The organism is Nocardioides sp. NPDC057577, from assembly GCF_042801335.1.
In the GTDB taxonomy this organism is placed as follows: Bacteria; Actinomycetota; Actinomycetes; order Propionibacteriales; family Nocardioidaceae; genus Nocardioides.
The window spans coordinates 4490-61358 of sequence record NZ_JBHVGB010000011.1 but is presented as its reverse complement, the minus strand read 5'-3'; the positions used below and the strand labels follow the sequence as shown (position 1 = coordinate 61358).

At 70.5% G+C, this 56869-nt stretch carries 50 protein-coding genes (1 of these 50 only partly in view); 24 read left to right on the top strand and 26 right to left on the bottom strand.

Going from position 1 to position 56869, the window contains the following annotated elements; genetic code table 11:
- The 4 genes in view from ACFU7D_RS04130 to ACFU7D_RS04115 are tightly spaced (each overlapping or abutting the next) and all read left to right on the top strand, a layout consistent with a single transcriptional unit that may run on beyond the window.
- Positions 1-345 carry the end of a prolyl oligopeptidase family serine peptidase gene (locus ACFU7D_RS04130; protein WP_378863694.1) on the top strand. The gene continues 1335 nt to the left of window position 1, outside the view, so the window shows 345 of its 1680 coding nt (coding positions 1336-1680); the start codon falls outside the window, past its left edge; its stop codon occupies positions 343-345.
- Positions 345-1478 carry a FecCD family ABC transporter permease gene (locus ACFU7D_RS04125; protein ID WP_378863691.1) on the top strand — a complete coding sequence of 378 codons (1134 nt, stop codon included), beginning with the start codon at positions 345-347 and terminating at the stop codon, positions 1476-1478. The genes ACFU7D_RS04130 and ACFU7D_RS04125 overlap by 1 nt, the downstream gene beginning before the upstream one ends.
- Positions 1475-2266 (top strand): ABC transporter ATP-binding protein, encoded by a 792-nt coding sequence (locus ACFU7D_RS04120; protein WP_378863688.1) that lies wholly within the window; start codon positions 1475-1477, stop codon positions 2264-2266. Before ACFU7D_RS04125 ends, ACFU7D_RS04120 begins: the two co-directional genes overlap by 4 nt.
- Positions 2263-3276 carry an ABC transporter substrate-binding protein gene (locus ACFU7D_RS04115; RefSeq protein ID WP_378863685.1) on the top strand — a complete coding sequence of 338 codons (1014 nt, stop codon included), beginning with the start codon at positions 2263-2265 and terminating at the stop codon, positions 3274-3276. The genes ACFU7D_RS04120 and ACFU7D_RS04115 overlap by 4 nt, the downstream gene beginning before the upstream one ends.
- Before the next feature lie 59 nt (positions 3277-3335).
- Here the strand turns inward: ACFU7D_RS04115 and ACFU7D_RS04110 are convergent, their stop codons facing one another.
- Genes ACFU7D_RS04110 through ACFU7D_RS04095 form a run of 4 tightly spaced genes read right to left on the bottom strand, consistent with a single transcriptional unit; the run spans position 3336 to position 8207 of the window.
- Positions 3336-5078: an ABC transporter ATP-binding protein gene (locus ACFU7D_RS04110; protein ID WP_378863682.1), complete on the bottom strand. Its 1743-nt coding sequence runs from the start codon at positions 5076-5078 to the stop codon at positions 3336-3338.
- Complete coding sequence (locus ACFU7D_RS04105) at positions 5075-6829, bottom strand: ABC transporter ATP-binding protein (protein WP_378863679.1); 1755 nt, start codon at positions 6827-6829, stop codon at positions 5075-5077. The genes ACFU7D_RS04110 and ACFU7D_RS04105 overlap by 4 nt, the downstream gene beginning before the upstream one ends.
- Before the next feature lie 41 nt (positions 6830-6870).
- Positions 6871-7542 carry a TrkA family potassium uptake protein gene (locus ACFU7D_RS04100; RefSeq protein WP_091041412.1) on the bottom strand — a complete coding sequence of 224 codons (672 nt, stop codon included), beginning with the start codon at positions 7540-7542 and terminating at the stop codon, positions 6871-6873.
- A 2-nt stretch (positions 7543-7544) separates the two neighbouring features.
- On the bottom strand, positions 7545-8207 hold the full coding sequence (locus tag ACFU7D_RS04095) for a potassium channel family protein (protein ID WP_378728373.1): 663 nt from the start codon (positions 8205-8207) through the stop codon (positions 7545-7547).
- A 121-nt stretch (positions 8208-8328) separates the two neighbouring features.
- Here ACFU7D_RS04095 and ACFU7D_RS04090 point away from each other — a divergent pair, with 121 nt between their 5' ends.
- Positions 8329-10344: an APC family permease gene (locus ACFU7D_RS04090; protein WP_378863676.1), complete on the top strand. Its 2016-nt coding sequence runs from the start codon at positions 8329-8331 to the stop codon at positions 10342-10344.
- Entirely contained in the window at positions 10341-11573 is a 1233-nt protein-coding gene (locus ACFU7D_RS04085; protein WP_378863673.1) for a class I SAM-dependent RNA methyltransferase, read from the top strand. The genes ACFU7D_RS04090 and ACFU7D_RS04085 overlap by 4 nt, the downstream gene beginning before the upstream one ends.
- Here ACFU7D_RS04085 and ACFU7D_RS04080 read toward each other — a convergent pair.
- The 7 genes from ACFU7D_RS04080 to ACFU7D_RS04050 all read right to left on the bottom strand — a co-directional run bounded on the left by ACFU7D_RS04080 (position 11524) and on the right by ACFU7D_RS04050 (position 20017).
- Positions 11524-12309: an SDR family oxidoreductase gene (locus tag ACFU7D_RS04080; RefSeq protein WP_378863670.1), complete on the bottom strand. Its 786-nt coding sequence runs from the start codon at positions 12307-12309 to the stop codon at positions 11524-11526. The genes ACFU7D_RS04085 and ACFU7D_RS04080 overlap by 50 nt on opposite strands.
- A gap of 2 nt (positions 12310-12311) precedes the next feature.
- Positions 12312-13247, bottom strand: coding sequence for a dihydrodipicolinate synthase family protein (locus tag ACFU7D_RS04075; protein ID WP_378863667.1), 936 nt, complete (start codon positions 13245-13247; stop codon positions 12312-12314).
- A complete protein-coding gene (gene lhgO / locus ACFU7D_RS04070) occupies positions 13244-14458 on the bottom strand; it encodes an L-2-hydroxyglutarate oxidase (protein WP_378863664.1) in 1215 nt (404 codons plus the stop codon). Before lhgO ends, ACFU7D_RS04075 begins: the two co-directional genes overlap by 4 nt.
- On the bottom strand, positions 14455-15579 hold the full coding sequence (locus ACFU7D_RS04065; RefSeq protein ID WP_378863661.1) for a CaiB/BaiF CoA transferase family protein: 1125 nt from the start codon (positions 15577-15579) through the stop codon (positions 14455-14457). The genes lhgO and ACFU7D_RS04065 overlap by 4 nt, the downstream gene beginning before the upstream one ends.
- Positions 15576-16754: an acyl-CoA dehydrogenase family protein gene (locus tag ACFU7D_RS04060; RefSeq protein WP_378863658.1), complete on the bottom strand. Its 1179-nt coding sequence runs from the start codon at positions 16752-16754 to the stop codon at positions 15576-15578. The genes ACFU7D_RS04065 and ACFU7D_RS04060 overlap by 4 nt, the downstream gene beginning before the upstream one ends.
- A gap of 105 nt (positions 16755-16859) precedes the next feature.
- Positions 16860-17849 (bottom strand): TAXI family TRAP transporter solute-binding subunit, encoded by a 990-nt coding sequence (locus ACFU7D_RS04055; RefSeq protein ID WP_378863655.1) that lies wholly within the window; start codon positions 17847-17849, stop codon positions 16860-16862.
- Positions 17850-17875: 26 nt separating this feature from the next.
- Complete coding sequence (locus ACFU7D_RS04050; protein ID WP_378863652.1) at positions 17876-20017, bottom strand: TRAP transporter permease; 2142 nt, start codon at positions 20015-20017, stop codon at positions 17876-17878.
- 116 nt (positions 20018-20133) lie between these two features.
- Here ACFU7D_RS04050 and ACFU7D_RS04045 point away from each other — a divergent pair, with 116 nt between their 5' ends.
- The gene (locus ACFU7D_RS04045) at positions 20134-20787 is read left to right on the top strand and encodes a response regulator transcription factor (RefSeq protein ID WP_378728362.1); all 654 of its coding nucleotides are present in this window, start codon (positions 20134-20136) and stop codon (positions 20785-20787) included.
- Positions 20788-20796: 9 nt separating this feature from the next.
- Entirely contained in the window at positions 20797-22209 is a 1413-nt protein-coding gene (locus ACFU7D_RS04040) for an ATP-binding protein (RefSeq protein WP_378863649.1), read from the top strand.
- Here ACFU7D_RS04040 and ACFU7D_RS04035 read toward each other — a convergent pair.
- A complete protein-coding gene (locus tag ACFU7D_RS04035) occupies positions 22148-23125 on the bottom strand; it encodes a TAXI family TRAP transporter solute-binding subunit (protein WP_378863646.1) in 978 nt (325 codons plus the stop codon). The genes ACFU7D_RS04040 and ACFU7D_RS04035 overlap by 62 nt on opposite strands.
- Positions 23126-23226: 101 nt before the next feature.
- Here ACFU7D_RS04035 and ACFU7D_RS04030 point away from each other — a divergent pair, with 101 nt between their 5' ends.
- Positions 23227-24045 carry an arylamine N-acetyltransferase gene (locus ACFU7D_RS04030; protein ID WP_378863643.1) on the top strand — a complete coding sequence of 273 codons (819 nt, stop codon included), beginning with the start codon at positions 23227-23229 and terminating at the stop codon, positions 24043-24045.
- Here ACFU7D_RS04030 and ACFU7D_RS04025 read toward each other — a convergent pair.
- Positions 24042-24467 (bottom strand): hypothetical protein, encoded by a 426-nt coding sequence (locus ACFU7D_RS04025; RefSeq protein WP_378863640.1) that lies wholly within the window; start codon positions 24465-24467, stop codon positions 24042-24044. The two genes, ACFU7D_RS04030 and ACFU7D_RS04025, sit on opposite strands and share 4 nt — an antisense overlap.
- On the bottom strand, positions 24454-24825 hold the full coding sequence (locus ACFU7D_RS04020; protein WP_378821394.1) for a hypothetical protein: 372 nt from the start codon (positions 24823-24825) through the stop codon (positions 24454-24456). The genes ACFU7D_RS04025 and ACFU7D_RS04020 overlap by 14 nt, the downstream gene beginning before the upstream one ends.
- Positions 24826-25110: 285 nt before the next feature.
- Here ACFU7D_RS04020 and acnA point away from each other — a divergent pair, with 285 nt between their 5' ends.
- Positions 25111-27798, top strand: a complete 2688-nt coding sequence (gene acnA / locus ACFU7D_RS04015; protein ID WP_378863637.1) for an aconitate hydratase AcnA — start codon at positions 25111-25113, stop codon at positions 27796-27798.
- Positions 27799-28196: 398 nt separating this feature from the next.
- On the opposite strand, the gene ACFU7D_RS04010 is transcribed toward acnA, so the two are convergent.
- Positions 28197-28883 carry a hypothetical protein gene (locus ACFU7D_RS04010; RefSeq protein ID WP_378863634.1) on the bottom strand — a complete coding sequence of 229 codons (687 nt, stop codon included), beginning with the start codon at positions 28881-28883 and terminating at the stop codon, positions 28197-28199.
- Positions 28880-29107, bottom strand: a complete 228-nt coding sequence (locus ACFU7D_RS04005; RefSeq protein ID WP_378728353.1) for a hypothetical protein — start codon at positions 29105-29107, stop codon at positions 28880-28882. The genes ACFU7D_RS04010 and ACFU7D_RS04005 overlap by 4 nt, the downstream gene beginning before the upstream one ends.
- Positions 29108-29194: 87 nt before the next feature.
- Here ACFU7D_RS04005 and ACFU7D_RS04000 point away from each other — a divergent pair, with 87 nt between their 5' ends.
- Positions 29195-29500 carry an MTH1187 family thiamine-binding protein gene (locus tag ACFU7D_RS04000; protein WP_378863631.1) on the top strand — a complete coding sequence of 102 codons (306 nt, stop codon included), beginning with the start codon at positions 29195-29197 and terminating at the stop codon, positions 29498-29500.
- 20 nt (positions 29501-29520) lie between these two features.
- On the opposite strand, the gene ACFU7D_RS03995 is transcribed toward ACFU7D_RS04000, so the two are convergent.
- Positions 29521-29781 (bottom strand): hypothetical protein, encoded by a 261-nt coding sequence (locus ACFU7D_RS03995; protein ID WP_378863628.1) that lies wholly within the window; start codon positions 29779-29781, stop codon positions 29521-29523.
- A 143-nt stretch (positions 29782-29924) separates the two neighbouring features.
- Here ACFU7D_RS03995 and ACFU7D_RS03990 point away from each other — a divergent pair, with 143 nt between their 5' ends.
- Entirely contained in the window at positions 29925-34157 is a 4233-nt protein-coding gene (locus ACFU7D_RS03990) for a BTAD domain-containing putative transcriptional regulator (protein WP_378863625.1), read from the top strand.
- A 9-nt stretch (positions 34158-34166) separates the two neighbouring features.
- On the opposite strand, the gene ACFU7D_RS03985 is transcribed toward ACFU7D_RS03990, so the two are convergent.
- From ACFU7D_RS03985 to ACFU7D_RS03970, 4 genes are all read right to left on the bottom strand, one after another.
- Positions 34167-34658: a (2Fe-2S)-binding protein gene (locus ACFU7D_RS03985; protein WP_378728348.1), complete on the bottom strand. Its 492-nt coding sequence runs from the start codon at positions 34656-34658 to the stop codon at positions 34167-34169.
- A gap of 9 nt (positions 34659-34667) precedes the next feature.
- Positions 34668-36989: a molybdopterin cofactor-binding domain-containing protein gene (locus ACFU7D_RS03980; protein WP_378863621.1), complete on the bottom strand. Its 2322-nt coding sequence runs from the start codon at positions 36987-36989 to the stop codon at positions 34668-34670.
- Positions 36990-37168: 179 nt separating this feature from the next.
- Complete coding sequence (locus tag ACFU7D_RS03975) at positions 37169-38659, bottom strand: long-chain fatty acid--CoA ligase (protein WP_378863618.1); 1491 nt, start codon at positions 38657-38659, stop codon at positions 37169-37171.
- Positions 38656-39975 carry an MFS transporter gene (locus ACFU7D_RS03970; RefSeq protein ID WP_378863615.1) on the bottom strand — a complete coding sequence of 440 codons (1320 nt, stop codon included), beginning with the start codon at positions 39973-39975 and terminating at the stop codon, positions 38656-38658. The genes ACFU7D_RS03975 and ACFU7D_RS03970 overlap by 4 nt, the downstream gene beginning before the upstream one ends.
- 148 nt (positions 39976-40123) lie before the next feature.
- Between ACFU7D_RS03970 and ACFU7D_RS03965 the strand changes: the two genes are divergently transcribed.
- Positions 40124-41353, top strand: coding sequence for a PucR family transcriptional regulator (locus ACFU7D_RS03965; protein ID WP_378863612.1), 1230 nt, complete (start codon positions 40124-40126; stop codon positions 41351-41353).
- 10 nt (positions 41354-41363) lie between these two features.
- Here the strand turns inward: ACFU7D_RS03965 and ACFU7D_RS03960 are convergent, their stop codons facing one another.
- The 3 genes from ACFU7D_RS03960 to ACFU7D_RS03950 are packed head-to-tail and all read right to left on the bottom strand — an operon-like array spanning position 41364 to position 43068.
- Positions 41364-41573, bottom strand: coding sequence for a hypothetical protein (locus ACFU7D_RS03960; protein WP_378728342.1), 210 nt, complete (start codon positions 41571-41573; stop codon positions 41364-41366).
- 47 nt (positions 41574-41620) lie between these two features.
- The gene (locus tag ACFU7D_RS03955) at positions 41621-42313 is read right to left on the bottom strand and encodes a phosphonatase-like hydrolase (protein WP_378863609.1); all 693 of its coding nucleotides are present in this window, start codon (positions 42311-42313) and stop codon (positions 41621-41623) included.
- Entirely contained in the window at positions 42310-43068 is a 759-nt protein-coding gene (locus tag ACFU7D_RS03950) for a GntR family transcriptional regulator (RefSeq protein WP_378863606.1), read from the bottom strand. The genes ACFU7D_RS03955 and ACFU7D_RS03950 overlap by 4 nt, the downstream gene beginning before the upstream one ends.
- A 168-nt stretch (positions 43069-43236) precedes the next feature.
- On the opposite strand from ACFU7D_RS03950, the gene ACFU7D_RS03945 reads away from it, so the two are divergent.
- From ACFU7D_RS03945 to ACFU7D_RS03905, 9 genes are all read left to right on the top strand, one after another.
- Positions 43237-44394, top strand: coding sequence for a TIGR03364 family FAD-dependent oxidoreductase (locus ACFU7D_RS03945; protein WP_378863604.1), 1158 nt, complete (start codon positions 43237-43239; stop codon positions 44392-44394).
- Between the two features lie 18 nt (positions 44395-44412).
- Positions 44413-45357 (top strand): phosphate/phosphite/phosphonate ABC transporter substrate-binding protein, encoded by a 945-nt coding sequence (locus ACFU7D_RS03940; RefSeq protein ID WP_378863601.1) that lies wholly within the window; start codon positions 44413-44415, stop codon positions 45355-45357.
- Positions 45358-45436: 79 nt separating this feature from the next.
- Positions 45437-46234 (top strand): phosphonate ABC transporter ATP-binding protein, encoded by a 798-nt coding sequence (locus ACFU7D_RS03935; RefSeq protein ID WP_378863598.1) that lies wholly within the window; start codon positions 45437-45439, stop codon positions 46232-46234.
- On the top strand, positions 46231-47100 hold the full coding sequence (gene phnE / locus ACFU7D_RS03930; protein WP_378863595.1) for a phosphonate ABC transporter, permease protein PhnE: 870 nt from the start codon (positions 46231-46233) through the stop codon (positions 47098-47100). Before ACFU7D_RS03935 ends, phnE begins: the two co-directional genes overlap by 4 nt.
- Complete coding sequence (locus ACFU7D_RS03925) at positions 47100-48095, top strand: zinc-binding dehydrogenase (RefSeq protein ID WP_378863592.1); 996 nt, start codon at positions 47100-47102, stop codon at positions 48093-48095. The genes phnE and ACFU7D_RS03925 overlap by 1 nt, the downstream gene beginning before the upstream one ends.
- A 32-nt stretch (positions 48096-48127) precedes the next feature.
- A complete protein-coding gene (locus ACFU7D_RS03920) occupies positions 48128-48460 on the top strand; it encodes a type II toxin-antitoxin system PemK/MazF family toxin (RefSeq protein WP_378863589.1) in 333 nt (110 codons plus the stop codon).
- Positions 48461-48513: 53 nt separating this feature from the next.
- Positions 48514-48966, top strand: a complete 453-nt coding sequence (locus ACFU7D_RS03915; RefSeq protein ID WP_378728331.1) for an NUDIX domain-containing protein — start codon at positions 48514-48516, stop codon at positions 48964-48966.
- 11 nt (positions 48967-48977) lie between these two features.
- Positions 48978-50876 (top strand): 1-deoxy-D-xylulose-5-phosphate synthase, encoded by a 1899-nt coding sequence (gene dxs / locus ACFU7D_RS03910; RefSeq protein WP_378863587.1) that lies wholly within the window; start codon positions 48978-48980, stop codon positions 50874-50876.
- 146 nt (positions 50877-51022) lie between these two features.
- Positions 51023-51244 carry a hypothetical protein gene (locus ACFU7D_RS03905; RefSeq protein WP_378728329.1) on the top strand — a complete coding sequence of 74 codons (222 nt, stop codon included), beginning with the start codon at positions 51023-51025 and terminating at the stop codon, positions 51242-51244.
- A gap of 89 nt (positions 51245-51333) precedes the next feature.
- Here the strand turns inward: ACFU7D_RS03905 and ACFU7D_RS03900 are convergent, their stop codons facing one another.
- Both ACFU7D_RS03900 and ACFU7D_RS03895 read right to left on the bottom strand, forming a co-directional pair.
- Entirely contained in the window at positions 51334-53427 is a 2094-nt protein-coding gene (locus ACFU7D_RS03900; protein WP_378863584.1) for a 3-hydroxyacyl-CoA dehydrogenase NAD-binding domain-containing protein, read from the bottom strand.
- Between the two features lies 1 nt (position 53428).
- A complete protein-coding gene (locus ACFU7D_RS03895) occupies positions 53429-54628 on the bottom strand; it encodes a thiolase family protein (RefSeq protein ID WP_378863581.1) in 1200 nt (399 codons plus the stop codon).
- A gap of 310 nt (positions 54629-54938) precedes the next feature.
- Here ACFU7D_RS03895 and ACFU7D_RS03890 point away from each other — a divergent pair, with 310 nt between their 5' ends.
- Together ACFU7D_RS03890 and ACFU7D_RS03885 are read left to right on the top strand one after the other, a co-directional pair.
- On the top strand, positions 54939-55898 hold the full coding sequence (locus ACFU7D_RS03890) for a proteasome assembly chaperone family protein (protein ID WP_378728327.1): 960 nt from the start codon (positions 54939-54941) through the stop codon (positions 55896-55898).
- A gap of 15 nt (positions 55899-55913) precedes the next feature.
- On the top strand, positions 55914-56792 hold the full coding sequence (locus ACFU7D_RS03885) for an acyl-CoA thioesterase (RefSeq protein ID WP_378863578.1): 879 nt from the start codon (positions 55914-55916) through the stop codon (positions 56790-56792).
- Positions 56793-56869: the final 77 nt, after the last annotated feature.

Sequence of the window (56869 nt, the reverse complement as noted above, 5' to 3'; positions counted from 1 at the left end):
GCCGAGCACCCCGGCGCGCGGCACTGGACCGAGGAGTTCGGCGACCCGGGCGACGCCGCGGTGCGGGCCGCGATGGACGACTACTCGCCGTTCGCCCGTGCGGACCGGTATCCGGGCCGCCGCTGGCCGCGCTTCCTGCTGACCACGTTCGCGGAGGACTCCCGCGTCGGCGCCGCACCCACCGACCGCCTCGCCGAGCTGTTGACGGCGCGCGGCGCCGACGTCGTACGCAGCCACCGCCCGCGGATGGGCCATGGCGGCAACCACCTCGACTCCGTGCACGACTTCGCCGCCGCCGTCCTCGACTTCGCCCTCGACTCAGCTCACCAACCCACAGGAGCGTGATGACCCCCACCGACATCGCCGTGACCACGGACCAGGCACCGGCAGCGAAACCGCGAGCCTCCGGCCAGGTCCCCGCCGTCATCGCCCGGCGACGATGGCGCGCCCGACTGCTGACCGTCGGCCTCGCTGCCGCGCTGGTCGTGGTCGTCGCGCTGTCCGCGTCGTCGGGCACCGTGGACCTGACCGCCCTCGATGCCGCCCGGCTGGTCACCGGGCACCTGCTGCCCGGGATGCCGTGGATGAGCGACGGCACCTACACGGCGCTCCAGGATCAGGTGGTGTGGCAGTTCCGGCTGCCCCGCGCCCTGCTGGCTGCGCTGGCCGGGGCGGCGCTGAGCCTGGCCGGGGTCTTCATCCAGGCAGTCGTACGCAACCCGCTGGCGGAGCCGGCGATCATCGGCGTCTCCTCGGGCGCGGGCGTGGGCGCCGTCTCCGTCGTGGTCCTGGGCGCAACGGCGGTCGGCGCCTGGATCGGGACCGCCGCGTTCCTGGGCGCCGCGGTCGCGACCGCGGCGGTGTTCGCGGTGGCGTACAAGAACGGCAGTATCGCCCCGCAGCGGCTGGTGCTGACCGGGGTGGCGCTGGGCACCTTCTTCAGCGCGATCACGAGCTATCTCACGCTCACGACCGAGGCGCAGAACGTGTTCAGCGTGATGTTCTTCCTGCTGGGCTCCGTCTCCGCCGCCACGATGACCGACCTGGTCGGGCCGCTGGTCGCCCTCGCGGTCGCGCTCGTGGTCTCGATCACCACCGGACGCGCCGTCAACGCCCTGCAGGTCGGCGACGAGACGGCCACCGCGCTGGGCGTGCGGGTCAACCGACTGCGGTCGGTACTGCTGCTCTGCGCCGCGCTGCTCACCGGCACCGTGGTCTCGGTCGCGGGCGGGATCGGCTTCGTCGGCCTGGTGGTCCCGCACATCGCCCGGGTGCTGGTCGGGTCCGACCACCGACGGATCGTCCCGGTGGCGGTGCTCGGCGGCGCCCTGTTCCTGTGCGGCGCGGACCTGATCGCCCGGACGGTCTCGGCGCCCGCCGAGGTGCCGCTGGGCATCATCACCGCGCTGATCGGGGTGCCGTTCTTCCTGTGGCTGATGCGCGGCCGGGCCGCCGACGAGCAGGGGTTGGCGCGATGAGGCTCGAGACGCTTGACCTCACCCTGAACCGGGGCAGCCGCGAGGTCGTCACCGCGGCGTCGGTCATGGTCGAGCCGGGCGAGGTGCTCGGCCTGCTGGGCGCGAACGGCAGCGGCAAGTCGACGCTCCTGCGGGCCTGCTTCGGTGCCCTGCGGCCGGCCTCGGGCCGGGTCCACCTCGACGGCATCGACGTCGCCACGATGGGCCGTCGCGAGATCGCACGCCGGGTCGCGGTGATGGCCCAGGAGCCGCCGGACGAGTTCGGGCTCACCGTCGCCGAGAGCGTGCTGCTGGGACGTACCCCGCACCGCGGCGTGCTCGGCCGCGACAGTGCCGCGGACTGGCTGGTCGTGGACCGGGCGATGACGATGGCGGGCGTCTCCGCGCTCGTCGACCGGCCGGTGCACCGGCTCTCAGGCGGGGAGCGGCAGCGTACGTTGCTCGCCCGGGCGATCGCGCAGGAGGCCGAGCTCCTGCTGCTCGACGAGCCCACCAACCATCTCGATGTCTCCTACCGGTTCGAGCTGATGCACACCGTCGCGGAGCTCGGGATCACCACCGTGGTCGCCCTGCACGAGCTCGACCTCGCGCTGGCCTACTGCGACCGCGTCGCCGTGCTCGACCGCGGACGCGTCGTCGCGCTCGGTGAGCCCGCCGACATCCTCACGCCGGACCTGGTGCGTGAGGTCTTCGGTGTCGAGGCCAGCCGGATCACCGATCCGGAGGCCGGCACCCCCCACCTGCTCCTGCGCGGGACGTCCGCGCGGGCCCGAGAGAGGAACACATGAACACCACCCCACTGCTGCGCGCCGTCCCGGTCGCGGCGCTCATGCTCCTGGCCGCGACCGGATGCGGCGGCACCGGTGTCACCGACGACGCGGCGGCTGCCGGTGAGGCCGCCGAGGGCTACCCGGTGACCGTGGAGAACTGCGGGCGCCAGGTCACGGTCGAGTCCGCGCCCGAGCGGATCGTCGGGCTCAGCCCGGCCCAGACCGAGCTGCTCGTCCGTCTCGGGGTGGCCGACCGGCTCGTCGGCCAGGCGCAGACCGCCATGCACGAGCTCCCCGAGGACGTCGCCGCGAAGGCGAGTGACGTGCCGGAGCTGAGCACGGACGCGCCGCCGGCGCGCGAGCAACTGCTCGACGTGCAGCCCGACGCCGTCGTCGCCCCGACCGAGTACGAGTTCACCGCCGAGCAGGGCTTCGCCACCATCGACCAGCTCACCGACGCCGGCGTGACGACGTACGTTGCCGCGGGCGGCTGCCCCGAGCGCCGCGCCACGGGCGAGGTCACTGACCTGTTCACCGACCTGGAGGCGCTCGGGAGCATCCTCGGGGTCTCGGCCGCCGCCGACGAGCTGGTCGCCGAGACCCGCAGTGACCTCGAGGCGGTCGAGAAGGCGGTGGCGGACCGGCCGCGGCCGACCGTCGCGCAGCTCTACATCGAGGGCAAGACGCTTTCCGCGATCGGGGCCGGGGTTGAGTACGACATGATCGAGCGCGCGGGCGGCGAGAACGTGTTCAGCCCTGAGGAGAAGCTCTTCGAGCAGTTCTTCTCCGCGGTCGTCTCACCGGAGGAGATCGCGGCGCGCAACCCGGACGTCATCGTCTTCGCCGTCCGCGAACAGGCCGAGGCCGAGCGGGTCGAGACGTACCTGCGCCAGACCTTCCCCGACGTCACCGCAGTCAAGGAGGACCGCTTCGTCGCGCTACGCACCCCGGACACGTTCCCGGGCACGCTCGGCAACGTCACCGCGGTGCGGACGATCGCGGAGGGCCTGCACCCCGACGCCTTCTGAGTCGGGCGTGTGCTGGCCGCCGGGTCGCTCTCGGGGCGGCCCGGCGGCCGGCTCTCCGTCTACTCCTCGGCAAGAAGCCGCCAGCCCTCGGCCTGCGTACGCTCGCGCCAGAAGTCGAGGTAGCGCCCACCGTGAGCCAGGAGCTCGGAGTGGGAGCCCCGCTCGACGATCCGGCCGCCGTCGAGGACGACGATCTGGTCGGCGGCGACGACGGTCTGGAGCCGGTGGGCGATCACGATGACGGTCCGGTCGGCGGAGAGCGCGGTGAGCGCCTCCTGGACCGCGGCCTCGTTCTCGGCGTCGAGGGCGGCGGTGGCCTCGTCGAGGAGGACGACGGGCGCGTCCTTGAGCAGCGCCCGCGCGATCGAGACCCGCTGCTTCTCGCCGCCGGAGAGCGTGGAGCCGGCCTCGCCGATCCGGGTCTCCCAGCCATGCGGTAGCCGCGAGACGATGTCGTCGACGCGGGCCAGCCGAGCGGCTTCCCGCAGCTCGTCGTCGGTGGCGTCGGGGCGCGACATCATCACGTTCTCGCGCAGGGTGCCCTCGAAGAGGTAGACGTCCTGGAAGACGATCGAGACGCGCCGCATCAGGGCCTCGGTGCCGAGATCGCGTACGTCGACGCCACCGAGCATCACCGAGCCGTCCGTGACGTCGTGGAACCTGGCCACCAGGCGCAGCAAGGTGCTCTTCCCGGACCCCGAGGGCCCCACCACGGCGGTCAGCGAGCGCGGGGGAGCGGTGAGGGAGACGTCGTCGAGGACCCGGGTGGAGCCGTCGTAGCCGAAGCCCACGCCGCGCAGCTCGATGCCGCTGTCGGCGGGCTCGCCGGGCGTGGCCGGCTCGGGAAGCGGCGAGAGCGCGAGCACGTCGAGGACACGTCGCAACGAGCCCTCGGCGATGCGCAGCGCGCTGGAGAGCTCGCCGTAGTCGATGAGCGACTCCACGAACCGCACCGTGAGGACGAGGAGTCCGATCGCCGTCGCCGGGGCGAGGGTGCCGCCGAGACTGAGGTGGACGGTCAGCGCGATCACCACGGTGAGCAGCGCCTGGATGGAGAGCAGCTGGATCCCCAGGCCGCCGAACCCGGTCACCAGCAGCCGTCGTGAGGCCCGCTTCTGCTCCGTCAGCGCGGTCTCGACGAGCTCGTTGCCGTGGACGGTGCGTCCGAACACCCGCAGCGCAGGCTGGTTGAGCGCGAACTCGACCACGCGCGCGGATCCCTCCGCCATCGCGGCGTCGTAGGCGCCCTCGCCACGGCCGACGATCGTCGCCAGGAGGCGGGTGGTGGCCAGCACCGCGACGACGCCGACGAGGAGCGCGAGCGCCAGGCGCCACTCCAGGAACGCCATCGCGACGACCACGGTGATCGGGCTGACAACGGCGGCGATCAGCGGCCGCAGCAGATGTCCCGGCACCGAGGCGATGTCGGTCGCGCCCTTGGAGGCCATCCGGGAGAGCTGCCCGGTGCGGTCCCGGTCGTACCAGCCCAGCGGCAGCCGCACGGTGTGGTCACCAAGCCGGGCAAGGGTGATGTCGAGCAGGTCGCAGGCCAGGTCGTAGCCGTCCAGGTTGCCCACGGTCAGGGCCACGTGATGGGCCACGAAGAGTCCGGCGAGCACACCCAGCCAGGTGGTCGCGGCGTCCCAGTCCTGGCGCAGCGCGGCGTCTAGGACCGGCACGACACAGGCGAAGGCCAGACCCTGGAGTACGCCGGTGGTGACGAACATCGCGACGACACGGGCGAGCTGGCGCCGATGGGGGAGATCCACGAGAGCCGCGAGCAGGCGGACGATGGCGATCATGCGTGGCCGCCGACCGGGTGGGCGCGCTGGTCGGCGGCCCACAGCCGGGCGTAGCGCCCGCCCCGGGCGAGGAGCTCCTCGTGGGTGCCGAGCTCGGCGACCCGGCCCGCGTCGAGGACCACGATCTGGTCGGCCGCGGTGACCGTGGAGAGCCGGTGCGCGATCACCAGCAGCGTACGTCCGGCGACGAGGCGGGACAGGGCGCGCTGGACGAGCGCCTCCGACTCGGGATCGGCTGCCGCGGTGGCCTCGTCGAGTACCAGGATCGGGGTGTCGGACAGCAGCGCTCGGGCGATCGCGACCCGCTGCCGCTCACCACCGGAGAGCTGGCCGTCCTTACCGACCACGGAGTCGTAGCCGCGCGGGAGCTCCTCGATGCGGTCGGCGATCTGCGCGGCCTCGGCCGCGCGGCGTACGTCCTCCTCGGGTGCCTGTGGGTGGGCGAGCCGGATGTTGTCCCGGATCGAGGTACGCAGCAGCCCGGTGTCCTGGAAGACGAAGGAGACCTGCTCGTAGAGCTGGGCGCTGGTCATCTCCCGAAGGTCCACCCCGGCGATCGTGATCCGGCCGGCGGTCGGGTCGGCGAAGCGGGGCAGCAGCTTGGCCAGCGTCGACTTGCCCGAGCCGGAGTGGCCCACGAGCGCGGTCACGGTGCCCGGCTCGAGGACCAGGCCGATGTCGTGGAGCACCGGCGGCGCGCCGGGCGAGTAGGCGAAGGAGACGTCGTGGATCTCGACACGGGAGGTGGCGGGAGCGGCCGCGGCGACGGCCGGCTCGGGCAGCTCGGGCTCGGCCAGCAGCCGCTGGATGCGCCGGGCCGCCTCGGTCGCCTCGCGCAGCTCGCGGGCGGCGTAGCCGGCGACGGTGACAGGTGCGGTCATGGCCAGTCCGAGGACCAGGAACGGGACCAGGTCAGGACCCGTGATCCACTCGGTCCGCAGCATCCAGACTCCGGCACCGAGGACGAGCACCAGGGTCAGTGCCGGCGTCAGCGCGAGCTCCATGAGCAGCATCCCCAGGGCGGAGTGCCGCATCCACGACCGATTGAATCCGCCGAACCGGGTAGCGACCTCGGCCAGCCGCTGGTGGGCCCGGCCGGTCGCGCCGAACGTCTTGATCTCCGCGATCCCGCCGGTGTTCTCGACCGTGGCCGCCGCGAGCTCGGCCAGCCCGGCGTCGTAGTCCCGGTAGAGAGCCGCGGCGCCCCGCATCGAGATCCGGAACCCGACCAGCCCGAGCGCGAGCGGGACCAGGGTGACCAGAGCGAGCGGCGGGGAGACGACGAAGAGGTACACGGCGACGACCGAGGGCAGCGTGATCGCGGCGGTGAGCTCCATGACCGAGTGGGCGACGAGATGGTGCAGCGCGGCGACGTCGTCCTGCACGGCCTTCTTGACGGTGCCGGAGTTGCGTTCGGTGAACCACGCCAGCGGCACCCGGCCGAGCCGGGCGACCATCAGCCGACGCAGGTGGATGGAGAGGTCGAGGTCGGCGACGTGGGAGAGCCACGACGAGCCGAGCACCGTCGCGAGGCGTACCAGCAGCGCGGCCACGCTCACCCAGACCACGACCCAGGCCAGGTCGGCGTCGACAGGTGAGCCGTCGGCCGCGGGCAGCAGGATCCGGGCGAGCTCGACGATCCCGACCAGCGGCACCAGGCCGGCGACGGTCGAGACGACCATCAGCAGCAGGCTGGCGACCAGCCTTCCCCGGACAGGACGAAGCGTCTGGAGGAGGGGAGAGCGAGCCAACTGTTGTCCTGCCGAGATCGAGGGGTTGCTGCGTACGAGCCCTAGCCGCCGTGGCCCGTGGGGGCCAGGAGACGCTCGAGCTCGTCCTCCTTCTCGGTGGGCACGACGAAGAGGAGCTCGTCGCCCTGCTCGAGAGGCTGCTCGGGAGTGGGTACGTAGACCTGGCCGTCCCGCAGCAGCGTGACCAGCGCGCAGTTCTCCGGGAACGGCACCAGGCCGGTGGGCTTGCCGACGTAGGGCGAGTCGGCGGGCAGGGTGATCTCGACCAGGTTGGCCTGGCCCTGCCGGAAGGTGAACAGGCGCACCAGGTCGCCGACGGTGACGGCCTCCTCGACCAGCGCGGACATGATCCGCGGGGTGGAGACGTTGACGTCGACGCCCCAGGCCTCGGTGAAGAGCCACTCGTTGTTGGGGTGGTTGACCCGGCCCACGGTGCGGGGCACGCCGAACTCGGTCTTGGCCAGCAGCGAGCAGACCAGGTTGGCCTTGTCGTCACCGGTCGCGGCGATCACCACGTCACAGTTGTCGAGCCTGGCCTCCTCGAGCGAGGAGAGCTCGCAGGCGTCGGCGAGGAGCCACTCCGCGTCCGCGACCCGCTCGGGCTTGATCGAGCCCGGGTTCTTGTCGATGAGGAGCACCTCGTGGCCGTTGGTGATCAGCTCACGGGCGATGGACCGGCCGACGGCCCCGGCCCCGGCGATAGCAACTCTCATCGTCAGTCTTCCTCGGGGCCGTTCTTGATCGTCTTGTACGCCTGCGCGGTGTTCTCCTCGCGCATGACGATGTGGAGCACGTCGCCCTCCTGGATCACGCTCTCGAGGACCGGGAGGACGCCCTCACCGAGCCGGTCGATCCAGGCGATGCGGCTGTTGGACTGGCGCTGGAACTTGATGGTCCGCTGGCCGACCCAGGACTCGGGCATGATCACTTGGTCGATGCGGATGTTGCCCGACATGTCGCGGAAGTCGGGCTCGGCGCCGGCCGGAAGGAGCCGGCGGAGCACCTGGTCGGCGGTCCACTTCACGGTCGCCACGGTGCTGATCCCGAGACGCTGGTAGACCTCCGCGCGGCCGGGGTCGTAGATGCGGGCGACCACCTGCTGGATGCCGAACTCCTCGCGCGCCACCCGGGCGGAGATGATGTTGGAGTTGTCACCGCTGGAGACCGCCGCGAACGCCTCGGCCCGCTTGATGCCGGCCTTGAGCAGGACCTCGCGGTCGAATCCCATCCCGGCGACCTTGTCACCGTTGAACCCTGGCCCGAGCCGCCGGAACGCCTCGGAGTTCTGGTCGATGACCGAGACCGTGTGGTTGCGGTCCTCGAGGCTCCTGGCCAGGGTCGAGCCGACGCGGCCACAGCCCATGATCACTACGTGCACCGTGTCATGATTGCACTCGCCGGGGCCGCGCGTCGCCTACGCCCTCGAAGTTGGCGTGTTCGGGTGCGTGTGGCGATCCGGAAGCGCGCGGTAGCGGCGATGTGCCGTAGCGTCTGCGGTTGTGGGTGTCGGTGATGTCTCCAAGCGGATCCTGATCGGTCGCAAGCTTCGAAGCTCTCAGCTGGGCGAGACGCTGCTGCCGAAGCGCATCGCGCTACCGGTTTTCGCCAGCGACGCGCTCTCCTCGGTGGCCTACGCGCCCGACGAGATCTTCATCATGCTGGCGGTGGCGGGAGCCTCCGCCTATGCCTGGTCCTGGAAGATCGGCCTGGTCGTCGCTCTGGTGATGCTGACCGTGGTCACCTCCTACCGGCAGACGGTGCACGCCTATCCGAGCGGCGGTGGCGACTACGAGGTCGCGACGGTCAACCTGGGGCGTAAGGCGGGCGTGACCGTGGCCAGCGCCCTGCTGGTCGACTACGTGCTGACGGTGGCGGTCTCGATCTCCAACGCCGCTCAGTACGCCGCCAGCGCGATCCCCGGCCTGATCGGCCACGAGGTCCTGGTCGCGTCGATCGCGATCGTGCTGCTCACCGCGATGAACCTGCGCGGCGTACGCGAGTCCGGGACGTTCTTCGCGGTCCCGACCTACCTGTTCATGTTCGCCATCCTCGGCATGGGTGTCTACGGGCTGGTGCTGCTGGCGAGCGGCAACCTGCCGCTGGCCGAGAGCGCTGCCCTGGACATCCGGCCCGAGGAGGGTTGGGAGGGCACGCTCAACCAGGTGGCAATGATCTTCCTGCTCGCCCGTGCGTTCTCGTCCGGATGTGCGGCGCTGACGGGTGTGGAGGCGATCTCCAACGGCGTACCCGCCTTCCAGCGGCCGAAGAGCAAGAACGCCGCCACCACGCTGCTGCTGCTCGGCCTGATCGCGATCACGATGATGATGAGCATCATCGTGCTGGCCAACCAGATGAGCATCCGCTACGTCGACCCGCACGCTCTCGAGAACCTCCGCACCGCCGCCGGCGACGCCGTGCCGGCCGGCTACGAGCAGCACCCGGTGATCTCCCAGATCGCGGCCGGGGTCTTCAACGACTTCCCGGCGGGCTTCTACTTCGTCATCACCGTCACCGGGATCATCCTGGTTCTCGCCGCCAACACCGCGTTCAACGGCTTCCCGGTCCTCGGTTCGATCCTGGCGAAGGACGGCTACGCACCCCGGTCCCTGGGGGCGCGTGGCGACCGGCTCGCCTACAGCAACGGCATCGTCTTCCTGGCCGTGCTGGCGATCGCTCTGATCATCATCTTCGAGGCGCAGACCACCAAGCTGATCCAGCTCTACATCGTCGGCGTCTTCGTCTCCTTCAACCTCAGCCAGCTGGGCATGATCCGCCACTGGACCCGTCACCTGGCCACCGAGCGGGACCCGAGCGAGCGGCGCCGGATGCAGCGTTCGCGAGCGATCAACACCTTCGGTCTCGGGATGACCTCGGTCGTGCTGGTGATCGTGCTGATCACCAAGTTCCTCGCCGGCGCCTGGATCACCATCTTGGCGATGGCCTTCTTCTACCTGGTCATGCTGGGGATCAGGCGCCACTACGACAACGTCGCCCGCGAGTTGGCCGCCGACGAGCAGGACAAGGTCATGCCGACCCGGGTCCACGCCATCGTGCTGGTCTCCAAGCTCCACAAGCCGACTCTGCGGGCGCTGGCCTTCGCCCAGGCGACCCGACCCAACGCCCTCGAGGCCGTCACGGTCTCGACCACCGACTCCGACACCGCCGAGCTGCTCAAGCAGTGGGACGAGCGCAACCTGCCGATGCCGCTGAAGGTGCTCCACTCGCCCTACCGCGAGCTGATCCGCCCGGTCGTCGAGTACGCCTCGGCGATCCGTGACGCCAACCCACGTGGCGTCGTGGCCGTCTACATCCCCGAGTACGTCGTCGGCCGCTGGTGGGAGCAGCTGCTCCACAACCAGACCGCGCTGCGGCTCAAGGGCCGGCTGTTGTTCACCCCGGGCGTCATGGTCATCTCGGTGCCCTACCAGCTCGCCTCCGGCAAGGAGCGCGCCGAGGAGCTGCGCGAGGACTACTGGCTCGCGCCCGGCCTGCGCCGTGGAAGCGGCCGGCGATGAGCGGCCCCCGTCGTCCGGCCCCGCGCGGCCGGCGGCCGCGCCCGAAGGCGGCCAAGGGCGAGTCCTACGTCGGGCGACGCTTCGAGGTCGAGGTCGGCCCGGTCGCGCACGGCGGCCACTTCGTCGCGCGGGTGCCTTTCGAAGACGCCTCCCGCGTCGTCTTCGTACGCCACGCGCTGCCCGGCGAGCAGGTGGTCGTCGAGATCACCGAGGGAACTGCCGGTGACCGGTTCTGGCGCGGGGACGCGGTCTCGGTGCTCTCTGCCGCACCGGAACGGGTCGTTCCGCCGTGTCCCTACGCCGGCCCGGGCCTCTGCGGCGGCTGCGACTTCCAGCACGTCTCCTTGTCCGGCCAGCGCGAGCTGAAGGCGGCGGTGCTGCGCGAGCAGCTGGTCCGCCTGGGTGGCCTGTCCGCCGATGACCCGCTGGTCGCGGACCTGGTCGTGGAGGACGTACCCGGCGACGAGGAGGGGCTGCGCTGGCGGACCCGTCAGCGCTACGCGACCGCCCCCGGTGGCGGCCGAGGCATGCGGAAGTATCGCTCCCATGACGTCATCCCCGTCGAAGACTGCCTGATCGCCACCACCGACGCCCGCGAGCCGGGTGCCGGGACGGTCGTGGAGCAGGTCGCCGTCGCGGGATCGGAGCACTCCTTCGAGGTCGCCGCGGACGGCTTCTGGCAGGTCCATCCCGGCGCGCCTGAGGCCCTGGTCTCCGCGGTGCTCTCCGCCCTCTCCCCGGCCCCGGGCGACACCGTTCTGGATCTCTATGCCGGCGTCGGTCTCTTCTCCGCCTTTCTCGCCGATCGCGTCGGTCCGACCGGGCGCGTCGTCGCGGTCGAGGGCGACCCGACCGCCTCCGCGCTCTCGGTGGGCAACGTCCCCTCCGCCGAGGTCGCCGCCGGTGACGTGGCGACGGTGCTGGGCCGCCTCGAGGAGGGCGCGTTCGACCTCGTCGTCCTCGACCCGCCCCGAGAGGGCGCCCGCCGGAAGGTCGTGGAGAGCGTCGTCGCCCGGTCACCTCGTGCGGTCGCGTATGTCGCCTGCGACCCCGCCGCGCTCGCCCGCGACGTCGCGATCTTCGCCGAGCACGGCTACCGGCTGCGTACGCTGCGCGCCTTCGACCTCTTTCCGATGACCCACCACGTCGAGGCCGTCGCGCTGCTCACGACGACCGACATCAGTACGACCGCACGAGGCCGCCGTCGACCCGAAGCTGCTCCCCGGTGATGTAGGAGGCGGCCGTCGACGCGAGGAACACGACGGCGGCGGCGAACTCCTCGGGGGTGCCGTACCGGCCCACCGGGATGCCGGCCTCGGCCGTACGCCGCACCTCGCTCGTGCTCGCTCCGGTCTTGTCGGCGCGAGCCTGATCGAGCGTGGCGACCCGGTCCGTGTCGATGCGGCCGGGCAGGACCATGTTGACCGTGACGCCGCTGCCCGCCACCTCGCCGGCCAGCGTCTTCAGGTAACCCGCCAGCGCGGCGCGACCGGTGTTGGACAGCGCCAGGTTGTCGAGGGGCTGCTGGATGCCGCTCGACCCGATCGCCACGATCCGGCCCCAGGCCCGCTGCCGCATGCCGGGCAGCACGGCACGTACGAGCCGGACCTGCTGCTGGACGAGCGTCAACATCGCCGCCTCCACCGCCTCCGGAGTGGCGTCGAGCGCCGAGCCGGCCGGCGGGCCACCGCTGTTGAGGACGAGCACCTCGACCGCGCCGAAGGCATCGGTGGCCTGCTCGACCAGCCGCTCCGCGGCACCGGTGACGGTGAGGTCGCACTCGATGCCGACGGCCGCCCCGGGTGAGGAGGCGAGCGCCTCGGCCTCGGCCGCCGCGAGCTCGGCCCGGCGCCCGGCGATGACGACGTTGGCGCCCTCCGCCGCGAAGGCCCGGGCGCTGGCGAGCCCGAGACCCGAGGTGGATCCAGGCACCAGCACGGTGCGTCCGGTGAGTCCGGTGTCCATGGTCAGCTCCGCTCTCGTGTCGTGCTTGTCGTGCTTGTCGTGGCAAGCAGCTCTCGCGCCGCGGCCAGGTGGTCCGGCGCCAGGCGTAGGAGCTCCTCGGGCGCGGTTGGGCTCGGCGGCCGCACCGCGCCCTCGGCGATGATGCCGCGCCTGGCCAGGATCTGCTTGCGCAAGGAGAGACCGATGCCGGGCTGTGCCTCGTAGTTGACCAGCGGCAGCCAGGGCGCGAAGGCCGCCCGGGCGGCGTCGTACCCTCCCTCGTGCCAGGCGTCGAGGGCTGCCCGCAACCCCTCGGGATGGGAGAACCCCGTCATCACGCCGGCGGCTCCGGCAGCGAGCTCGTCGATCAGCCCCACGCCGCCGAGTCCGCCGAAGACCGGGATGTCGGTGTGCGCACTCAGCCGCGCGATCGCGAGAGATGTGGGCGGTGCCTCGGACTTCACCGCCACCACGAACGGGCACGCCCTCACGGTCTCGAGCACCTGGGCGTCGGTCAACCGGACCCCGGATGCCACCGGGTAGTCCTGCAGGACGATGCCGGCGCCGACCTCGTCGTGGATCGTCCTCAGGTGGCGGACCAGCATCATCGGGTCGGGTGTGTTCGCCTGCACCATCACCGCGGCCAGCGCAGGCCCGGCGGCTGCAGCGGCCGTGCGCGCCTGCTCGACCGCGACGGCGGTCGTCCGCGCGGACAGTCCGACCGTCAGGGGGAGGCCGGGCGCTCGCTCGGCGACCGTGGAGACGACCGCGGCCTGCTCGGCCGAGTCGAGGGCGTTCCCTTCGCCGAAGACGCCGAGAGCGACCAGGCCCACAGCAGGAACGCGGAGGTAGAGGTCCACCTCGGCGCGCAGCGAGGCGAGGTCGACCGCGAGCCGGTCGCCGTGGAACGGCGTGGCCAGGATGCCCCAGAGGCCGGGGGAGAGGGGTGGGGGAGTCATCTGGATGTCCTTCCGTGATGGCGCCGCAGCGCCTCGTCGACCACGTGCTCGGCGATGGCGAGGGCGGAGGTTGCTCCGGGAGACGGTGCGTTGCGGACCAGCACCACCCGGTCGGTGCCGGTGATCACGAAGTCGTCGACGAGGTGGCCGGCGTCGTCCATCGCCTGGGCGCGGACCCCACGGCCGCCACGCCGGACCCCGGCGGGGTCGAGGTCGGGCACGTATCTGCGGGCCTCCTCGATGAACCGGCGGGAGCTCAGCGCGGTGCGGGACTCCCGGACCGCTGCGGTGACGTTTCGGGAGGCGAAGCGCCAGAAGCCGGGGAAGCCGACGGCATCGCGTACGTCGCGCGGGACGACCTTGCCCCGCTCGTAGGACTCGCGGCCGAGCGAGAGGAACGCGTTGGGGCCGAGCGTCAGGGTGCCGTCGGTCTTCGGGGTGACGTGGACGCCGAGGAACGGGTAGCGCGGGTCCGGCACCGGGTAGATCATCCCGCGCACCAGCGAGCGCTGACCGGCGTCGGCGACGAAGTAGTCGCCGTAGAACGGGACGATCCGCGGCTCACGGGGCTCGCCGACCAGGGCGGCGAGCCGGTCGCTCTGCAACCCGCCGCAGACGACGACCAGGTCGTAGTCGCCGTCCTCCCTCGTCGTCTCGACGCGTACGCCGTCGGTGCGCTCCGTCATGGCGGTCACCTCGTGACCGAGGAGCACCGAGCCGCCGGCGTCGAGGAGCTCGGCGGCGAGTGCCTCGGTCACCGCAGGGAAGTCGACGATCGCGGTCCGCGGCGAGTGGATCGCTCGCACCCCGGCGGCGTGCGGCTCGATGGCTCGCAGCTCGTCGGCCTCGACGACACGGACGCCCGGCACGCCGTTCGCGACCGCGCGCTTGTGCAGCGCGTCGAGACGTCCGGCCTCGTTCTCCGAGAGCGCCACCACGACCTTGCCGCACTCGTCGTAGGCGATCGTGTGCTCGCTGACGAACTCCTGCAGCAGATCGACACCTCGGCGGCACAGCCTCGCCTTGAGGCTGCCCGGTTCGTAGTAGAGGCCGGCGTGGACCACGCCGCTGTTGTGGCCGCTCTGATGCGCGGCCAGCTGGGTCTCCTTCTCGAGCAGGGTGACCGCGGCGTCGTGGCGGCGGGCCAAGTGCCGGGCGACGGCCGCGCCGATGATGCCGCCGCCGACCACGGCGACCCGGAGGCCCGTCACACCGCACGACCGGGGAGGCGCGGAGGTGGGCTCCGGTACGTCGCCGGGGTGGCCGACAGCGTGATCGGGTGTGCCACGGTCGGGACCGGGTCCCGACCGTCGCCGGGGATGTCGGCGACCGGTGCGAGGCCGAGCCGCTCGGCGAGGGCGAAGGCCTGGCCCAGGTCGTTGATCGGGCCGCACGGGACCCCCAGCTCCGACAGCACCGCGAACCAGTGGTCGGCCGGCTGCTCCCGCAGGACGTCCTCGAGCTCGGCCACCAGCACGGCACGGTGGGCCACCCGGTCGGCGTTCGTGGCGAAGCGTGGGTCCTCGGCCAGCTCCGGCCGGCCCAGACCTCTGGCGAACAGGGCGAAGAGCTTGTCGTTCGCCGCAGCGACGGCCAGCGGCCGGTCCGCGGTGGCGAGCAGCTCGTACGGCGCGATGCTGGGGTGTACGTTGCCGAGCGCCTGGGGCACCTGGCCGGTCGTGACGTAGGTGGATGCCTGGTTCGACAGCGCGGAGAGGAGCGAGGAGAGCAGGTTGACCTCGACCCGCTGTCCCTGCCCGGTGCGCTCCTTGTGGCGCAGGGCGGCCTGGATCCCGACGGTCGCGTGCAGGCCGGTGATCACGTCGACCAGCGCGACGCCGGCCTTGACCGGCCCGGACTCGGGCGTACCGGTCACCGACATCAGCCCGCCGACGGCCTGGGCCACCAGGTCGTAGCCGGGGAGCGAGGCCCCTTCGCGCGAGCCGAAGCCGGTGATCGAGCAGTAGACCAGCCCCGGGTGCTCCGCGGACAGGGCGGCGTATCCCAGGCCGAGTCGCTCCATCGTGCCGTCGCGGAAGTTCTCGACGAGGACGTCGCACCCGGCGACGAGGTCATGGGCCTCACGTCGGCCCTCCGCGGAGCGCAGGTCGATCGCACGCGACTCCTTGTTGCGGTTGACCGAGAGGAAGTACGTCGACTCGCCGTCCTCGGACCACGGCGGTCCCCACGAGCGGGTCTCGTCCCCGCCGTCCGGTCGCTCGACCTTGACCACCTCGGCACCCAGGTCGGCCAGCAGCATCGTGGCGTACGGAGCTGCCAGCACCCGGCTGAAGTCGGCGATGCGTACGCCGGTGAGTGCTCCTGGGGTCACCGGAAGGCCGCCTCTCCGGTCAGGGCGCGACCGATGACGAGCTGGTGGACCTCGCTCGTACCCTCGTAGGTCAGCACGGACTCGAGGTTGTTGGCGTGCCGCAGGACGGGGTGCTCGAGGGTGATGCCGGCCGCGCCGAGAATGGTCCGGCACTCGCGGGCGATGGCGATCGCCTCGCGCACGTTGTTGAGCTTGCCGAGCGAGATCTGCTCGGCCCGCAGCGAGCCGGCGTCCTTGAGACGGCCCAGGTGCAGGGCGAGCAGCATGCCCTTGCCGAGCTCCAGAGACATGTCGGCGAGCTTCGCCTGGGTCAGCTGGTAGGCCGCCAGCGGCTTGTCGAAGATGTCGCGGTCCTTCGAGTATGCGATCGCCGTCTCGAGGCTGTCGCGGGCAGCGCCCAGCGCGCCGAAGACGATCCCGTAGCGGGCCTCGTTGAGGCACGAGAGGGGCCCCGACAGGCCGGTGACCTCGGGCAGCGCCGCGTCGGCGGGGAGCCGGACGTCGTCGAGCACGAGCTCGGAGGTGACCGAGGCGCGCAGCGACATCTTCTTCTTGATCTCCGGCGCTGAGAAGCCCGGCGTGCCGGTGGGGACGACGAACCCGCGGATCCCGTCGTCGGTCTGTGCCCACACCACCGCCACTTCGGCCACCGAGCCGTTGGTGATCCACATCTTGTTGCCGGTCAACCGCCAGTCCGTCCCGTCCCGGACCGCGCGTGTCCGCATGCCGGCGGGGTTGGAGCCGAAGTCCGGCTCGGTCAGACCGAAGCAGCCGATGGCAGCGCCCGCGGCCATCCGGGGCAGCCACTCCTGCTTCTGCTCGTCGCTGCCGTGCCTCCAGATCGCGAACATCGCCAGCGACCCCTGGACGCTGACGAGGGAGCGGAGCCCCGAGTCGCCGGCCTCCAGCTCCAGGCAGGCCAGACCGTACGCCGTGGCGCTGGTGCCCGCGCAGCCGTAGCCGTCCAGGTGCATACCGAGCACGCCGAGCGCGCCGAGCTCCTTGGCCAGGTCGCGGGCCGGGATCGAGCCCGACTCGTACCAGTCGGCGATCTCCGGCCTGATCCGGTCCTCGACGAATCGCCGTACCGTGTCGCGGATCGCTCGATCCTCCTCGCCGATCAGCGAGTCGGTGTCGAACAGCTGGAGTGGGGTCTGTGTGGTGCGGGCGGTCACGGGGCGGTCTCTCCTTGAAAGGTGCTGGTCTCGTGTCGGTGCGGTGGACTCGGGGAGAAGGGTGGGTCGGCACAGCGCGGCTGTACCGACCCACCCAGCGGGCGGTCAGCCGAGGTCCGCCAGCGCGCGCTCGGAACCCGGGTGGAGCGGGATCGGGCCGGTCTCGGCCATGGTGGCGGGGTCGATCTCGTTGGCGGCCGGGTGGACCTGGACGAGCTTGTCCTTCTGCTCCACCAGCAGCGTGGTGAGGGCACAGGCCAGGTTCTCGGGCATGTCGTTCTTCACGACCAGCACGTTGGGCACGACGATGGTCGGGATGTCCTCGGCCAGCTCGTAGGTGTCGCCCGGGATGGACGTCTCCTCGTAGACCTCGTTGACCTCCTGCATCTTCGGCAGCAGCGGGGTGATGTCGATGAACTCGACCTTGTCGCCCATCGAGGTGAAGAGGTCGGTGATCGCCGGGGTGGGCAGGCCGCCGGACCACACGAGCCCGTCGATGGAGCCGTCCTTCATGCCGTCGACGGTCTTGGTCAGGTCCAGGCGCTGGGCCTTCACGTCGGAGACCTCGAGGCCGGCGGACTCGATCAGCCGGTTGGCGATGACCTCGGTGCCCGACTCGGGCGACCCGGTAGAGATCGCCTTGCCGGCGAAGTCCTCGACGGAGTCGATGTCGGCGTCCTTGCGGACGACCACGTGGGTGTAGTTGGAGTAGATCCGGCCCAGGGTCGAGACGTCTTGCGCCTTGTCGAAGTCGGCTTCGCCGTTGACCGCGTCGGCGGCGGAGTCCGCGAGCGAGAAGCCGACGTCGTAGTTGCCGGCGACGACCTGCTCGATGTTCTGCACCGAGGCACCGGTCTCCGCGGCGGTGGCCTTCAGCTTCGTCTCGTCGTTGATCACCTGGGCCATGCCGCCGCCGACCACGTAGTAGACGCCGGTGGAGTTTCCGGTGGCGATCGAGATGCGGCCCGTGCCGGCATCGCAGCTGCTCTCGTCTGCTCCGGAGCCTGCCTCCTGCCGGCTCTGCTGGCCGCCGCAGGCGGTCAGTACGAGGGCCGCGGCGACCGCGATCCCGGCGAGCGGGGTGATGCGCTTCATGGTGGTGCCTTTCTTGGGGGTTGGGGTCATGCGTACGTCGGGTCGGGGCTGGTGTGGTCTTGCTCGCCGGCCGTCGCGCCGGTCGCCTTGCGACGTATGAGATGGAGCACCAGTGCGATGGCGAGCAGGGCGAAGCCCAGCGCGATGGAGGTCGGGACCAGGTAGAGCAGCAGCAGTGCGGCGGGCAGGCACAGGGCGCGCTCGAGAAGGTTGGTCGGGCCGAGGATCCATCCGGTCGTGCAGATGGCGAGGGCGCCGACCGCGCATCCGGCCACCAGGAAGGTCCAGACGATGTCGATGAAGTCACCGCGGGCGAGAAGATGCGCGCCGTTGTCGGTGACCACGAAGGCGATCGGGGCCAGGAAGGCGGGAAGCGTGTACTTGCAGGCCTGCATCATCGTCGGGATGACCTTGCCGCCGGTGATGGCGGCCGACGCCACCGCGGCGAGCGCCGTCGGCGGGGACACCTCCGAGAGGACCGCGTAGTAGAAGATGAACATCGCCACCTGCGGGGCGTCCACGCCGAGCGAGATCAGTGCCGGGCCGATGATGACCCAGCTGAGGATGAACGACGCAGTCACGGGCACCGCGAGGCCGAGCAGCAGGATCGCGAACGCGGAGAACAGCGCCGAGAGCACCAGCAGAGACGCCTCGTTGAAGGACAGCAGCGAGGCCAGGTCGACCAGGACGGCGGACAGGACCTGGCCCAGGCCGGTCTTGGCGATGACCGATGTGATGACGCCCGCGGCGGCGCAGACCGCGATGACGGGCAACGCCGAGCGGATGCCGGAGCTCAGCGCGTCGTACACGCGGCGGGCGTAGTCCCGGAGCGACTCCCCGAGCTCCATCCGCTCCTGCTCGACGTCGTGGTCGTCGAAGCCGCTGACCACCGGGCGACGCGACAGCACCGCCTCGAGGAGTCCGAACAGCGCGGCGACGCCGGTGGCGTAGACGACGGCGCGGAACGGCGGGATGTCGATGGCGAGGAAGAACACGATCACGCCGAGGCTGATGAAGTGGTATCCGGAGCGGGCCAGCAGCTGCAGCGCGTTCCCGATGGCGAGGTCGACGCGATGCGCCCCGAACCGGCGGGCATCGATCTCGACGGCCAAGAAGATGCCGAGGTAGTAGAGGAGGGTCGGAACGATCGCCCAGACCAGTACGGATACGTAGGAGACCCCGAGATACTCGGCGATGATGAACGCCGCCGCTCCCATGGTCGGCGGCGACAGGATGGCGCCGATGCCGGATGCGGCCAGCATGCCTCCGGCTGCCTCCTTCGGGTAGCCGGCCCGGTTGAGGATCGGCCAGGCGAACGAGCCGAGGGTGACCGCGGTCGCCGTTCCCGAACCGGAGACGGTGCCGAGCAGGAACCCGGACGTGGCCACGGTGCGGCCAGGGGCCGACCCGGACCTGCGGAACAGGGAGAAGCTGAACTCCACGAAGAAGCGGCCGGCTCCCATGCGGTCGAGCACCGCACCGTAGATCGTGAACAGCACGATGTAGGTCGCCGCGACGTCGAGGGGTACGCCGAAGAAGCCCGAAGCCTCGTTGTAGAGCGCATTGATGATCTGATCGAGGTCGAGCCCGATGTGGCTGATGCTCCAGCCGATGGGCAGGTAGCCGCCGAAGTAGGCGTAGGCGAAGAAGACGGCGCAGACGGCCGGCAGAACCAGCCCCGTCGTCCGACGGGTGGCCTCGAGCACCAGCAGCAGCAACACGGTCCCGGCAGCCACGTCGAGCGGGAGCAGCGAGCCCTGACGGTCGAGGAACTCGCCGAACCCGCCGAGGCCGACGTCCGTCAGCGGGAACGGAAGCACCGGGTAGAGGCCCACGATCACGGCCGTGGCGGCGAGCAGCCAGTCGATGACACCGGGGTTGTCGGCATGGGTCTTCGCCGGATCGCGACGCCCCCGCATCCGGTAGGTCAGAAAGACCAGGGGCAGCGTCATGCCGAGGAAGAGGATCAGGTAGTACTGGCTGCCCAGATCGAGCGGGTCGAAGACCTGACGGAGCACGAACAGGGAGACCAGGAAGCACCACAGCCCGACGACGAGCTCCAGGCGCGGCGACAGGTTCCGGGACGGCTTCTCCTCGTCGTAGTCCGCGACGAGGCTGTCGACGTCGACCTGGGAGCCCGGTTGGGGGGTGGGGGTGGGGGCTGGCATGCTGCGTAACCTAGAAGTGTCGTGCGTCACACCTGCCGGTTCGGCCGCGAGACTTTACAGAGTTCTAACGTTGGCCGATCGAGCCCCTGGCGCGTGCGTCGGGCAAGCGAGGTGAGATGCGAGTCCTGCTCGTCGAGGACGACGACCGCGTCGTAGCGGCGCTGATGCCTGCCCTGCAACGCATCCACCTCCACGTACGCCGGGCCGGCACCGCAGCCGAGGCCCTGCAGCTCCTCGGGGGAGTGGATCTGATCCTGCTCGACATGGGGCTGCCCGACCAGGACGGGCTGGCCCTGTGCCGCCAGCTCCGGACCCGGGTCGACGTGCCGATCATCGCGGTGACGGCACGAAGGGACGAGCTCACCGTGGTCTCCGCTCTGCGCTCGGGCGTGGACGACTACGTCACCAAGCCCTACCGGCTCGCCGAGCTCCTCGCCCGGATCGATGCGGTCATGCGACGCGTGGGGCAGCGGTCGACCGAGCTGGTCGAGCACGTCGGTGACGTGCATCTCGACCACGGGTCGCGCCGGGTGACGGTGGCGGGGGAGGAGGTCGCCCTGACCCGCAAGGAGTTCGACCTGCTCTCCATGCTCGTGCAGGCCGCCGGAGACACCGTCACCCGGGAGACCCTGATGGAGGGGATCTGGGAGACAGCCTGGGTCGGTGCCTCGCGAACGCTCGACGTCCACGTGTCGGCGCTGCGCTCCAAGCTCGGTCGGCCGGGGTTGGTGGCAACGGTCCGTGGCGTGGGCTACCGAGTCACCACGTAGGAGTGACACGTGCGCCGCCGACTGCTCCTCGTGTCCCTGTCTCTGATCGGGTTGTTGCTCCTCGCGCTCATGGTGCCGCTGATCGCGACGTACGCCTCCGACCGCACGCAGGCCATGTTCGTGAGTCGGCTCGGCGACGTCACCCGGTTCGCGGTCGTGGCGGAGGATGCCCTCGAGTCAGGACTCGCCGAGGAGCTGAGCGTCGACCTCGAGCGCTACGTGGACGTCTACGGCGGGTCGGTGCTGGTCACCGACGCGGACCGTCAGGTCGTCGCGCAAGCGGGTGAGGAGACGGCTGGGGACGATCCCGAGGTGCAGGAGACCATCGACCGTGCGCTCTCGGGTGCCGGCTCACAACCACCCGCCACGGTCTGGCCCTGGAGCGGCGACGACGTCGTGATCGGGTCGCCGGTCGGCAGGGATGCCCAGGTGCTCGGAGCGGTCGTGGTCGTCGCTCCGACGAGCGCCGTCAAGAGCAGCGTCGCGAGCGGGCTCGCCTGGCTGGTGGCGGCTGGACTCGTGGTCGTGCTGCTGATGGTCTTCGGTGCCGTGGTGCCGTTCGTGGGCTGGATCCTCCGGCCGGTGGACGACCTCGAGCATGCGGCGAAGGACCTCGCCGACGGAGACCTGTCCTCCCGCGCCCACGAGCTGGGACCGCCCGAGCTGCGCCATCTCGCCCGATCCTTCAACGCGATGGTCGACAACGTCGAGATGTCCCAGCGCCAGCAGCGCGAGCTGGTCGCCGACGCGGCCCACCAGCTCGGCAACCCGCTCACCGCGTTACGGCTGCGCGTCGAGAACCTGGCCGCGACGGGGTCACCGGTCGCTGCGGTCGAACCCGTCCTGGAGGAGACGGACCGGCTCAGCAGCATCGTCGAGTCGCTGCTGAGGCTGAGCCAGATCGGCGCGCATCGGGTCGCGCCGGTGGAGGTCGATGTGGCTGAGATCGTGCGCGAGCGGTGTGCGATGTGGGAACCCGTCTTCACCAGCCTCCGTGTCGATCTACCCGACAGGGCCCTCGCGATGAGCTCGCCGGACGTCGTCGAGGTCGTCCTGGACTCGCTCCTGGACAACGCCGCCAAGTTCGCCCCGGACTCGCCGGTCGAGGTCACGGTGGCCGGTGGTGACGTCCCGGCAGAAAGGATCGAGGTGCGGGTCCGGGACCACGGTCAGGGACTCCATCCCGACGACGTCGCCAAGGTCGGTGCGCGATTCTTCCGGGGCAGACAGCACCAGAACGTACCCGGCACCGGTCTCGGCCTGGCGATCGTGCGGGCCCGCGTCGACGACCTGGGTGGGTCGATGGTCGTCTCGACGCCGAGCGACGGTGGCCTCGAGGTGGCGGTGGCGCTACCCGCCGCTACTGGCGACGCTCTCGGTAATATCGCTCCGCCCCCGGATGAAGGGGCAGGGGTGAGGTGAAGATCGCGGCTCCGAGGTTGGGTTGCCGCACCTGAGGCGAGATCCGGTCGACCCGGTCCTGCGCCTCGAACATCACGCGCGTCACCGCATAGGCGAGGTCCTCGTCGAGATCGGGGTGGACCACGAGGTAGTTCTTCACACTCACGGCGTCGACCGCACGGGGCAGGCCGTAGCTCGAGGTCGGCACCGGGCCCAGGGTGTATTCGGGTCCGTACGCCTCCGTCAGCTCGGGGAGCAACGTCCCCAGGTCGACCAGGCGGATGGGCACGCTCTCGGAGAGCTTGGTCACGGCGGTGTTGGGGATGCCGCTCACGAAGAAGAAGGCGTCCAGTCGCCCGCGACGGAGTCCGTCGGCCGACTGCTCCAGACTGTCGTCGGTGCCGGTGACCTCGTCCGACGCGATACCGGCAGCGGTGAGGATGCGCCCGGCAACCAGCCTCGTCCCCGACCCCCGGCTGCCGAGGCCGACGCGACGACCGCGGAGATGGGCCACCTCCTGCACCGGCGAGTCGGCCGTCACCACGAGGTGCACGAAGCTGTCGTAGGTCCGGGTCAAGGCGACCAGGTCGACCGGATCGGCGAACGGTCCGGTGCCCCGGATCGCGTCCGCGGCCGCGTCACCGAGCGCGAAGCCGATGTCGCTCGTGCCCTGGGCCACCTCGCGCAGGTTGATCAGCGAGGCGTTGGTGTTGTGAGCGGTGACGGTGACGCCGTCGAGGCGCTCCTCCAGGACGGCGGCCAGCGCGTTGCCGTAACGGTCGAAGACACCTCCTCGGTTGCCGGTGGCGATCGAGAGACTCGTCCCCGTCAGCTTGTCCCAGGACTGCCCGACACAGCCGCCGAGCGCCATGACGAGCGGACCACCCACCGCCCCCGCGAGCAACGCCCGGCGCGAGGTGAATGTCGTGCGGATCACGCCATCAGCATTTCACATCGAGCCTTCACCGGCGCACGCGAAGCGATCCAGCTCGTCCGATATCGGTTGCGCGGCTCGCCGATCGGCGTTGAGATGCTGCCGTGAGCGATGACCTGTGGGGCACCGGCCGGCTCGACCTGACGGCGTATCTGGAGCGGATCGGCGTGACCGAGCCGCCCGGCCCGTCGCGGGAGGCGCTGGAGGAGATCTACGACGCCCACCTGCGGACCTTCACCTTCGACAACATCGACGTGCTGCTCGACCAGCATCCAGGTGTCGGCCTGCCCGAGGTGCAGCAGAAGTTCGTGGGTCGGGGGAGGGGCGGCTACTGCTTCGAGCACGGGACGCTGTTCGCCGCGGTGCTGGACCGGCTGGGCTTCGCCGTCGAGCGCCGGCTTGCGCGGGTGGGCGCCGACCCGACCGCGGCGGGACGTACGCATCTGGTGGCCGTGGTCGAGCTGGACGGGGAGCGGCTGCTGGCCGATCCCGGGTTCGGGCTGAGCGTGTGGCGGCCGATCCCGCTGGTCGACGGCGCGGTCGACGAGGTCCGGGGAATCACCCACCGGGTGCGGTGGGGCGAGCACGGCTGGGCGCTGGAGCGGGCCAAGGACGACGGCTGGGAGCTGATGCACACCCACGACGAGGCGCTGGTCGTGCCGAGCGACGTCGCGCTCGGCCATCACTACACCAGTACCCACCCGACGGTGCACTTCCGTCACCGGCTGATCGTGACCGGGCTCCGCGAGGACCGACACCTCAGCCTCACCCACAACACCGTCACCATCCGCCGCGAGGGCGAGGAGACCGAGCACCGCGAGATCGGGCTCGACGAGGTGATGGCCTACGTCGAGGAGCTCGCGGTGCCGCTCACCGACGACGAGCGGGCTCGCCTGCGCGAGCGGCTGGGGGTGCTCGGCTAACGCTCGTCGACGACGATCCGCATCGCCATCGTCGGGTCGTCGGAGAGGTCGGTGATCAGCTGCCGGCGGTCCAGGACGGCCTCGTCCAGCTGCGGGCCGAGCGTGCCGAGCAGCTCGCCGGTCGTGGTGGCCGGCATCGCGTTGAGCACCCGCGGCGTACGCCGGCCGGAGTAGGGCACCACCCGGGCCAGCGCGCCGGCCACCGACCGGGTGGCTTCCGCGAACGGTGCCGTGATCGGGTCGGTGATGGGGCCGAGCCAGTCCGCGGCGCGCTCGGCCTCGGCGAGGGACGTGCGCGCCTTCAGGTCGGCGAGACGTACGTCCTCCAGCGCCCGCTCCAGGCGACGCTGCTCCAGGTGGGCGAGAGCGACCACGACGCCGGCGCCGAGCACACCGAGCAGGGCGAGGCTAGCGACCAGCATGGACCTTGACCTCCGCCACCACGCCCTCGTCGGCCAGCCGCTCGCGCAGCGAGTCGGCGGCTTGGTCGTAGACCATCTTGGAGAGCAGCGCCGGCCGCACCTTGTGCAGCATCGTGGCCGCCTTCGTCTGGGCCGAGGCGAGCTCGAGCGGGTTGAGGATGCGGATGCTGAGCAGCCTGTCCTCGGGCGGGAGCTCGGCGTAGGCGGTGCGCGGGGCCGAGATGTCGGCCTGCTCCAGTCGCCACAGCAGACCGATGGTCTCGGCACGCAGCGCCTTGTTGGCGCGCCGCAGGCGCCAGGCGACAGCGGCGGCGGCCACGGCGATCACCAGCGCCACGACGGCGATCAGGGTGCTCAAGGCTCTCCTCGAATCACTAGTGCCCGACGAGTAGCGGCCCGACGGGTGGCCCGGTCGGACCAATCATGGAGCATCCGAGGATCGCTGTCAGCGGCGGTGGTCACAACACGGCGCGCCGGGGGATTCGAAATGTCGTTCGACATCATGTATCTTGATATCAAGAGATCGACGGGCCCGCCCGTCGTAAAAGGTTAGGTGAGCCTTTGTTTTCCCGGCGTACGTGGCCGGGGCAGGATGGGCCTCAAAGACTTGAATTCGTACGTCACTGTGGACGCGAGCAAGGAGATGAACGCGTTGGCCAGCAAGGACAGCTTCGGTGCCAAGAGCACCCTGGACGTGGACGGTAAGTCCTACGAGATCTTCCGCCTGGATGCGGTCAAGGGTGAGGGCCTCGACGTCGCGTCGCTGCCCTTCTCGCTGAAGGTGCTGCTGGAGAACCTCCTGCGCACCGAGGACGGCGCGAACATCACCGCCGACGACATCAAGGCGCTGGCGGGCTGGGACGAGACCGCCGAGCCCGACAAGGAGATCCAGTACACGCCGGCGCGCGTGATCATGCAGGACTTCACCGGCGTGCCCTGCATCGTCGACCTGGCGACCCTGCGCGAGGCTGCGGCCGAGCTCGGCGGCGACCCGACCAAGATCAACCCGCTCTCGCCCGCCGAGATGGTCATCGACCACTCCGTGATCGCTGAGGTCTTCGGCACCCCGGAGGCCTTCGAGCGCAACGTCGAGATCGAGTACGAGCGCAACCGCGAGCGCTACCAGTTCCTGCGCTGGGGCCAGACCGCGTTCGAGGACTTCAAGGTCGTCCCGCCGGGCACCGGCATCGTCCACCAGGTCAACATCGAGCACCTGGCCCGCACCGTCTTCACCCGTGAGGTCGACGGCGAGCTGCAGGCCTACCCCGACACCTGCGTCGGCACCGACTCCCACACCACCATGGTCAACGGCCTGGGCGTCCTCGGCTTCGGCGTCGGCGGCATCGAGGCCGAGGCCGCGCTGCTCGGCCAGCCGGTCTCCATGCTGATCCCGCGCGTGGTCGGCTTCAAGCTCCACGGCGACCTGCCCGAGGGCTCGACCGCCACCGACCTGGTGCTCACCATCACCGAGATGCTGCGCAAGCACGGTGTGGTCGGCAAGTTCGTCGAGTTCTACGGCGCCGGGGTGACCGCCCTGCCGCTGGCCAACCGCGCCACCATCGGCAACATGAGCCCCGAGTTCGGCTCCACCGTCGCGATCTTCCCGGTCGACGAGGAGACCATCAACTACCTCCGCCTCACCGGCCGCTCGGAGGAGCAGCTGGCCCTGGTGGAGAAGTACTCCAAGGACCAGGGCCTCTGGCACGACCCTGCTGCCGAGCCGCGCTACTCGGAGAAGCTCGAGCTCGACCTCTCCACGATCGTCCCCTCGATCGCCGGCCCGAAGCGCCCGCAGGACCGCGTCCAGCTCACCGACGCCAAGACCTCCTTCGAGGGTCACCTGCCGACGTACACGTCCAAGGCCGACGCGAAGGTCCCGGTCACGCTGGCCGACGGCACCGAGTTCGAGCTGGAGAACGGCGCGGTCACGATCGCCTCGATCACCTCCTGCACCAACACTTCCAACCCGTCGGTCATGATCGGCGCCGCGCTGCTGGCGAAGAAGGCCGTCGAGAAGGGTCTGACCCGCAAGCCGTGGGTGAAGACCACCCTGGCGCCGGGCTCCAAGGTCGTCACGAACTACTACGACAAGTCGGGCCTGACCCCCTACCTGGAGAAGGTCGGCTTCAACCTCGTCGGCTACGGCTGCGTGACCTGCATCGGCAACTCGGGCCCGATCATCCCCGAGGTCTCCACCGCGGTGAACGACAACGACCTCGCGGTCGTCTCGGTGCTCTCCGGCAACCGCAACTTCGAGGGTCGCATCAACCCCGACGTGAAGATGAACTACCTCGCGTCGCCGCCGCTGGTCATCGCCTACGCCCTGGCCGGCAACATGAACGTCAACCTGCTCGAGGACTCCCTCGGCAAGGACCACGACGGCAACGACGTCTTCCTCAAGGACATCTGGCCGACCCCGGCCGAGGTCGAGGAGACCATCGCCGCCGCGATCGACTCCGACATGTTCACCAAGGACTACGCCGACGTCTTCGCGGGCGACGAGCGCTGGCAGAACCTGCCGACCCCGACCGGTGACACCTTCACCTGGGACGAGGAGTCGACCTACGTCCGCAAGGCTCCCTACTTCGACGGCATGGCCAAGACCCCGGCCCCGGTCGCCGACATCGAGGGTGCGCGCGTGCTGCTGAAGCTGGGCGACTCGGTCACCACCGACCACATCAGCCCCGCGGGCAACATCAAGAAGGACTCGCCCGCCGGCAAGTACCTCATCGAGCACGGCGTCGAGCAGCGTGACTTCAACTCCTACGGCTCGCGCCGAGGCAACCACGAGATCATGATCCGCGGCACCTTCGCCAACATCCGGATCAAGAACCAGGTCGCCCCGGGCACCGAGGGTGGTTACACCCGCGACTTCACCCAGGCCGACGGCCCGGTGTCGTTCGTCTACGACGCCGCTCAGAACTACGCCGCGGCCGGCACCCCGCTCGTGGTCCTCGGTGGCAAGGAGTACGGCTCCGGCTCCTCGCGCGACTGGGCCGCCAAGGGCACCTCGCTCCTGGGCGTCAAGGCTGTCATCACCGAGTCGTTCGAGCGCATCCACCGCTCCAACCTGATCGGTATGGGCGTCATCCCGCTGCAGTTCCCCGCGGGCCAGACCGCCGACAGCCTCGGCCTGACCGGTGAGGAGACCTTCTCGATCTCCGGCATCACCGCGCTCAACGAGGGTGTTACCCCCAAGACGGTCAAGGTCACCACCGACACCGGTGTCGAGTTCGACGCGGTCGTCCGCATCGACACCCCCGGTGAGGCCAACTACTACCGCAACGGCGGCATCCTGCAGTACGTCCTGCGCAGCCTGGTCAACGCCTGATCCGACCCACGAACGGCCCGTCACCCGAAAGGGTGGCGGGCCGTTTCGCATCCCGTCGAGGCGTCAGGTAGGTCGGGCGAGGCGTCAGGTAGGTCGGGCGAGGCGTCAGGTATGTCGGGCGAGGCGTCAGGTATGTCGGGCGAGGCGTCAGGTATGTCGGGCGAGGCGTCAGGTAGGTCGGGCGAGGCGTCAGGTATGTCGGACGACATGTCAGTTAGGGCGGTCGAGATGGCATGCCGTGACGCCTCATTCCACCGCAGTGACGCCTCGGCCAGCGTGGGTGACGCTTCGATCGACGTACGTGACGCCTCGGCCGGCGCGGGTGACGCTTCGATCGACGTACGTGACGCCTTGGCCAACGCGGGTGACGCTTCGGCCGACGTACCTGACGCCTCGGCTCAAGTCAGGGAGGCGATCCTGGCGCGGCTGTCCTCGTGGAGCGCGGCTAGGAGCGCATCGGCGGCCTCGCCGCGATCGGCCGTCGCGGCGGCGATCTCGGCGACGGTCTCGTCGGGGAGGCCGGCGAGGATCGGGTCGACCACGGAGGGCTCGTCGATGAAGAGCGCCAGCTGGAGGATCTGGGCGCCCGAGGCGCCGTCGACGACCTCGAGCGAAGTCGCCGGGCTGACCACGCCGGTGAAGCGGGCCAGCGCCATCAGGTGACCCTGGGCGAGCAGCCGGCGACCGACCTCGACGACCAGAGCACTGTCCAGCTTGGCGATGATTCCCTCGACCCGGCTCGGGTCGAGATGGACCGAGAGCTCGGCGAGGAACTCCGGCTTCAGGTGGCCGGCGAGCTTCGCGGCGTCAGCGGGGTCCATCACCGCAGCCACCCGGGCGCTGAGCATGGGGCCCATCGCGATCTCGGTGATCTTCGCGGTGACGGCCGCGGGGAGCTTCCTGCTGACCGCGGCCAGCCCCTTGACCCGGGACTCGTGACGGCTGAACATCGCGTGCGAGACGATCCCGCGCAGATCGCGGAGGTCGTCGGGGGAGGTGGTGGCGAGGAAGGCGAGCTCGGACTCGTCCACGTGCATCTCGTGGGCGAGCTTGGCGATCTCCAGCGAGCTGGTCAGGGCGGTCATCGACTACCTCCGAGCATCTTCTGGACGACCCCGCGCAGCATCTTCGGCACCAGCTTCAGCGCTTCGTCGAGGGAAGCGTCGAACGCCTTGTCCTCCGCTGCCATCGCGCCCTGGACCAGATCGTCGAACCGGCCCAGCTGCTGGTCGTCGTACGCCTCCAGCGGCGCAAGCCGCGTCGCCGGCACGCGCAGCGTGGCAGCGAGCCGGTCGAGTCCCTCACTCATCGGTTCCTTCCCGCCGGGTGAGGCACCTTCGGCCCCCGGCGGCGCCACTATATGCAGCCCCAGGAGGCATTTGGATAGTGTCTCGACATGCTCGTCGCCTTCTCCATCGCCCCGACAACGACCGACGACCCCGATGGTTCGGTGGCCGCGTCCGTCGCGGAGGCGATCCGCATCGTCCGCGAGTCCGGGCTGCCCAACGAGACCAATGCCATGTTCACCAACCTGGAAGGGGAGTGGGACGAGGTCATGGGTGTCATCAAGCAGTGCGTCGACGCGGTCGCCGCGGTCTCGCCGCGGGTCGGGCTGGTGCTCAAGGCCGACATCCGGCCCGGCTACGAGGGCCAGCTGAGCGCCAAGGTGGAGCGGATCGAGTCGGTGCTGCGAGAGCGCTGATCGGGCGATAGGTCGGCGGTTCAGCGGAGCAGGTACGGGTGGTCGAAGAGGTACTTCGCCCTCCGAACCTTCAGCATCGTGACGATCTCGGCGATGTCCATCGGCGCGGTGCTGGACGCGTCGCCGGTGCTGACGGCGCAGCGCGCGGCCGGGTCGGCGACAGGGTCGACGCGGCGTGCGCTGGCAGCCGTGGGCGCGACGGCGGACATGATGGTCAGTGCGCCGGCGACGGCGGTGGCAGCGGCGAGGGTGGTCGCGGTGCGGTGGGTGGTGGTGTTCATGGTGCCTTCCTTGGTCGTGGGGCTGGTGGGCCCCGGTGTAGGTCTCCGTTCTGACATCGGTCGGTATCGCGGTGGTCGGGGCTCGGTATCGCGCCGGTATCGGCCGCGTTGACGGTGTCGATTCCCGGTGCGACGCTTGAAGGGTGGGCATTGGCGTTCTCGGCCCACTGACGGTGGACGGCTCGGGGGATCTGGGTCGGCGGGACCGAGTGGTTCTGACAGCGTTGGCGACCGATCCGGGTCATCCGGTGAGCGCCGACCAGCTCTTCGATGCGCTGTGGGGTGAGGGTGCGCCGGCCTCGGCCGGGAAGATCGTGCAGGGTTGCGTGGTCCGGCTGCGCAAGCTGCTGGGTCGCGACGTGGTGCGGACCTCGGCACAGGGCTATGCGTTGCATCTCCCGGTCGAGGAGGTCGACTCGTTGCGGTTCGAGGACCAGGTCGGTCGGGCCCAGGAGCTGCTCACGCTCGGGGAGGTCGATCGGGCGGCGTACCTGCTCAGCGATGCGCTGGGGTGGTGGCGTGGGGAGCCCTTCGTCGATCTGGAGGGCTGGGAGCCGGCGGTCGCAGCCGGTACGCGGCTCTCCGAGTTGCGTCTGGAGGCCGAGGAGCTGCGGATCGAGGCATTGTTGCGGGCCGGGCGGTACCGCGAGATCCTCTCCGAGGCACAGGCCCTGGTACGCGCCGCACCGCTGCGTGAGTACCGGTGGGTGTTGCTGGCCCGGGCGCAGTACCAGTCCGGCCAGCAGGCCGAGGCGCTGCGCACGATCCACCAGCTCAAGGCCGTCCTGGCCGAGCACCTGGGCATCGATCCGGGCCCCGAGGTGGTCGCGCTGGAGACCTCGATCCTTCGCCAGGACGCCTCGCTGCTGGTCGCCGATGCACCCACCCCGTCGGGCACCTGTCCCTGGTTGGGTCTGCGGGCCTACGGCGTCGAGGACGCGGAATGGTTCTTCGGGCGCGACGGCGATGTGGCCGCCTGCCTGGAGATCGTGGCGCGGTCCTCGGTGCTCGCGCTGGTCGGGCCCTCGGGGTCGGGCAAGTCCTCGCTGCTGCGCGCCGGCGTGGCCGCGGCCCTGCGAGGCCGCGGACAGCCCAGCGTGACGATCACCCCCGGTCCCCACCCGATGGACTCGCTGACCGCGCTCGCGCAGGCCCCGCGCACTGCGGCGCTGTTGATCGATCAGTGTGAGGAGCTGTTCTCGCTGTGCCACGACACCGCCGAGCGGGAGGAGTTCCTCGGTGTCGTGGCCGCCGAGGCCGCGGACCGGACCGTGGCCCTCGCGCTGCGTGCCGACCACCTGGCCGACCTCGCCGCCTACCCCGGCTTCAGCCGGCTCGTGGAGCGCGGCATGTATCTGGTCGGCGGGCTGGAGGAGGACGGTCTGCGCTCGGCGATCGAGACCCCCGCCCGCCAAGCCGGGCTGCTGATCGAGCCCGGTCTGGTCGACCTCCTGGTCCGCGAGGTCGGCAACGACCCCGGGGCGCTACCGCTGATGTCGCACGCGCTGCAGGAGACCTGGAAACGACGCGAGGGCAACACCCTCACGGTGGCCGGCTACCGCGCCAGCGGCGGCATCAACGGAGCCGTGGCCCAATCCGCCGAAGGTCTCTACTCCCGGATCGAGGTCGAACGCCGCCACCTGCTGCGCGACCTCGTCCTGCGGCTGGTCTCCCCGGGCCCGGAGGGCGAACCGGTCCGCACCCGGGTGCCACGCCGCTTGGTCGGCACCGACCCCGAACACGACCAGCTCATCGAGATGCTGGTCACCGCCCGACTGGTCACCACCGACGACGACGCCCTCGAGATCACCCACGAGGCCCTCACCCGCGCCTGGCCCCGGCTCCGCGGCTGGCTCGAGGACGACATCGAGGGCCAACGCATCCGCCACCACCTCTCGACCGCCGCCGACTCCTGGGAAGCACTGGGCCGCCCCGACAGCGAGCTCTACCGCGGCGTACGACTGGCCCGAGCACTCGAATGGCGAACCGACAAGAACACCACCCTCACCCACACCGAACACGCCTTCCTCCAGGCCTCCGCCCACCACGCCGACGACGAACAGCGCAGCATCCTCGAACGCGCACGCGCCCAGGCCCGGCTGATCCGCCGCCTCCGGATGGCGCTCGGCGGTGCCGCCGCACTCCTCGTCATCGCCCTGGTCGCCGGGGCGCTGGCGGTCGTCCAGTCCGACCGGGCGACCGAGAACGCCGCCCGGGCCGAGCACGCCGCCGTCGCCGCGGACGCGGGGCGGGTCGGCGCCCGCGCCCTGCTTGCCGACGACGTCACTCTCTCGCTGCTGCTCGCCGCCGCTGGTGCGCGGCTCGACGACTCGCCGGAGACCCGGGCGAACCTCGTGGCCGCGTTGGCGATGCGTCCCGAGCTCGTCCGTTCGGCGCCTGCCGAGGGGGACTACGTGGAGACCTTGGACGTCAGCCCCGACGGCCGCTGGATGGCGACCTCGGACGGTCAGAACCGGGTGCACCTCTACGAGGCCGCCACCGGCCGGCTGGTGGACACCTACGACCCGGTCCAGCCCTCAGGAGCCGGGTGGATGCTCGCGGCGTTCAGCCCGGACAGCAAGCATCTCGCCGTCATCCCCAACGGCCAGGGCTCCAGGGACCCGGTGCGACTGCTGGACACGAGCACGATGGAGCCGACGACGAAGCTGGCCTTTCCCGGCGGCAGGAAGGTCTGGGGAGTCGACGTCCGGTTCAGCGCCGGGGGCCGCTACCTTGCCGGCAGTGTGTATCCGTCCGACTGGCCGACAGCTCCAGAGTGGGAGGACGAGGGCTACACGTTGGTCTGGGACCTCCGCGCGCCGGCCAAGGCGCCTGTCCGGATGCCGACGGGCACCGTCCCGTCGGGAGCCGGGCTCAGCCGGGACGGTCGGATCCTCTACTCGGACTGGCCGCTGGCGGCGTACGACGTGGCCTCGGGTGAGCGGATCTGGCAGCGCGAGGAGATCAGGTCGTACGCCTCCTCCGACCTCAACCCCGAAGGCACCCTGCTGGCGCTCACGGACACGGGTGAGGCGAACATGCGGGAACGCTCGGAGCGGAGCTGGAACGTGCTCCTGGTGCGTGCCTCCGACGGCACGACGGTCCGTACGCTGCGCGGGCACCAGGACTGGGTCCGCGACGTCGCCTTCTCGCCCGACGGCGCGCTGGTGGTGTCGCACTCCAGCGACGGCGAGCTCATCGCCTGGGAGACCGCCACCGGCCGGCTGCTGGCACGGTGGGAGAGCACGTCGGAGTGGGGCGTCGACTTCAGCCCGGACGGCGACCTGGTCTACGAGGGCGGCGGCGGCCCCTCGATGGTGCGCACCTGGGACCTGTCGGGGCAGGACACCTACCTGCGGCGTACGAGTCGGGTCGGCGACACCGAGGTGTACGCGCACGCCGACCTCTCCCCGGACGGGCGGCGGGTGGCCTACAGCTGGACCGACGGGGACACCGGATGGGTCAGGTTCGTCGACACGGCCACCGGGAAGGCGACGCCGCCCGCCCGCGTGCCGGTGATCGCAGGCCCCTGGGGCAGCGGCACCTGGCACCCCGAGGGTGAGCGGTACGTCGCTTCCTGCGTGACGGGTGCGTGCGGGGAGGCCGTGGTGCTGGACCCCGCCACCGGCACCGTGGAGAGGCGCGACGTCCTCGACGGGAACATCGTCTCGCTCGCCTACGTCGACGAGGGCCGCAGCCTGCTCGTCGGTGGTATGACCGGGACGGTCGTCGTCGACGCCGAGACCCTGCAGCCGCGAGACGGTCCGTTCGACATCCCCGCCTCCGCCATCGCTCCGATCGGGGACGGGAGCAGTGCGATGGTCGGCGGCGTCTCCGCCGACGGAGTCTCCGAGACCTGGCAGGTGATCGACGTGCGGACCGGCGACGTCCGGACCGAGGGGAGCCTGGACTTCGTCAGGTACGCCTCGGTCGCCTCGCCGGACGGCTCGACGGTCGCGGTGGCGGGAGACACCGGCGAGATCGTGACCACCGACGTCTCGACCGGCGAGACGCTGCAGCGGTCCACCGGCTCCGGCTCCGCCGTGCTCGGGCTCGACTACTCCGACGACGGCGAGCTGCTCGTCTCCGGGGCCGACGACGGCGGCGTCAGCCTGTGGGACGCCACGACGCTGGACCTGCTGGGCACCGTGCATCCACCCCACGAGGGCGACCCGGTCCCGGCCGACGCGCAGTTCATCGGCGACAGCCACGACGTGGCGATCGCGTCGAACGACGGCACGGTCCATCGGTGGGAGACCGATATCGACCGTGCCGTCGAGTTCGCGTGCCAGATGGCGGGCCGGGACCTGACCGAGCAGGAGTGGGACGAGTTCCTGCCCGAGGAGCCCTACCGGCGCGTCTGCCCGGACGAGTGAGAGGCTCGGCTAGAGCCCTCGGGCCATCGCGTCCTGTCCGGTCTTGATGGCCTCCCGGATCCGGGAGTACGTCCCGCAGCGGCAGACGTTGCGGATGGTGTCGAGGTCGGCCTCGGTGATGGCGCGGCCCTCCTTGCGGACCTTGTTGACGAGGGCGACCGCGGTCATGATCTGGCCGGGCTGGCAGTAGCCGCACTGGGCGACGTCGTGCTCGAGCCAGGCCTCCTGCATCGGGTGCAGGCCGTCGCCCGGAGCGGTGTCGGCGAGCCCCTCGATGGTGGTGATCTCGTCGTCGGCGCCGAGGTCGGCGACCTTCACCGAGCACGGGTTGAACGCCTTGCCGTTGATGTGGCTGGTGCAGGCCTTGCAGACGTTGATGCCGCAGCCGTACTTGGGGCCGGTGACACCGAGGACGTCGCGCAGGACCCAGAGGATGCGGACGTCGTCCTCGACGTCGACGGTGACGGTCTCGCCGTTGAGCTGGAAGGTGTGTGAAGGCATCGCAGGACCTCAGAACGTGTAGGCGAGGCCGTCGGTCGGCGACTCGGGTACGGAGGGGATGAAGGACTTGGGCTCGAAGTGGAGTGGCTCGTGGAAGTTGATCGGGAACTCCGTGGGCACCTCACCGGTGGCGCGGGCGTAGGCGCAGGCGACGGCTGCCATCGAGGCGGCCACGCCGGCCTCGCCGACACCGCCGGGCTGGCTGCCGTGCGACTCCATCACTTCACACTCGAACTCGAACGGCACGTTCCACTGCCTGGTGTAGGCCGAGTTGTCCCAGCTGGCCTCCAGGAACTGACCGCCGACCAGGTGGTTGCTGTAGGTCAGCGCCTGGCACATCCCGTCGGAGAAGCCACCCATCATCTGGGCCTTCACCCCGGCCGGGTTGATGACCAGGCCGACGTCGGCGACCACGAGGGCCTTGGTGATCCGAGGGCCGGTGACCGCGTCGCGTACCTCGCGGTTGACCGTCTCGGGACGGCAGTCGATCTCGACGAGGACGGCGGTGGCGCCCTTGTACTCCTTGTGGATGGCGATGCCCTGGGCCGTGCCGGCGGGCATCGAACGGCCCCAGTCGCCGAGCTCGGCGGCCCGGTCGAGGACCCGCTTGACGACGTCGCTCTTGAGATACCTGCGCCGGAACGCGACCGGGTCCTGCTTCAGCTTCTTGGCCAGCTGGTCGACCATCAGCTCGCTGGCGGTGGCCACATCGGGGGAGTAGATGTTGCGCACCGAGCTGGTGTTGAACCGGTCGACCGCCGGCTTGGGCTCGTTGAGCAGCTGGGTGACCACCCCGAAGTTGTAGGGCATCTCGGTGGCGAGCAGGAAGATCGACTCCGAGAAGGTCAGGTTCGACAGACCGGTCGGCAGCGCCGCCGCCTCCGCGGTCAGCCGCTCCCCGAGTCCGTGGGTGAAGTCGGTGGCCACGCTGGCGTGGCGCTGCTCGAAGGTGAGCACGCTGCCGGCCAGTACGGTCGCCCGGACCCGGGAGACCGCCATCGGGTGGACCCGCCCCTGGCGCGGCTCGTCGGCACGGTGCCACATCAGCTTGACCGGCGCTCCGAACGCCTTCGATGCGTGGGCTGCCTCGAGCGCCGCGTCGAAGAACAGCTTGCGCCCGAAGGAGCCACCGCCCTGGACGACGTTGACCTTCACGTCGGTCGGCAGCAGGCCGAGAGCGGCGGCGATCTTCTCCTGGGCGGTGATCGGCGACTTGAGCCCGCCCCAGATGGTGGCCTTCCCGTCGCGTACGTCGGCGACGGCGCAGTTGGGCTCGAGGGCCGATCCGCTGCGGAAGTGGAAGGTGAACTCGCCCTCGACCGAGGTGGCGCCGATCTTCGGCACCGCGAGCGGGATCTGCCCAGCCTTGAGCTCGGCCCGGACGTCCTTGGCCGACATCGTGGTCACGGTGCCGGAGTTCCAGGTGACGTCCAGGGCGCGAACGGCGTCGATGCACTGCCCGAACGTCTTGGCCCGGACCGCCACGCCGGTGGGGATGATCGCGACGTGAGTGACGCCGGGCATCGTCTCGACGTCGCCCTTGTTCTTGATCTCGACGGCGGTGCCGTTGAGCTCGGGGGCGCGGCAGACCATCGTGGGCAGCGCGCCGGGAACGTCGAGGTCCATCGCGAACTTCTTCTTGCCGGTCACGGCCTCGCGTGCGTCGACGCGCCGGTGAGGCTTCCCGACGACGGCGTGCTCGGAGGTCTCCTTGAGTTCGACCTCGACCTTCTCGGTCGTCGGCTTCGCGGCCTTCGCGGCGGCCTCGCCGTAGGTCACCGAGGACCCGTCCGGGGCACTGATCACGCCGCCCTTGGAGACCAGTTGGGCCACGGTGCCCCCGAGCAGGATCGCGGCAGCCTCGAGCAGCGCCTTGCGGGCGATGGCGGCAGCCACACGCACCGGGGTGTACATCGAGACGATCGTGTTCGAGCCGCCGGTCAGCTGGTTGAACAGCAGCTCGGGGCGAGCCGGCGCCAGCGTGACGTGCACGTCGTCGACCGGAAGATCGAGCTCCTCGGCGATCAACATCGCCACCGCCGTGGTGATGCCCTGGCCGACCTCCATCCGCGGCAGCGCGAAGTGGGCGTGCCCCTTCTCATCGACCTCGATCGCGATCAGGTTCGAGGTCGGCATCGCGCAGTGGCTCAGGAAGTCGTTGAGATCGTAGATCTCAGGGATCTGCGGCACCGACGGCACCGGCACTGCCTGGGCCGCGGACGGCGTCAGGCCGAGGTCGGCGGCGGCGATCAGTGTCGCGCCGCCGATGACGTATCCGACGAACGAACGTCTGGAGACCCGAGACGGGCCCTCAGTGGGGTGGTTCTCCATGGTGTGCTCACTCCTGGTTGGGCAGGCCGAGATATTTGTGACCCACGACACATAGCACCATTCAGCAGCCGTGGCGCGTTTGGGAAGGGCGCGTCGGGAAATGTGTGAGTTCGCTATAAATCGGCTGGTGACGGGCTATAAATGGGCTCGGATGCCGCCCTGGGTATCCAATTTCGAGGTCATATCAGAACGGTCGGCGGATCGATCTCGCGGCGGAGGATCTTGCCGGTCGGTCCCTTGGGCAGCTCCGGCATGATCCAGACGTGACGCGGGTACTTGTACGCCGCGACCCGCTCCTTCACGAAGGCACGGATCTCCTGCGCCGAGGCCGTCGCTCCGGCCCTGAGCGCGACCGCCGCGGCCACCTCCTCGCCCAGATCGGGATGCGGAACGCCGACCACGGCGGCCTCGAGCACCGCCGGGTGCTCGTAGACGACCTCCTCGATCTCGCGCGGGTAGACGTTGTAGCCGCCGCGGATGATCAGCGACTTCTTGCGGTCGACGACGTAGTAGTAGCCGTCCTCGTCACGCCGGCCGAGGTCGCCGGTCCTCAGCCAGCCGTCGACGATCGTCTCGGCGGTGACCTCGGGCAGCTGCCAGTAGCCCTTCATCACGTTGGGACCCTTGATCAGGATCTCGCCGACCTCGCCCGGGGCGGTCTCGCTGCCGTCCTCGGCGACCAGCCTGAGCTGCACCTCGCGCACCGGCACCCCGATCGATCCCGCCTTGCGCTCGATGTGCGGGTGGTTGAAGCAGGCCACCGGTGAGCTCTCGGAGAGGCCGTAGCCCTCGAGGATCGTGCAGCCGAAGGTCTCCTCGAACTCGTGGAGCAGCTCGACCGGCAGCGGCGCCCCGCCGCAGATGCAGGTGCGCAGGCTGGACACGTCGTAGGAGCCGGCGTCGGCGGCGTGGAGCATGCCGGCGTACATCGTCGGGACGCCCTCGAAGACGGTGACCCTGTCCCGGCCGATCACCTCGAGCGCGGCGGTGGCGTCGAAGCGGGGGATGAGGGTCAGGCAGGCGCCCGCCTGGACGGCGGCGTTCAGACCGCAGGTGAGGCCGAAGACGTGGAAGAGCGGCAGGCACCCCATCACCACGTCCTCGGGCCCGATCTCGACGAGCGTGTCGCGGGTGAGTGCGGCGTTGCCGCCGAGGTTGTCGTGGGTCAGCTCGGCGCCCTTCGGGCGGCCGGTGGTGCCGGAGGTGTAGAGGATCACCGCCGTGTCGGATGGCCTCCGTGGCACGGGCCGACTCGTCGTCTCCGCTGCCGGGAGGTGGGTGGTTCCGGGGGCCACGGTGACCGCCTGCACCCCGTGGGAAGCCGCCGCGGCGTACGCCTCGTCCTTCAGCTCTTCACCGACGAACAGGAAGCGGGCGCCGGAGTCCTCGAGATAGAACTCGATCTCCCTGGCCTTGAGCAGCGGGTTCATCGGCACGACGACGCCGCCGGCGAGGAGCGCTCCGTAGAAGTGCACCGGGAAGGCCGGGACGTTGGGCAGGACCAGGCCGACCCGGTCGCCCGGCTTCAGGCCTTCAGCGTGCAGCCATCGGGCGACCGCCGAGGCCTGCGCCAGGAGAGTGGTGTAGTCGAGCACGTCGTCGTCGAGGCGTACGGCCGGACGGTCCGGATGCCGCTGCGCCGCGTCGATCAGGTGGTGGGCAAGGTTCACCGGAGGACTCCTGCGGGTTCGGCGTCGAGGACCTGGCCGCGGGTCTCGCGCAGGGCGAGGAGGCACGCGGTGCTGAGCACGGCCAGGACCGTCACGAAGCCGGCGAGGCCGCTCATGCCCCAGCGCTCCAGCAACGCACCGCCGATCACGAGCGGCAGTGCGCCGCCGATGATCCCGGCCAGGTTGTAGGCCATCCCGGCCCCGGTGTAGCGGTACTCCGCCCGGAAGAGCTCCGGAAGGTACGCCGCAGCCGGCCCGTACGGGATGCCGATCGCGATCATCAGGACCGCCATCGCCAGGGTGAAGGAGCCGGCGTCGCCGGGGGTCAGGATCGCGAACGCCACCGGGCCGGCGACCAGGCCGAAGACCGTCCCGCTCATCAGCACGGCTCGTCGCCCGACCCGGTCGGAGAGCAGTGCGGACCCGATCACCGCGAGGCAGAGGACGAGGCCGGCCACCATGTTGGCCCTCAGCATCTGGTTGAGGGTGAGACCGAGCCCGTTCTCCTCGGGCGGCCTGGTGGCGATGCCGCCGAGGAAGACCACGGCGAGGTAGAAGGCGCCGAACGTCATCGCCAGCATTCCGCCCCCGAGCAGGATCTGCCTCCACTGGTCGCGCAGTGCGGCGGCGAACGGGAAGGACACCGTGGTCCGCGCGGCGGTGACCTTCGAGAACGACGGCGTCTCGGCGATGTTGAGCCGGACCCAGAGGCCGAGCGCGATGAGCACGATGCTGACCAGGAACGGCACCCGCCAGGCCCACTGCTGGAAGGCCGCCAGGCCGATCACCTGGATCGTGAGCAGGAAGGTCCCGCTGGCGAGGATCACACCGAGGCCGGGGCCGAGCTGTGGGAACAGGCTGTAGCGTCCGCGCTTGCCCTCCGCGGCGTACTCGGAGGTGAGCAGCGCCGCGCCCGCCCACTCGCCGCCGAGGGCGGTGCCCTGGGTCGCCCGCAGGAGCACCAGCAGCAGCGGCGCCGCCGCACCGATCGCGGCGGCCGTCGGGATCAGGCCGATCGCGAAGGTCGCTCCGCCCATCATGAGCAGCGTCGTCACCAGGGTGCGCTTGCGGCCCAGCCGGTCGCCGAAGTGCCCGAACACCACGGCGCCCAGCGGGCGGAAGACGAAGGCGACACCGAACGTCGCGACGGATGCCCAGGTGCCGGCGGCGGTGCCGAGCGAGGGGAAGAAGAGTGGTGCGAAGACCAGCGCGGCGGCGTAGCCGTAGATGAGGAAGTCGTAGAACTCGATGGTCGTGCCGACCAGCGATGCCATCGCGATCCGTGACATCGACCGGGGCTGGGTCGTTGTGGTCATGTGCCTGCCTCTGTGTCCGTCCCGCCAGGTGCGGCAGGATGCCGGGTGTGACAGGCATCACTGTGCGGCCGCGACGGGCCTCGGGGCCACGAGGACGAGCCACAGACCTCGTTGTGGCCGGCCCACAACGTCGGACGAGGAGGTCCAGATGAGCACCGATCCGATCAAACGCATCGTCGCCGGTGTCCGAGACGGCCTGCCGGGGACCGTCGAGGTCTTCCTGACGCGCACCTGGGAGCAGGTGCCGGCCTATGCTGCCAGCCCGGACCCCAACCTGCGCAGCGATGTCGCCAGCCATGCCGAGGCGGTCTTCCGGGCGGTGCTCATCACCCTCGAGGAGGGGCGCGACGCGGTCCGTGAGGACTTCCACCTGAGCGCGGGCCAGGCGGCCAACCGGGTGCGCCAAGGCGTCGCGCTCGCTGACTTCCTGCAGGCGTTCCGTCTCGGTCAGGTCGCGTTGTGGGAGCGCATCGTCGAGATCGCCGCCCCCGACCCGGAGACCAGTCAGGCGGCGCTGGCCACGGCCTCGCACGTGATGCAGGTGATCGAGGTGGGCAGCACGGTCGCGGCCGAGGCCTATCTCAACACCCAGCAGCTCGAGCTTGCCGAGGGCGACCGGATCCGGCGGGACCTCGTCGAGGACCTCCTGGCCGGACGCGAGGTCCCTGCGGGGCCTCGGCTCGAGGTCGCCCGCTCGTGCGGGCTCGAGCGCGACGGACGGACGGCCGTGATCATCGCGGCCCCGGTGCGCCCGCTACGTGTCGGCCAGAGTCTGCGCGAAGCCCTCCGGATCATCCGCACCGAGCTCGGCCCGGCCCAGGAGGGCGTTGCGGTGATCCAGCAGGAGCAGATGATCGGGATCCTGCCGATGGCCACCGACGACGTGCAGGCGCTCGTGCCCGATCTACGCCGGGTGCACCGCCAGCTCGCCCGTCAGGGCATCGACCTGGCGGTCGGTATCAGCACCGTCCACCCCGGGTGGGCGTCGGTCCCCGCGGCGTACGCCGAGGCGGGGATCGCCCGCGACTCCCTGGCGGAGGAGCCGGGCGTGGTCGCCCTGCCCATGCTCTCGACGGTCGACTACCTGGTGCTGCGCGAGGACCCCACCGTGCGTCGGCTGATCCGTCCCGAGCTGCGTCAGTTCGTCACCGACGACCTCGCGCGCGATGGCGCGATGATCGAGACGATGCTTGCCTACGTCGCCAGCGACCTCAACGCCAAGCTCGCCGCCGAGCGGCTGCACATGCACGTCAACACCGCCTACTACCGGCTCGAGCGGATCGCCGAGCGCACCGGCTGCGACCTGCGCCGGTTCGCCGACGTCGAGGAGCTGATCTTCGCGATCCGGCTCCTCACCAAGCCTCGCGGCGTGTCGTGAGGGACACGCCCTACGCGGAGACCGGCTTGCGGCCGTAGACCCAGTAGACCGCCGCGCCGAGCAGATTGGTGCTTCCCCACAGCCGCCACAGGGTCCGCGGCCCGCGGATCTCGTCGTCCGAGCGCGTCTGCAGGTCACGCAGGATCACCGGAGCGACTGCCGCCTGGGCCACGAGCGCGCTGGTGGTCAGGATCGCCTTCTGCTTCTTGGTCAGTGCCATGGAGCCAGTCTTTGCCTTGGCTTGTGTCCAGTCAAGGAACCCACGTCTCACAAGAGTGTCGGCAGGTCGGCGGTGGAGGGGAGGAGGTGGGTGTGCGGCTCGGTGGCGAGCCGGTCGTGGGTGAAGGAGCCGGTCGCGACGCCGACGACGAAGCCGGCCCCGGCGTTGGTGCCGGCGCCGAGGTCGTTGGGGGTGTCACCGGCGACCAGCACACGGCGTACGTCCTGGACGCCGGTGGCCTCCATGCAGCGGAAGACGAGGTAGGGAGCCGGACGGCTGGCGGCGACGAGGTCGGAGGTGACGAGGGCGTCGACGGTCGACTCGGGGCCGGGGCCGACGGTCCAGCCGAGGCCGTCGAGGATGGCGGCGGCGATCTCGGTGGAGTAGCCGGTCTGCAGCGCGACCTTCACGCCTCGCGAGCGCAGCGTCGCGAACATCTCGGGCACACCCGGGAACGGCTGCGGCGGGGTCTCCCGGTAGGCGGTGACGAGGCGCTCGCCGAAGCCGTCGAAGATCTTGTCGACCTGCGCGGTGCTCGGGTCCTGGCCGAGCCCGCGCAGCAGCCCCTGGATCGCCTCCCACTTCGAGGTGCCCTTCCACCGCAGCAGCAGGTCGTGGGGGACCGGCTCGCCAGCGGCGTCGGCGACGGTCGACTCGAGCACGTCGTAGACCAGCCCACCCTCGTCGACGGTGGTGCCGGCCATGTCGAGGGCGGCCAGCTGGAAGGCGGTCGTGGTCACGAGATCTCCTTGAGGATGCGTACGTCGGTGCGGATCCCCGCCGCGGACGGGCGGGTGTTGTCGATGGTGAACGTGACGCGGTCGGGCCGGTAGCGGTCATCGGCGTACTCCAGCGGGGTGCCGTCGGCGGCGGTCGCCCGTCGGCGCTCGCGCAGCAGCGGGCTGCCCACCGCGATGTCGAGCAGGTCGGCGTCGGTCTCGTCGGCCGCGACCGCGTCCATCGTGTGGCGCGCGGCGTGCAGGTCGACGCCGGCGGCGGTCAGGTATCCGTAGAGCGAGCCGGTGTCGGGGTCGAAGTCGAAGAGCAGCCGTCCGACACGCTCGACGAACGTGCTCCGCTCGAGCATCGCCGGCTGGCCGTCGAGCAGGCGGAGCCGGAGGACGTCGACGACGGGGTCGCCCTCCTCGATGCCGAGCGCCTCGGCGGCGGTCGCGGTGGCGCCGCGCCGGGCGACCTCGATGGTGCGCTGGCCCGGGGTGCGTCCGATCTGCCGCACCCAGGCGCTGAACGAGATCAGCTGCTCGAAGGGCTGACCGAGCGCGGTGTCACGCACGGTCGGAGGACGTCCCTGGCCGCCGCTGAGCAGGCCCTCGCGGCGCAGGCTCGCCAGTGCCGTGCGGATCGTGCCGCGGGAGGCGCCGAACTGCTCGCACAGCTGCGCCTCGGAAGGGATCGGGGCGCCGGTCGGCAGCTCGCCGGCGATGATCCGGGCGCGGATGGCCTCGGCGACCTGGACGTGGAGCGGGCTACTCATGGGCAGCAGGCTACAACTTGATCAGACAAGTGTGATGAAGCGCTTCGTGAACGCCCGGAAAACGCTCAGAAGAGCAAACCCTGCGCAGGAAAACGACCGGTTAACTTGTCTGTACATGTTGGTCAGGACTGTTGACCGGGGCAGCCGTGAGACAGAAGTGTTCGGGCCGTGCCAACTCATACGACCACCCCCGACGGTGCCGCCGACCTCGTCGTCGTCGGTGCCGGGATCGTCGGCCTCGCGCATGCCGTCGAAGGGCTCGCGCGCGGTCTGAAGGTCCATGTCATCGAACGTGACGAGCGCGCCGTCGGCGCCTCGATCCGCAACTTCGGACACATCTGCACCACCGTTCAGTCGGGTCAGGCGCTCACCTACGCCCTCCCGGCCCGGGAGCGCTGGCGCGCTCTCGGAGCGAAGGCGGGCTTCGAGGTCCGGGAGACGGGCACGGTGGTCCTCGCCCGCACGGAGGCGGAGATGGCGGTGCTCGAGGAGTTCGCGGAGACCCGCGGCACCGATCAGGCCCGGCTGCTGGACGCGGGCGCGACGCGCGCCCTGTTCGCCCCGGCCGCCGCGGACGTCCTCGGCGGCGCGCACCTGCCGCTGGACCTGCGGGTGGACCCGCGCGAGGCGCTGCCCGCGATCGCCGCGTGGCTGGAGTCCGAGGGCGTCCGGTTCAGCTGGTCGACCCACGTCGGCGCGATCGACCCGGTCGCCGGCGGGATCGACGTCCGCACCAGCCGCGGAACGATCCGTTCCGCCCGCGTCGTCCATGCCGCCGGCCACGACGTCGACCGGCTCTTCCCGCAGGTCGCAGAGGATGAAGGCGTACGCCGCTGCCGGCTGCAGATGCTCGAGGTCGCTCCTCCGGGTGACGTCGAGATCGGGCCGGCGGTGCTGACCGGGCTCTCGATGCTGCGCTACGGCGGCTTCGCCGAGACCGCCGCGGCCACCCAGTTGCGGCAGGAGATCGAGGCCACCAGCCCCGAGCTCCTCGACGTCGTGATGAACCTCATGCTCACCCAGCGCCCCGGGAGCGGCGGCCGACCCGGCTCGATCGTCCTGGGCGACACCCACCACTACGACCGCACCCACCTGCCCTTCGACGACGAGCACGTCGCCGAGCTGGTGCTGCGGGAAGGGGCGCGGCTGCTCGGGGCTCCGCTCACCGTCCGACGTCGCTGGCGAGGGGTTTACGCGGACTCCCCGCAGACCGACTTCCTCGACAGCGAGCCGTTCCCGGGCCTCCGGGTCGTCTCGGTGACGTCGGGCATCGGCATGACCACAGCACTGGGCCTCGCGCCCACCGTCCTCGACCAGCTGCTCTGACCACAGGAGAAACCGAACATGTCCACGCTGCGCTCCCTCACCGCCCTTGCCGGCGCCGCCACCTTGACCCTCGCCCTGGCCGCCTGCGGCAGCGGGACGACGACCCAGAAGGCTGCCACCGGAGGCGGCGAGGTCGGCCCCGACCAGATCTGTCCCGACGGCACCCTGACGATGGGGGTCGAGCCTTTCGAGGACCCCAAGACCCTGATCCCCGTCTACGAGACCCTGGGCAAGGCCCTCGGCGAAGAGCTCGGCTGCGAGGTCGAGGTGCAGATCTCCGACACGTACGTCGCCGAGATCCTGGCCATGCAGAACGGCAAGCTCGACATCGGCCAGTTCGGGCCGCTGGGCTACGTCTTCGCCCAGAAGCAGGCCGGCGCGACGCCGCTGGCCTCCTTCGCTGGCGAGGACGGCATGGTCTCCTCCTACACCGGTGGCATCTGGGTGCCCAAGGAGTCGCCGATCGAGTCCGTCGAGGACCTCGCGGGGACGACCCTGGCACTGTCCGAGTCCGGCTCCACCTCCGGTGACGCGGTGCCGCGCAAGGCGCTCATCGACGCCGGGATCGAGAAGGACGTCAAGGCCGAGTACGCCGGTGGCCACACCGAGGCGCTGCTGGCCCTGGTCAACGGCAAGGTCGACGGCGCCGAGATCAACAGCCAGACGCTCGCCTCCGCGACCGCCGAGGGCCAGTTCGACGAGTCCGCCTTCCGCCAGGTCTGGGAATCCGAGCCGATCCTGAACGACCCGATCGCCGCTGGCCCGAACATGACCCCGGAGGTCTCCGAGGCGGTCCAGGAGGCGCTGCTGAACCTGCCGGCCGACGCGGTCGCCGAGATCGGCGAGTACCTCGACTTCACCCCGCCCGCCGGCAAGCCGGCGCTGGTGGCGGTCACCGACGAGGACTACCAGCCGGTCTCCGAGCTCGCCGAGGCCCTCGACCTGACCACGGATGACCTGTGAGCGAGCGCAGCGAGCGAACCATGGGGCGGACGCCGGCGCCTCCGTACGATGGCGCTTGCGCAACGGAGGTGTCGGCGTGATGCGCGCTGACCATCTCCCTGCCGCGGCGATGCTGCGGGTCGACGGGCTGCGCAAGGCGTTCGGCGAGAAGACGGTCCTCGACGGCCTCGCGTTCGACGTCTCCTCCGGGGAGGTGGTCAGCCTCCTGGGCGCCAACGGCTCCGGCAAGTCCACGTCGCTGCGTTGCGTGGTCGGCCTGGAGCGCCCCGACGCCGGCACGATCATGGTCGACGGCGTGACCGGCAAGCCCGGCGAGGCCATGCCGACGGTCGCGATGGTCTTCCAGAAGATCCACCTGGTGCCCCGCCGCAGCGTGCTCGACAACGTCTGCGCCGGCGCGCTGGGAAGGCTCGGCCTGAGCCGGTCCTGGTCCGTGCTCGCCTTCCCGCGCGAGGTGCAGGAGGAGGCGATGGCCTGCCTGGACCGGGTCGGTCTCGCCGACCGGGCCCGGGAGAAGGCCGGTCGCCTCTCCGGGGGCCAGCAGCAGCGGGTCGCCGTCGCCCGGGCGCTGTGCCAGCGGGCCAAGGTGCTGCTCGCCGTCGAGCCGGTCTCCGCGCTCGACCCGGCCGCCTCCGAGCAGGTCATGAACCTGCTCCGCTCGCTGGCCGACGACGACGGCCTGGCCGTCGCCGCCGTCCTGCACCAGCCCGACCTGGCACGACGCTTCTCCGACCGGATCCTCGGCCTGGCCGGAGGGTCCCTGGTCTTCGACAGCCCCGCCGCCGAGGTCGACGACGACACCGTTGCCGGGCTCTACCGGCCCGCTCTGGAGGCATTGGAGGCGGCCGAGGCCGCCCGTACGAAGGAATTCGCATGAGCATCGCGACACGGCCGCCCGAGCAGGCCGTCCCGCCCCGGTTCCGTCCGTCCGGGATCGCGGTCGGGGTGGCGATCACTCTCGGTCTGGTCATCGTGCACTGGTACGCCGCGGTGCAGACCAACACCTCGCCCAAGGAGCTGATCGAGGGCTGGCGGGGCCTGTGGAACTTCCTGTTCGGCCTCGACAAGACCTTCCCGAACGGCAAGACGATCCACCAGGACGGCGCCTTCCCCCTCGATCTGCGCTGGTCCGAGACGATCCGCCCCGGCCTGGCCTACTGTCTGCTGACGATCTGGATCGGCCTGCTCGGCACGACCCTGTCGATCCCGGCGGCGCTGCTGTTTGCGATCATCTCCTCGCGTACGACCAACCGGTTCGTGCCGCTGTGGCTGGCCGGGCGCGCGGTGATGTCGGTGCTGCGCGCGATTCCCGAGACGGTCTATGCGCTGATGTTCATCGCCGCGGTCGGCTTCGGGGCCTTCCCGGGTGTGATCGCGCTGGCGATCCACAACGTCGCGGTGATGGGCAAGCTGTGGTCGGAGTCGATGGACGAGGTCGACCAGGGGCCGGTGGAGGCGCTGCGCGTCGCCGGTGCCTCGCCGGTCCAGACCGCCGCCCATGCGGTGCTGCCGGCGGTGATGCCCTCGCTGCTGGGACTGCTGCTCTACCGGTTCGACACCAACGTACGGTCCTCCGTGATCCTCGGCACCGTCGGCGCCGGCGGTATCGGATTCTTCATCAAGACCGAGGTGGACAGCTTCCACTTCGACACGATGATGACGTACGTCTGCATGGTGATCGTCCTGATCATCGTCATCGACCTGTTCAGCGCCTGGCTGCGCCGGAAGGTCGGTGCGGTCTGATGGCGCGGCTCGCGGTGTGGCGCGGTGGCACCGAGGTGACGCTGGAGACCGTGGACCTGCCGGTACCGGGTCCGGGGGAGACGCTGGTCGAGATCGACCTGGCGACGGTGTGTGGCTCCGACCACCACACTGTCTCCGGCCGTCGTCCCGGTGCGTGCCCGAGCGTGCTCGGCCATGAGGGCGTCGGGCGGATCGTGGGCACCGGCCGACGCGTGGTCTGGGGCGTCACCGTCTCGTGCGGGCGCTGTGACCGCTGCCTTCGGGGGCTCACCGCGAAGTGCCGCTCCGTGCGCAAGCTCGGGCACGAGACCTACGAGCCGGCCTGGCCGTTGTCCGGCACCTATGCGACCCACGTGCTCCTGCCCGCCGGCACCGCCGTCGTGCCGGTCCCCGACACCGTGGCCGACGAGGTCGCCGCGCCGGCCGGGTGCGCCACCGCCACGGTGATGGCTGCCCTGGAGCGGGCCGGCTCGCTGCGTGGGAGACGGGTTCTGGTGGTCGGCGCCGGGATGCTCGGGCTCACCGCGGTGGCGGCCGCGGCGGACGCCGGGGCGGCCGAGGTCGTGGCGAGCGACGTCGAGCCCGCCCGGCTGGAGCTGGCCGTCGGCTTCGGCGCGACCTCGACGCTCCTCGCGGGTCAGGCGCCTGCGCCGGTCGATGTGGCGTTGGACTTCTCCGGCGCCGCGTCGGCGGTGGAGGCGGCGTTCGGGGCGCTCGACATCGGCGGCTCCCTCGTCCTGGTGGGCTCGGTCTCCCCGGGGCGCGCGATCTCGGTCGACCCCGAGGCGATCGTGCGGGGCTGGCGGTCGGTCAGCGGCGTACACAACTACGAGCCGCGCCACCTGGAACAGGCGGTCGCCTTCCTCGCCGCGTCCGAGCGCGCATGGGCGGAGCTGGTCGAGGAGCCCGTCGGGCTCGAGCAGGTCGGTGACGTACTGACGAGCGAGCCGGGTAGACCGCGGGCATCGGTGCGTCCGAGCAGCGACCAGCGCTAGCATCGGCCACCCGTCCTGTGTCAGGAGGACACGTGCAACGTGGTGAAGTCTGGTGGGTGGAGTTCGACGAGCGGCGTCCGGTCGTGCTGCTCTCGGGAGAGGACGCATCCGGGATCCAGGTGATGCAGGTCGTCGCTCCGGCGGGTGTCGACATCACCGGCCTGGCCGTCGAGGTGGCGGTAGGTGCCGGAGAAGGACTGCCCTTCCAAGGCGTGCTCCGGGTCGCGTTGCCGCGCCCGGGCGCGACACCCTGCACATGGCTGACGACCCTGTCCCGGGAGGACCTGATCGAGCGAGCAGGTGTCCTGACCTCCGCGAAGCTCGGCGAGGTCGACGATGCCCTCCGTCTCGGCGGAATCGGGTAGGGGAGAACAGCGCCCAGATCACGATCCGGACCGGAGTACTAGGCTCGCGCCCCATGACCGAGTTCGCCGCCGTGATCCTTGTCGACCGACGTGGCTGGGTGCTGCTCCAGGAACGTGACGAGCGCCCCGTGATCGCTCCGGAGAAGTGGGCGTTCAGCGGCGGCCACCTGGAGCCGGGGGAGGAGCCACTGGCCGGCGCGGTGCGTGAGCTCGAGGAGGAGACCGAGGTGCGGCTCGCGCCCGAGGCGCTGGAGCTGGTCGGTGTCCACGAGCTTCGCCATCCCGAGACCGGCAGCAACGACAAGATCCACCTGTACGCCGCGGCTGTCGACCTCACCGACGCCGACATCGTGTGCCACGAGGGCCGCCAGATCGTCTTCGTGGACCCCGCGACCGTGTCTGACCTGGACCTCAGTGACTCGGCCCGGATCGGGCTGACACCCTTCCTCGGATCGCCCCAGCACGCGGCCCTATCCGGGTCGAGGCCCCTCAGGGTGGAGACGTAGAATCCCCTCCTATGGGTCTCCTCGAACGCATCGCCGCGCCGCAGGATCTTCGTGATCTCTCCGACGACCAGCTCGAGCTCCTCGCGAGCGAGATCCGGGACCTGATGATCCGGACCGTGGCCACCAACACCGGCCACCTGGGACCGAACCTCGGCGTGGTCGAGCTGACCCTCGCCATGCACCGGGTCTTCGACAGCCCGCGCGACAAGATCGTCTTCGACACCGGCCACCAGTCCTACGTCCACAAGCTCGTCACCGGACGGGCCGGCGACTTCGGCACGCTGCGGCGCGAGGGCGGGATGAGCGGCTACCCGAGCCAGTCCGAGTCCGACCACGACGTGGTCGAGAACTCGCATGCCTCCACCGCGCTCTCCTACGCCGACGGGCTGGCCAAGGCCTTCACGATCCGCGGTGAGGACCGCCACGTGGTCGCCGTGATCGGCGACGGCGCGCTGACCGGCGGGATGGCCTGGGAGGCGCTCAACAACATCGCGATCCAGCACGACTCCAAGCTGGTCATCGTGGTCAACGACAACGGCCGTTCCTACACCCCGACCATCGGTGGCCTGGCGACGGCGCTGACCTCGCTGCGGACGAACCCCCGCTACGAGGTGCTCCTCGACATGGTCAAGCGCCGCCTCAACGCGGTGCCCGGGATCGGCTCGATGGCCTACGACGCGCTGCACGCGGTCAAGAAGGGGCTCAAGGACGCGGTCGCGCCCCAGGGCCTGTTCGAGGACCTCGGCCTGAAGTACGTCGGCCCTGTCGACGGCCACGACCGGCACGCCGTCGAGCAGGCGCTGACCTCGGCCAAGCGGTTCGGCGGTCCGGTGATCGTGCACGCGCTCACCCGCAAGGGCTACGGCTACGACCCGGCAGAGCGCCACGAGGCCGACCAGTTCCACTCGCCGGGTCCCTTCGACGTCCAGACCGGCGCCGAGAAGCCGAAGGGCCGGATCTGGACCGACCACTTCTCCGACGCGATGATCCGGCTGGGGGAGAGCCGCCAGGACATCGTCGCGATCACCGCGGCGATGATGCACCCGGTCGGCCTCGACGCGTTCCAGGCCAGGTTCCCCGAGCGCACCTTCGACGTCGGGATCGCCGAGCAGCACGCAGCCACCTCGGCGGCCGGCCTGGCGATGGGTGGCCTGCACCCGGTCTTCGCGGTCTACGCGACCTTCCTCAACCGCGCTTTCGACCAGGTGCTGATGGACTGCGCCCTGCACCGGGCAGGGGTGACGTTCGTCCTCGACCGCTCCGGGGTCACCGGCGACGACGGCGCCTCCCACAACGGGATGTGGGACATGTCGCTCCTCCAGGTCGTCCCCGGGCTCCGCCTGGCCGCGCCGCGCGACATCGCTCGCCTCAACGAGCTCCTCGACGAGGCCGTCGAGGTCGACGACGCGCCCACCGTCGTGCGGTTCCCGAAGGGCCCGCCGCCCGAGGACATCCCCACCATCGCCAAGCTCGGTGACGCCGACGTGATCGTGCGCAACGGCACCAAGGACGTCCTGGTCCTCGGTGTCGGCTCCATGGCCGAGGTCGCCGTGGGCGTCGCCGAGCGGCTCACCGCCCAGGGCATCGGCGTGACCGTCGTCGACCCGCGCTGGGTCAAGCCGATCGACCCGGCGCTCATCGAGGCGGCCGCCGACCACAGCCTGGTCGTCACCATCGAGGACAACGGCGTCGCGGGCGGCGTGGGCGCGTCCTTCCTGCAGGCGCTGACCGCCGCGGACGTACGCACGCCGGTGAAGATCCACGGCATCCCGCAGGAGTTCCTCGACCACGCCAAGCGCCCCAAGATCCTGGAGAGCATCGGCCTGACCCCCCAGGCGGTCGCGCTCGACACCATCGAGCGTCTGGGTTCCCTGACCCCCGCCGCCCTGCCCCGAGACGTCAGTTTCTGACGCCGAGACGCCGAATTTTGACTCGGGGGAGTCGGTCTCTCTGGTCGAGCCCCTGGCGAAGTTCGGCCGGTGTGGGCTTAGAGTGGGGTCCGTCGGGGGCGACGAGGGCTCTCGGTAACGTCACCACACAGCACTCGGGGGATCCAATGCTCTATGACGACCTCGTGGCCGAATTCCGTTGGTCACCTGAGCAGATGTCGGCGCCGTTCGATCTGCGAGCGGCGGATGAACAGATCCGCAGGAAGATCGAGGGCCGGCGCGGCTCGGCGCAGGCCCCAGGCCGCCAGCAGCGGCCCCGCGCGCGGCAGAACGTGGGCACACCGGAGAAGGCGGTCGGCGGCGGCAAGGTAGCCACCGACAAGGCCTGAGTCCCTGCTGATGTGCGTCCGGGCCCGGCCCGGCCCAGCATGGGACCGCCCCCGACCGATCAGATCGGTCGGGGGCGGACTTGCGTCGGTCAGTGGAACTTCTTGCCGGTGACCTTCTCGGAGATGCCCTCGCGGTCGAGGAGCTGGGTGATGCCGCCGTTCCAGAACTGGAAGCCGGCACCGGTGATCATCGCAAGGTCGATGTCCTCGGCGGCCTGGGCGACGCCCTCCTCGAGCATCCGGCCGATCTCGTCGGCGATGGCCTCCAGAGACTGCTGGCGGGCCTCCTCGGCGGTCTTGACCACGTCGCCGGAGACCAGCAGGGCCTCGACCTCGGGATCGAGGGTGCGCCCGTCGGGACCGAAGAAGGAGCTCTTCTTGGCCTCGACGACCCTGTGGAGGTTCTCGGAGAGGTAGAACCGGTCGGGGAAGGCCTTCGCGAGCGTCTCGTTGTTGTGGTACGCGATCGCCGGACCGACCAGGCCGATCAGCGCGAACGGGCCCATCGGCGCGACCCCCGCAAAGGCGGACTCGACGACGTCGACCGGGGTGCCCTCGTCGGCGACCTTGGAGACCTCGCCCATGAAGCGACCCAGGAGCCGGTTCACGATGAAGGACGGGCTGTCCTTGACCAGGATCGAGGTCTTCTTCAGCGACTTCGAGACCGAGAACGCCGTGGCCAGGGCCGCGTCGGAGGTCTTCTCGCCGCGGATGATCTCCAGCAGCGGCATGACCGCGACCGGGTTGAAGAAGTGGAAGCCGACGACCCGCTCGGGGTTCTTCAGGTCGGCCGCCATCTCCGTGATCGAGAGGCTCGAGGTGTTCGTGGCGAAGACCGCGGTCTCCGGCGCGACGGCCTCGGCGTTGGCGAAGACGGTCTTCTTGACGCCCATCTCCTCGAAGACGGCCTCGATGATGAAGTCGGCGTCGGTGAAGGCCTCGGCGTAGTCGACCGAAGCCGTCACGAGTGCCTTGAGGCGGTTGGTCGCATCCTGGCTCGCGCGTCCCTTGGCGAGCTTCTTGTCGAGCTCGGCGTGAACGTACGCCACACCCTTGTCGGCACGCTCCTGGTCGAGGTCGACCATGACGACAGGCACCTTGAGACGCTGGACGAACAGCAGCGCGAACTGCGAGGCCATCAGCCCGGCACCGATGATGCCGACCTTGGTGACCTTCTGCGCGAGTGCCTTGTCGGGGGCGCCGGCGGGACGCTTGGCGCGCTTCTGCACCAGGTCGAAGGAGTAGAGCGAGGCAAGCAGCTGCGGGGTCTTCGACATCGCCACGAGGGCGTCGTCCTCGGCCGCGAAGCCCTCGTCGCGGGTCGCCGTCTTGGCCAGGGTGAGCAGCTCGACTGCCTTCTTGGCGGCAGGGGAGGCGTCGCCGGTCTTGGCCCATGCGAAGAAGCCGGCGTTCTTGGCGGCCTCGTCCCAGCCCTCGCCCCGGTCGATCTCGGCCCGCTCGACGGTGACGTCACCGGTCAGCACCTTGTCGGCCCACAGCAGCGACTGCTCGAGGTAGTCGGCGCCACCGAAGATCGCGTCCGCGATGCCCAGGTCGAAGGCCTCGGCGCCCTTGAGCACCTTGCCGTTGTTGAGCGGGTTCTCGATGAAGACCTTGGCGGCCTTGGCCGGACCGATCAGGTTCGGCAGCAGGTAGCCGCCGCCCCAGCCGGGGATCAGGCCGAGCATGACCTCGGGCAGGCCGACGGCCGGCACCGAGTCCTGGATCGTGCGGTAGTCGGCGTGCAGCGCGACCTCGAGGCCACCACCGAGCGCGAGCCCGTTGATGAAGCCGAAGGAGGGCTTCTTCGCCGTCCCGTTGCCGTCGCCCAGCTTGCGGAAGACCGCGTGGCCGAGCTCGGCGATCGTACGGATCCCGTCGGGGCCGCCCGCCTGCAGCGAGGTCAGGTCGGCGCCGGCCGCGAGGATGAACGGCTTGCCGGTCACCGCGATCGCGTCGATCTCGGAGTCGGCCAGGGCCGCGTCGTACGCGGTGTTGAGCTCGACCAGCGACTTCGGCCCGAAGGTGTTCGGGCGGGTGTGGTCGTGGCCGTTGTCGAGGGTGACCAGACCGAGGACCTTGCCGGAGGGCAGGTTGATCTTCGCCAGCTTGGCCGCGGTGACGACCTCGTCGTCGGTGAAGAGCTTCTCGACGTCGGCGAGGAGCGTGTTGATGTCCGTCATGTCAGGCCTCCTTGCCGTTCCAGTTCGGGTTCTCCCAGATGACCGTGCCGCCCATACCCAGGCCGATGCACATGGTGGTGAGGCCGTAGCGGACCTCGGGGCGCTCCTCGAACTGGCGCGCGAGCTGGATCATCAGCCGCACACCGGAGGAGGCCAGCGGGTGACCGAACGCGATCGCGCCGCCGTAGGGGTTCACGCGCTCGTCGTCCTCGGCGATGCCGAAGTTGTCCAGGAACGCGAGCACCTGGATCGCGAACGCCTCGTTGACCTCGAAGGCCTCGATGTCGTCGATCGTGAGCCCGGCCTTGGCCAGCGCCTTCTCGGTCGAGGGGATCGGGCCGACGGCCATGACCTCGGGGGCGACGCCGGCGAAGGCGTACGACACCAGTCGCATCTTGATCGGCAGACCGAGCTCGCGGGCGACCTCCTCGGAGGCCAGCAGCGAGGCGGTCGCGCCGTCGTTGATGCCCGCCGCGTTGCCCGCGGTGACGCGGCCGTGCGGACGGAACGGGGTCTTCAGCTTGGCCAGGTCCTCGGTGGTGGTGCCGGGACGCATCGGCTCGTCGGTGGTGGCCAGGCCCCAGCCGTTCTCGGCCGAACGGGTGGCGACGGGGACCAGGTCGGGCTGGATCTTGCCGTCGGCGTACGCCTTGGCCGCCAGCTCCTGGGAGCGGACGGCGAACGCGTCGGTGCGCTCCTTGGTGATCGCCGGGTAGCGGTCGTGGACGTTCTCGGCGGTGTTGCCCATGACGAGCGCGGAGGGGTCGACGAGCTTCTCGGAGATGATCCGCGGGTTGGGGTCGACGCCCTCACCCATCGGGTGGCGGCCCATGTGCTCGACACCGCCGGCGATGACGACGTCGTAGGCGCCGAAGGCGATGCCGCCGGCGGTCGTGGTGACGGCGGTCATCGCGCCGGCGCACATGCGGTCGATCGCGTAGCCCGGGACGGACTGCGGGAGCCCGGCGAGCAGGCCCGCGGTGCGCCCGATCGTCAGGCCCTGGTCGCCGATCTGAGTGGTCGCGGCGATGGCGACCTCGTCGATCCGCTCGGGGGGAAGCTCGGGGTTGCGGCGCGTGAGCTCACGGATGAGCTTGACGACGAGGTCGTCTGCGCGGGTCTCGGCGTACTGGCCCTTGGCCTTGCCGAAAGGTGTGCGTACGCCGTCGACGAAGACGACTTCTCGCAGCTGTCGGGTCACCGTGTCACTCCATGTGGGTTGCCGGTCGGTTGCCGCTTGGCAACGCTGGTGGTGCGGGCACGGGTGGTGCCCGTCGCCTACATTACCCGCTAGTAACAACGGCCGCACCGAGGGGGAGGTCACATCGCCTGCCGCAGCGGAGGTCGCCGGTCTCCGCGCGTCGGCTTGGGAATAACGTGGGCGTCCAGAATGCTGCGCTGTCGTCATGTGGAAGCGTGTATTGAGAAGGTTGAGCCCCAGGGTCGCGATCCCTGGCGAGGCGAGCGACGACGAGGTCCGCAAGGGCCGTACGCAACGGGAGGAGACACCGATGGCCGGATCACGACTGGTGCACATCGTGGACGACCTGCCCGAGGAGATCATCCTTGCCGGTGGTGACCAGCTGCCGTTGGTGGTCGTCCTGGACGGCTTCCTCGATGCGGGCAAGGCCGCCGAGCGGGCCGCGGCCCATCTGGTCCAGACATCGAGGCGCGCGCCGGTGGTGGCGACGTTCGACGTCGACGAGCTCCACGACTACCGGGCCCGGCGCCCGGCGATCTCGTTCGTCAGCGACCACTACGAGTCCTTCGACGCCCCGCGGCTGGTCGTCCGGCTGCTCAAGGACACCGGCGATGCCCCCTACCTCCTGCTGCACGGCCCCGAGCCGGACAACCGCTGGGAGGCCTTCGCCGGCGCCGTACGCGAGGTCGTCGAGCGCCTCGGCGTGACCGAGGTGATCGCGCTCGCCTCGGTCCCGATGGCGGTGCCGCACACCCGGCCGCTGACCACGACCAGGCACGCCAACGACCCGGCGCAGGAGCTCACCGGCCAGGTCTGGGAGAGCCCCTGGAAGGGCGAGATCCGGATCCCGGCCTCGGCCCAGGCCCTGGTGGAGGTACGCCTGGGGGAGTGGGGCCACCCGGCGGGCGGCTTCGTGGTGCACATGCCGCACTACCTGGCCCAGAGCGACTATCCGGCAGCGGCGGTCGTGCTCGTCGAGGCCCTCGAGCGTGCGGCCCGGCTGACGATCCCGGTCTCCGACCTGGAGGCCGAGGCCCAGCGCCGCGAGGAGGAGATCGCCTCCTACATCGAGGACAATGCGGAGGTGCGGGAGGTCGTGGCCGCTCTCGAGCAGCAGTACGACACCTTCCAGCGCGGTGAGGAGTCCGGACGCTCGCTCCTGGCTCCCGACGAGCCGCTGCCGACCGGCGACGAGCTCGGCGAGCAGTTCGAGCAGTTCCTGGCCGGGCTGAACGGCCCCGACCCCGATGACAACCCTGAGAAGGATTGAGAGACACTCACTCACATGACGACCGACGCCGTAGCGGCGGATCAGGCAGTGGCCGAGCTGGTAGGCGTGCTCGACCTGGTCGAGATCGACAAGGACCTCTACCACGGTGCCACCACGACCCGTAACTCGCGGGGCCGCGCCTACGGCGGCCAGGTGGCCGCCCAGGCGCTGATGGCCGCGGTGCGGTCGGCCGACCCGGCCTTCACCGTGCACTCGATGCACTCCTACTTCCTGCTGCCGGGCGACCCGTCCTACCCGATCGTCTACGACGTCGAGCGGATCCGCGACGGGCGCTCCTTCGAGACCAGGCGGGTGAGCGCGCGCCAGAAGGGGCGCGACATCTACTACCTCACCGCCAACTTCCAGCGCGAGGAGACCGGCTTCGAGCACCAGGACGCGATGCCGTCGGTGCCGCCGCCGGAGAAGTGCATCGACTTCCTCAAGATGATGGCCGACTCCGGAAGCCCCGAGGCGGTCTCGCTGGCGCGCGAGTGGGAGGCGGTCGAGATCCGCGCCGTCGGCAACTCGCTGCTCGGCCTCGAGCCCGACCCGACACGCCCCTCGCAGCAGCGCCTCTGGATCCGTCTGGGCGCCTCCCTCCCCGACGCCCCTGACATCCAGCGCGGCGCCTTCACCTGGGCCTCCGACATCTCCCTCCTGGGCGCCTCCCTGGCCGCCCACTCGCTGGACCACAAGGGCATCCAGATGGCGTCCTTGGACCACACCATCTGGTTCCACCGGCCGTTCCGCGCGGACGAGTGGTGGCTCTACGACCAGGAGAGCCCCTCGGCGTACGGCGGCCGCGGCCTGTCCATCGGCCGCGTCTTCACCGCCGACGGCACCCTCGCGGCCACGGTCGCCCAGGAAGGCCTCATCCGCCCTCCCCGCGCCTGACCCGCGCCGACCCGGCTTGTTCTGACGGGATCCGGCGTCGGGGGGGGCGGGTGGTCAGCAGCCCCACCTCCCCGTGT

Excerpts from the sequence above, each read along its gene's own strand:
- ACFU7D_RS04125 (WP_378863691.1), top strand. The coding sequence starts at position 345 with ATGACCCCCACCGACATCGCCGTGACCACGGACCAGGCACCGGCAGCG.
- ACFU7D_RS04120 (WP_378863688.1), top strand. The coding sequence starts at position 1,475 with ATGAGGCTCGAGACGCTTGACCTCACCCTGAACCGGGGCAGCCGCGAG.
- ACFU7D_RS04115 (WP_378863685.1), top strand. The coding sequence starts at position 2,263 with ATGAACACCACCCCACTGCTGCGCGCCGTCCCGGTCGCGGCGCTCATG.
- ACFU7D_RS04110 (WP_378863682.1), bottom strand. The coding sequence starts at position 5,078 with ATGATCGCCATCGTCCGCCTGCTCGCGGCTCTCGTGGATCTCCCCCAT.
- ACFU7D_RS04100 (WP_091041412.1), bottom strand. The coding sequence starts at position 7,542 with ATGAGAGTTGCTATCGCCGGGGCCGGGGCCGTCGGCCGGTCCATCGCC.
- ACFU7D_RS04085 (WP_378863673.1), top strand. The coding sequence starts at position 10,341 with ATGAGCGGCCCCCGTCGTCCGGCCCCGCGCGGCCGGCGGCCGCGCCCG.
- ACFU7D_RS04080 (WP_378863670.1), bottom strand. The coding sequence starts at position 12,309 with ATGGACACCGGACTCACCGGACGCACCGTGCTGGTGCCTGGATCCACC.
- ACFU7D_RS04075 (WP_378863667.1), bottom strand. The coding sequence starts at position 13,247 with ATGACTCCCCCACCCCTCTCCCCCGGCCTCTGGGGCATCCTGGCCACG.
- ACFU7D_RS04055 (WP_378863655.1), bottom strand. The coding sequence starts at position 17,849 with ATGAAGCGCATCACCCCGCTCGCCGGGATCGCGGTCGCCGCGGCCCTC.
- ACFU7D_RS04050 (WP_378863652.1), bottom strand. The coding sequence starts at position 20,017 with ATGCCAGCCCCCACCCCCACCCCCCAACCGGGCTCCCAGGTCGACGTC.
- ACFU7D_RS04045 (WP_378728362.1), top strand. The coding sequence starts at position 20,134 with ATGCGAGTCCTGCTCGTCGAGGACGACGACCGCGTCGTAGCGGCGCTG.
- ACFU7D_RS04025 (WP_378863640.1), bottom strand. The coding sequence starts at position 24,467 with ATGCTGGTCGCTAGCCTCGCCCTGCTCGGTGTGCTCGGCGCCGGCGTC.
- acnA (WP_378863637.1), top strand. The coding sequence starts at position 25,111 with ATGAACGCGTTGGCCAGCAAGGACAGCTTCGGTGCCAAGAGCACCCTG.
- ACFU7D_RS04010 (WP_378863634.1), bottom strand. The coding sequence starts at position 28,883 with ATGACCGCCCTGACCAGCTCGCTGGAGATCGCCAAGCTCGCCCACGAG.
- ACFU7D_RS04005 (WP_378728353.1), bottom strand. The coding sequence starts at position 29,107 with ATGAGTGAGGGACTCGACCGGCTCGCTGCCACGCTGCGCGTGCCGGCG.
- ACFU7D_RS04000 (WP_378863631.1), top strand. The coding sequence starts at position 29,195 with ATGCTCGTCGCCTTCTCCATCGCCCCGACAACGACCGACGACCCCGAT.
- ACFU7D_RS03995 (WP_378863628.1), bottom strand. The coding sequence starts at position 29,781 with ATGAACACCACCACCCACCGCACCGCGACCACCCTCGCCGCTGCCACC.
- ACFU7D_RS03985 (WP_378728348.1), bottom strand. The coding sequence starts at position 34,658 with ATGCCTTCACACACCTTCCAGCTCAACGGCGAGACCGTCACCGTCGAC.
- ACFU7D_RS03980 (WP_378863621.1), bottom strand. The coding sequence starts at position 36,989 with ATGGAGAACCACCCCACTGAGGGCCCGTCTCGGGTCTCCAGACGTTCG.
- ACFU7D_RS03970 (WP_378863615.1), bottom strand. The coding sequence starts at position 39,975 with ATGACCACAACGACCCAGCCCCGGTCGATGTCACGGATCGCGATGGCA.
- ACFU7D_RS03965 (WP_378863612.1), top strand. The coding sequence starts at position 40,124 with ATGAGCACCGATCCGATCAAACGCATCGTCGCCGGTGTCCGAGACGGC.
- ACFU7D_RS03960 (WP_378728342.1), bottom strand. The coding sequence starts at position 41,573 with ATGGCACTGACCAAGAAGCAGAAGGCGATCCTGACCACCAGCGCGCTC.
- ACFU7D_RS03950 (WP_378863606.1), bottom strand. The coding sequence starts at position 43,068 with ATGAGTAGCCCGCTCCACGTCCAGGTCGCCGAGGCCATCCGCGCCCGG.
- ACFU7D_RS03940 (WP_378863601.1), top strand. The coding sequence starts at position 44,413 with ATGTCCACGCTGCGCTCCCTCACCGCCCTTGCCGGCGCCGCCACCTTG.
- ACFU7D_RS03935 (WP_378863598.1), top strand. The coding sequence starts at position 45,437 with ATGCGCGCTGACCATCTCCCTGCCGCGGCGATGCTGCGGGTCGACGGG.
- phnE (WP_378863595.1), top strand. The coding sequence starts at position 46,231 with ATGAGCATCGCGACACGGCCGCCCGAGCAGGCCGTCCCGCCCCGGTTC.
- ACFU7D_RS03925 (WP_378863592.1), top strand. The coding sequence starts at position 47,100 with ATGGCGCGGCTCGCGGTGTGGCGCGGTGGCACCGAGGTGACGCTGGAG.
- ACFU7D_RS03915 (WP_378728331.1), top strand. The coding sequence starts at position 48,514 with ATGACCGAGTTCGCCGCCGTGATCCTTGTCGACCGACGTGGCTGGGTG.
- dxs (WP_378863587.1), top strand. The coding sequence starts at position 48,978 with ATGGGTCTCCTCGAACGCATCGCCGCGCCGCAGGATCTTCGTGATCTC.
- ACFU7D_RS03905 (WP_378728329.1), top strand. The coding sequence starts at position 51,023 with ATGCTCTATGACGACCTCGTGGCCGAATTCCGTTGGTCACCTGAGCAG.
- ACFU7D_RS03900 (WP_378863584.1), bottom strand. The coding sequence starts at position 53,427 with ATGACGGACATCAACACGCTCCTCGCCGACGTCGAGAAGCTCTTCACC.
- ACFU7D_RS03890 (WP_378728327.1), top strand. The coding sequence starts at position 54,939 with ATGGCCGGATCACGACTGGTGCACATCGTGGACGACCTGCCCGAGGAG.
- ACFU7D_RS03885 (WP_378863578.1), top strand. The coding sequence starts at position 55,914 with ATGACGACCGACGCCGTAGCGGCGGATCAGGCAGTGGCCGAGCTGGTA.